Below are 57,671 nucleotides of genomic sequence, written 5' to 3' on the forward strand. Positions count from 1 at the left end.
CGGAGCCAGTGAACTGCTCCTCCTTGTCTTCGCCGAGGCCCAGCGCCAGGGACAGCACCGCGAGGGCAACGACGGCGAGCAGCAGCAGGAGAGTGATCGTCGGATTCCGCTTCATCGGGCCACCGCCTCGGTGCTCGCCTTCTTGGTGAGCAGCACGCCGAGCCGGGTCAGTTCACCCTTGCTCGACTGCACGAGCAGCCGCATCACCAGCACCGTGAGCAGCCCCTCGCTGACCGCGAGCGGGATCTGCGTCACGGCGAAGATGGACCCGAACTTGCCCAGCGCGCCCAGGAATCCACTGCTCGGGTCGGGGAACGCGAGCGCCAGCTGGACGCTGGTGACGCAGTAGGTGGACAGGTCGGCGACGAACGCGCCGAAGAAGACGGCGACCATCAGCGGCACGCCGTACCGCCGGAGCAGCCGGTAGATCCCGTATCCGGCCCAGGGCCCGACGATCGCCATCGAGAACACGTTGGCGCCGAGCGTGGTCAGGCCGCCATGGGCGAGCAGCAGCGCCTGGAAGAGCAGGGTGATGGTGCCCAGCACCGCCATCACCGGCGGCCGGAACAGGATGGCGCCCAGTCCGGTGCCGGTGGGATGGGAGCAACTCCCGGTCACCGACGGCAGTTTGAGGGCCGACAGGACGAACGTGAAGGCTCCGGAGGCGCCGAGGAGCAGGGTGCTCTCCGGGTGTTCCCTGACTTCACGGGTGAGTGACCGGGCTCCGTGGACGACGAACGGCGCCGACGCGACGCCCCAGGCGACCGCGTGCGCCGGAGGAAGAAAACCCTCGGCAATGTGCATGGCTCAGCAGACCCTCTCCAGCACCTCGTGGATGGTTGACGCGCCTTGGCCGGTCTCCTGGCTGACGGGTACCACCGCCCGTGCTCCGCCTTCCCGGGTCCTGGAGGACCCAGTGGCTGCCCGTGAGGGCCGGAGCCGGACTTCCCGATTCACAGTGGCGAGGGCCGCACCGGTATCGCACCGGTTTCCCGTTCACCAAGGCGTGGTGACAGTAGTGCGCGGCGTGGGGTGGTGACAAGCCGTGCACGGGGGCGTGCGGGAGGGTGATCAGCGCTGACGGGCGTCGCTGCCAGGGTCCGGCAGTCCCGGCCCCGCACACCGCACGTCCCCCGCCGGCACCTCCCCGCCCACGAGATACGCCGCCACCGTGTCGTCCACACAGGCATTGCCCCGGCTGGCGAACACGCCGTGCGAGTAGTCGTCGGTGAGCGTGATCAGGCGCGACCCCGGCAGCACCTTGCCCAGCGCGCGGGCCCCCTCGACGGGAGTGACCGGGTCGTGCGCGGAGGCGACCAGCAGGACCGGCGGTGCGTCCGGGCTGCCGAGCGGGGTCCGCCGGGCGGGCCGGTGCTGCCAGTAGGCGCAGGTGGACGCCTCCATGCCGGTCAGGATTGGCTGTGCGTCGATACGACGGGTGCGGCGGATGTCCGCCAGGATGCGGTCCGGCGTGGGCGCGGGCCCGTCGGCGCACTTGACGATGCGGTTGGCCGCCTCGTAGTTGCGGGAGTCGGCGCTGTCGAAGGCCGTACCGGGCCGGAGTCCGTCCGTCGAGCCGTCGTCGAGGTAGGTCCGCAGCCCGTCGGCGAGTGGCGCCCAGCGCTCGGTGCGGCCCAGGGCGCGATAGACGGCACGGTCGAACTCGGCCGCCCCGAAGCCGTCCACCGGCCCGCCGCCAAGACCTCGACGCACCCGCAGATAAGCCCGGCGTACGTCTCCCGCGTCCGCGCCCAGGCCGAAGCGCTCGGCATGGGCGGCGGTCCACTCGAAGAACGTGTCCCGCTGCCGCAGCAGCGCCCGGCTCTGGATGACGTCGAAGTCGTACCAGCCCCAGGGCCCGACCACACTGTCCAGCACCATCCGCCCGACCCGCTGCGGAAACAGCGCCGCGTAGGCCGCGCCGAGATAACTGCCGTACGACACCCCGAGGAAGCCGGTCCTCGGCTCGCCGAGCGCGGCGCGGATCGCGTCCATGTCGTACGCCGTCTGCTCGGTGGACAGATACGGCAGGACACCGCCCGCGCCCTTGGCGCAGTCGTCGGCCATGTCTTGAAGCGAGGCGAGGTAGGCCCGTTCCGCCGTCGGACCCACCGGGACGGGGTCCGTGCCCGGGCTGTCGAACAAGCCGCCCATGTCACCGCAGTCGACCGGTGAGCTGTGGCCGATGCCGCGCGGGTCGAAGCCGATGACGTCGTACGAACGCCGCACGCTCTCGGGGAGTTTGGCGCGCTTGGTCACCGCGTACGGGAGTCCGGAGCCGCCCGGGCCGCCGGGGTTGACCAGCAGGACGCCGCGTCGCTCGGCGGGCGTGCCGGACGCGGGGACCCGGGAGACGGCGATCGTGAGGTGCGGTCCCCGCGGGTGGTGCCGGTCGAGCGGGACGCTGATCCGCCCGCACTCGACGCGGTCGGGGGCGGGCGGCTGCGGGACGGAGTCGGGGCAGTCGCCGAAGCGGACGGCCGGTGCCGGTGGCGCGGCCTCGGCGGGAGCGGCGGTGGGGAGCAGTGCGAGGGCGCACAGTATCGCCGCGGTGCGGGTGGAGACGGGCAACAGGAACCCCAAGGTGATGTTGTTTTCTCAGATGACAATGAAAATGATTATCGATAACGTGGCCGAGTCAAGTCCGGCCGCCCTCCCGTCCGAGGGGGTTCCGGGCTGCCCTGACGTCTGAACCACCTGTGGGAAAAGGGGAGTTGTGGCTCATCTGCTGATGGTCGAGAGCTGGGTCGGTTCCATGAGTCGACTGCTGCCGAGAGCGATCCGGGAGAGCGGGCACGAGTTCACGTTTCTCACCCGTGACCTGCACCACTACCTCCGGTCGGCGCCGGAGGGCACCGCGCATCCGCTGCTCGGCGCCCGCCATGTGATCACCGCCGACACGAACGACATCGACGCCCTGTTGCCCGAGGTCGAGCGGCTGCACGCGGCGCTGGGCTTCGACGGGGTGCTCACGTCCTGCGACTACTACCTGCCGACCGTGGCGCGCGTCGCCGGGCACCTCGGCCTGCCCGGCCCGGGCCCCGAGGCGGTGGAGAACGCCTGCCGCAAGGACGCCACCCGCCGTGTCCTCGCCGACGCGGGCCTGCCGCAGCCGCGCTTCGCCGTCCACGAGGAGTGGGCCGACCTCGCACGGGCCGCCGGGGAGATCGGCTACCCGCTGGTCGTCAAGCCCGTCGACCTGTGCGCGGGCATGTACGTACGGCGGGTCGACGACGAGGCGCAACTCGCCGCAGCGGTACGAGACTTGGGTGACTTCCCGGTCAATGCGCGCGGTCAGCGCCGGGCGCCCGTCGTCCTCCTCGAAGAGCTGCTGGACGGCCCCGAGGTGAGCGTCGAGACCGTCTCCCACGCGGGCGCGGTCCAGGTGGTCGGCGTGACCGACAAGAGCATCGGCGGCGCCCCCGCCTTCATCGAGACCGGCCATATGTTCCCGGCCGCGCTGACGCCCGCCGACACCGAGGCCGCCGAGCACACCGCGCTCGGCGCCCTGAAGGCCCTCGGGCTGACGGACGGCGTGGTCGCCCACACCGAGATCAAGCTGACCTCCGCCGGTCCCCGTGTCGTCGAGGTCAATCCACGGCCCGCCGGAAACCGCATCACCGAACTGGTCCGCCACGTCACCGGCATCGACCTCGCCGCCGCCTTCGTCGAGGTCGCCCTCGGCCGCACCCCCGACCTGCGCCGCACGGACACCGGGCTGCGCAGCGCCGCCATCGGCTTCCTCGTCCCGCACACGGCGGGCACGCTGGAGGCGCTGGACGGACGCGAACTGCACGACGCCACCGGCGTGTTGGAGCTGCAGCTCGCCGAGCCCGGCAAGACCGTGAAGGCAGCCGGCAGCAACAACGAGTACCTCGGACACGTCATGGCCGGCGACGCCGAGGGACCCGGCGCCCGCGACCGAGTCGAGGCGCTGCTGGCCGCGCTGCGGGCGGGGCTGGTGATCCGATGACCACGACGGAGACGGTGACCGCGACGGAGACGGCGACCGGCACCCAGACGACGACCGCCGCCGAGAGCGCGACCGGCACCGAGAGGGCGGCAGCCACCGAGGCGGCGACAACCAGCGAGGTGGTGACCCCCACCGAGACCGTGACGACCACCGAGACGGTCACCACCGCCTTCGACGGCCTCATACGCAGGGTCCGCGCGGGCGATCTGGGCCCGGATCCGGCCACCCTGCGTATCGCGGTCGCCTTCACCACCTGTCAGGCCGTACGGCACGACGGGCGCGGCACCGGCTACCGCAACGAGGTCCTCAGCCTGCGTCTCGCGGAGGCCGTCGGCTCCTGTGCGGTCGAACCCGGCGCGCTGCCCGAGAGCGCGCTCGACGAATGCGTCGGCGCGGACGTGGCGCGGCTGCTGGAGCATCCGTTGCTGCCCGTGCGCGTGGCCGCGCTGGACGCGTATCTGATGCACGTCACCCCGCACGCCCCGGCCACCGGAGCCCGTCCCGTCCCGCTGCCCGCCGGGACCTCGCTGGAGAAATCCCGGGCCCGCGCACTGGCGGTCGTCGAACTGCTCGATCTGCGGCCGGGGGCCACCGTGCTCGTCGTCGGCGTGGTCAACTCCCTGCTGGAGGCGCTGCGTTCGCGTGGACTCGGCTATGTACCCTGCGATCTCAAGGGCGGCGCGACCGAGTGGGGCGAGGAGGTCGTCGGGGACGCGCTTGCCGCGGCCGACCGCTGTGACGCGCTGCTCGTGTCCGGGATGACCCTGGGCAACGGCACCTTCGAACCGCTGCGGCGGCACGCGCTCCAGCGCGGCAAGCAGCTGGTGGTGTTCGCGCAGACCGGCAGCGCCGTGCTGCCCCGCTTCCTCGGGCACGGCGTGAGCGCGGTGTGCGCGGAGCCGTACCCCTTCTTCTGGCTGGACGGCGGCCCCGGAGTGATCCACCGGTACCGCGGGGGTGACCGATGACCGCCACCGCCGTACGGGCCGTCGCCCGACCGGAGTTGCTCGATCTGCTCGGCCGCACCCCGACCGTCCGCATCACCGCCGGCCTGCCAGGACCCCACCCCGGCTTCTGGGCCAAGCTCGAAGGGCTCGCGGCGGGCGGGATGAAGGCGCGGGCGGCCGTGTCGATGCTGTTCGGCGCCCGTGAGCGCGGCGAACTACGGCCCGGCGCACCGGTCGTGGAGTCCACCTCCGGCACGCTCGGTATCGGCCTCGCGTTCGCCGGGCAGGCGCTCGGCCACCCGGTGGTGCTGGTCGGCGACAGCGAACTGGAGCCGTCCATGCGGCAGTTGCTGCGCGCCCACGGCGTCCGGCTGGAGATCGTCGACCGCCCGGCCCCGGTGGGCGGCTGGCAGGCCGCACGCCTCGCCCGGCTGCGCGAACTGCTCGCGATCCTGCCCGACGCCTACTGGCCGGACCAGTACAACAACCCCGACAACACAACCGGCTACGCCACCCTCGCCGCCGAACTCGCCGTCCAGCTGGACCACTTGGACGTCCTGGTGTGCAGCGTCGGCACCGGCGGACACAGCGCGGGCATCATCGGCCCGCTGCGCCGCCACTGGCCCGCCCTGCGCCTCATCGGCGTCGACGCGACCGGCTCCACCATCTTCGGCCAGCCCGCCCGGCCGAGGCTGATGCGCGGCCTGGGCAGCAGCATCCACCCGCGCAACGTCGCCTACGACGCCTTCGACGAGGTCCACTGGATCGGCCCCGCCGAGGCCGTGGACAGCTGCCGCCGGCTCGCCAAGGGCAGCTTCGTCAGCGGCGGCTGGAGCACCGGCGCGGTCGCGCGCGTCGCCGCCTGGGCGGCCCGCGTCCACTCGGGCGCGGTCGTCGCGACCGTCTTCCCCGACGGTCCGCACCGTTACCTCGGAACCGTGTACGACGACGACTTCACCAGCGCTCATGGCATCGACCCGTCCACCGCGGCCACCCGCCCCGTCGAGATCCCGCACCCCCGCGCCGCCGAGGCCACCGGCTGGGCCCGCTGCACCCGTGTGACCGATCCGCTCCACTCCCCGAAAGAAGCCCCGTGAAGGCCACCCTGCGCACCGTACGTCTCGACCTCACCGAGCCGCTGCGCATCTCCCGCTCCACCATGTCCGCCCGCGACGCCGTATGGCTGACGATCGAACACGAGGGCCTGTACGGCCATGGAGAGGCCGTCGCCAGCGTGTACTACGGCCTCGACGCCGACACCCTGGGACGGCACTTCGCGGCCGTCGACCTGAACCGCTTCCCCGACCCCGAGAGCGCGTCGGAGAGCCTGAGGCAGGGGTGGCCCATCCCACCGGCGGTGGCTGCCGCCGTCGAGGCCGCGCTGCTCGACCTGGTCGGCAAGCGCGCGGGGATTCCCGTCCATCGTCTGCTCGGCGCCCCCGCCGCCCCGGTCGCCGCCACCGCCCGCACCATCGGCATCACCTCCCTCGCACAGGCCGCGGCCGAGGCCCGTCGTCTCGCCGCGAGCGGCTTCCAGGTCATCAAGGTCAAGGCGGGCACCCCCGACCCCGAGGACGACGTCGAGCGCGTACGGATCATCCGCGACGCCGCGCCCGCAGCCCGGCTGCTCCTCGATCCGAACGGCGCCTGGAGCGTGCCGCAGGCCCGCGCCCTGCTGCCGCGTTACGCAGACCTCGGCGTCGAAGCGGTCGAACAGCCCCTCGCGCCGGGCGACCCCGAGGCGCTGGGCAAGCTGGCCGAGCGCTCTCCGCTGCCGATCATCGCCGACGAGGACGCCGTAAGCCTCGAAGACGCGCGCCGTCTCGCGGGACGCGTGCACGGCGTCAACGTCAAGCTCGCCAAGTGCGGCGGCGTCCACGCGGCCCTGCGGATCGCGGAGTTGATCGAGGGCAGCGGGACCGAGCTGATGCTCGGCTGCCTCACCGCCAGCAGCCTCGGACTCGCGCCCGCCGTCCACCTCGCCGACCGCGCCCGCTGGGCCGACCTCGACGGACATCTGCTGCTCGCCCATGACCCGTGGACCGGGATCGGTGGCACCGACGGCTTCGTACGCGCCCCCGACCTGCCGGGGCTCGGCGTGGAGGAGGTGGCGGCCCGTGAAGACGTGGCATGAGATACGGCAATTCCCGCTCGCCGTACGCCTGTTGCTGGTGAACCAGCTCGGCGTCAACGCCGGGTTCTATCTGCTGATCCCGTACCTGGCCACCCACCTCACCGAGAACCTCGGCATGTCGGCGGCCGTCGTCGGCATCGTCCTCGGGGTCCGCAACCTCAGCCAGCAGGGCCTGTTCGTCATCGGCGGCTCGGCCTCCGATCGGCTCGGCGCGCGAGGCGTGATCATCGCCGGGTGTGCGCTGCGGACGATCGGGTTCGCGCTGTTCGCGCTCGGCGACGGGCTGCCGGTGCTGCTGGCCGCGTCCGTGCTCAGCGGGCTCGCGGGCGCGCTGTTCAACCCGGCGGTGCGGGCCTATCTTTCGCAGGAGGCGGGGGAGCGCAAGGCGGAGGCGTTCGCGCTCTTCAACGTGTTCGCGACGACCGGTGCGCTGATCGGCCCACTGCTGGGCAGCGCCCTGCTGCTGGTCGACTTCCGTACGTCCGCGCTCACCGCCGCCGGCATCTTCGCCGCCCTCACCGTGGCCCAGGCCCTGGTGCTGCCCGCGCGGGAAGTGGAGCCCAGCAAGGGCGGCGTCCTCGCCGACTGGCGTGAAGTCGTCGGCAACCGGGCCTTCCTGGCCTTCGCGCTCGCCATGGTCGGCATGTTCACCCTGGAGAACCAGCTCTACCTGCTGCTGCCCGAGGGAGCTCGCCAGGCCACCGGCTGGGAGGGCGCGGCAGGCCTCGTCTTCTTCGTCGGAACCGTTGCCAACCTCGCGTTCCAGCTCCGCATCACCCGCTCGCTCAAGTCCCGTGGCAGCAGGCCGCGTTGGATCGCGGCCGGACTCGCACTGATGGGCCTGGCGTTCGTGCCCCCGGCCTTCGCGACGCCGCACACCGGTCTGCTCGCCGCGCTCCCCGTACTCCTCGGCACCCTGCTCCTCTACCTCGGCGTCATGATCGCCTCGCCGTTCGTCATGGAGCTGATCCCCGGCTTCGGCCGCCCCGAGCTGACCGGCACCTACTTCGGGATCTTCTACGTCGTCTCGGGCATCGCGGCCGCCGTCGGCAACACCGTCGTCGGCTGGGCCATGGACACGGGAGACCGGCTTCCGTGGCTGTGCTGCGCCCTCTTCGGGCTGGCCTCCGCGGGCGGGGTCGCCTGGCTGCACCGTCGGGACGCCCTCCCCGTGATCCCGGTACCGGTCGCCGAACGGAGCGCCGTATGACGAGCGGCAACCTCCTCACCGACAACCCCGAGCTGTACGAGGCCCGCTTCCCCGACCCCGACCGGCTCGCCGGACGCTGGGCCGAGGACTGCCTACTGCGGTACGGCGCCGGGCCCCGCGTGCTGGACATGGGCTGCGGGACGGGCCGCGACGCCGGCCATCTCCACCGGGCCGGCCGTACGGTCACGGGCGCCGACCTCTCCGAGGCGATGCTCGCGTACGCCCGCGCCCAGCATCCCGGGCCGGCGTATGTCCGGGCCGATCTGCACGGCTTCGACCTGGGCGCGTTCGACGCGGTCGTCTGCCTGGACAGCGCCCTGCTGTACTGCCACACCAACGACCAGCTAGTCGGCTTCCTCGCCTCCTGCCGCCGCGCCCTGACACCCGGCGGGCTGCTCGTCGCGGAGATGCGCAACGGCGCCTACTTCCTGGGCCGGACCGACCTCCTCGACACACCCAAGGTCAACGCCTTCATCTGGCAGGGCACCGCCTACCGGTCGACGACGACCCTGACGGTCGACCGCACCGCCCAACTCCTGCGCCGTATCCGCGTATGGACCTCCGACGACGGCTCCCCGCCCGTCGAGCAGCGCTCCGCCTGGCGGCTGCTGTTCCCGCTGGAGCTGCGCCACTTCCTGGCCGTCCACGGCTTCGAGGTCCTCGACCTGTACGACGGCCCCGGCCCGCGCACCGAACCGCCTTGGCGCGAGGGCCAGTTGCCCGGATCGGCCACGGACGCCGACCGGCTGCACGTCGTAGCGCGCCTGAACCCGCTCACCCACCACTGAAGGACATCACATGTACGACGAACGCTTTCCCGGTCTGCGCCGCCGCGGCTTCCTCGCCGCCACCGGTGCCGCCTCGCTCGGTGCGCTCGCGCTCACCGGCTGCGGTTCCTCCGACGACAGCTCCGGTACGGGTGCGGGTGACGGCAAGCCGAAGCGGGGCGGGCGGCTGCGGGCCGCGTTCGCGGGCGGTGGCGCCAGCGAGACCCTGGACCCGCACCTGGCCAACCTGTTCGCCGACGTCGCCCGCGCCAAGGCCCTCTTCGACAAGCTCGCCGACTACGGTGCCGATCTGTCGGCGCGGCCCCGGCTCGCCGAGAAGTGGGAGTCCAACAAGGCCCTCGACAAGTGGTATGTCACGTTGCGCAAGGCCACCTTCCACGACGGCAAGCCCGTCACCGCGCAGGACGTCCTCTACAGCTACCGCCGGATCGCCGACCCGAAGCAGGCATTCCGCGCCAAGGCGTCCCTGGAACCCATCGACCTCGACGCCAGCCGCGCCACGAGCGAGACGAGCATCGAGTTCGTGCTGAAGCGGCCGACCGCCGAATTCCCCAACGTCCTGGCCGCGTTCGGCGCGTACATCGTCCCGGACGGTGCGACCGAGTTCGACAAGAAGCCGATCGGCTCCGGCCCTTTCCGCTTCGTGTCGTTCGCGCCCGGACGGTCGGCCGTCTTCCGCCGCTACGACGAGTACTGGGAGGGCGCCCCGCACCTCGACGAGCTCGAATTCGTCGTCGCCAACGAGGAGTCCGCGCGCGTCAACGCGCTCCTCGGCGGCCAGGTCGAGTACGCGCACGAACTCAACCCCACGACCGGCCGCGCGCACGAGGGCAAGGGGCAGATCGAGATCGTGCGGCTGCGCAACAGCGCCATGCAGGGCTTCGCGATGAAGACCGACCGGGCACCCTTCGACGACAAGCGGGTCCGCCAGGCGTTCTTCCTCATCGCCGACCGGCAGGAACTCGTCGACGGCGCCCTGTCCGGCGCGGGCGAGGTCGGCAACGACCTGTTCGGCAAGGGCTACGAGTACTACGCCGACGGCCTCCCGCAGCGCGAGCAGGACCTCGACAAGGCCCGCGCCCTGCTCAAGCAGGCCGGTGCCGAGAAGCTGAAGGTCGGCCTCGACACCTCCGCCGTCGCCGCCGGATTCACCGAGGCCGCCAGCATCTTCCGCGACCAGGCCGCGAAGGCGGGCGTCACCGTCGACGTGAAGATGGGCAGCAAGGACACGTACTGGGCCGACATCCTCGACTCCGGCACCCTGTGCTGCTACCGCTCCGGCGCCATGCCCATCGAGGCCCATATCTCGCAGCGGCTGCTCACCGACTCCAGCACCAATGCCACCAAGTGGCAGCACAAGGACTTCGACGCGCTCTACCAGCAGGCGCAGTCCACGCGGGACAAGACCGAGCGGGCCGCCGTGTACGAGCGCATGCAGCGTCGGCTGTACTCCGAGGGCGGCTTCCTGATCTGGGGCTTCGCCGACTGGATCCTCGGAACCGCCAAGAACGTCAAGGGCGTTGAGACGAACGCCCCCGCCAACTCGCTCGACTGGGCCCGCTTCGACAAGGTCTGGCTGGCGTGACGGGACTGCGCTCCTTCGTCGCCCGGCGGCTGCTGCTCGGCGTTGCGCAGACCATGGCCGTCGTGCTGCTGGTCTTCGCGCTCACCGAGGCGCTGCCGGGCGACGCCGCGGTCGCCCTCGCCGGTGACCAGCCCGACCCGGCCCGGATCGCCGCCATCCGTGAGGCGATGGACCTGGACCGGCCGGCGTACGAGCGGCTGCTCGACTGGGCGTCCGGGCTGCCGCACGGCAACTTCGGGACGTCTCTCACGTCCGGGCGGCCGGTCGGGCAGTACATCTCGGACGGCTTCGGGCCCACCCTGATGCTGGCCGGCCTCACCGTCGCGCTGCTGATTCCGCTCGGCTTCGGGCTCGGCGTGCTGGCCGCCCGGCATGAGGGGCGGCTGATCGACCGGCTGGTCAGCTCGGTGACGCTCGCCGTGTACGCGGTTCCCGAATTCGCCCTCGGCGTCCTCCTGATCACCGTCTTCGCGCTCCAACTGGGCTGGCTGCCCCCGACCGCCGTCGGCTACGGCACCGATCTGCTCGCCCACCCCGCCGCACTGGTCCTGCCTGTCCTGGTCCTGCTGTCCCGGCCGGTGTGCTCCATCGCCCGACTGGTCCGCGCGGGCATGGTCGACGCGCTGGCCTCCCCGTACGCGACCCACGCCCGCCGCTACGGCGTCCCGGGCGCCTGCATCCGCTACACGCACGCCCTGCCCAACGCCCTCGCCCCGGCCGCGCAGCAACTCGCCCGCACCATCGACTGGCTGCTGTGCGGCGTCATCGTCGTGGAGGCCCTCTACGTGATCCCCGGACTCGGCACGGTCCTGCTCAACGCCGTCGCCGAACGCGACGTACCGGTGGTGCAGGGGCTCGCCGTCGTCTTCGGCATCCTGACCGTCGTACTGAATCTGGGCGCGGATCTGGTGGCCCATCGGCTCACACCGCGGGCGGGGGTGGCCGCGTGAAGGCCCGGCGCTACCTCCTCGGCATCGCGGTCTGCGCCGTACCCCTCCTCCTCGCCCTCCTCGGGCCGCTGTTCGCGGGCGAACCGGGCCCGCGCGCCCCGTCGTTCATGCTCGGCGACGGGCACTGGCTCGGCACCGACTTCGTGGGCCGGGACGTCTGGCAGCAGGTGCTGCACGGGGGACGCCCGGTCGTCCTGACCGCGCTCGCCGCCACCGCCCTCGCCTACCTGGTGGCGCTGCCGGTCGGGCTCATCAGCGCGCTCACCCACCGCCGCTGGCTGGAGGAGACGCTGATGCGGCCGCTGGACGTGCTGCTCGCGGTGCCGTCGCTGCTGCTGATCCTGCTGGTGGCGTCGGTGTTCACGCCGGGCGCGGCCGGGCTCGCACTGCTGGTCGCGCTGGTCAACGTGCCCGACGCGGCGCGGATCGTGCGAGCCGCCGCGGCGGAGGCGGCCGCGCGTCCCGCCGTGGAGGCGCTGCGGATGCAGGGCGAGACGTGGTGGCGCACGGCCGTCGGATACGTCGGCCGGTCGATGCTGCGCACCCTCGCCGCCGACGCGGGCATCCGGCTCACCGGCGTGCTGTACCTGGTGGCCACGGCGGCGTTCCTCGGTGTCGGCGTCGCACCGGACGCGGCGGACTGGGCGGTCATGGTCGACCGCAACCGCACCGGACTGTTCGTGCAGCCCTGGGCCGTGGTGGTGCCCGCGTTGCTGATCGTCGCGCTGACGATGGGCAGCAACCTGCTCTTCGACGCGGCGCTGGAGAAGCGAGACCTGCCTCGGAAGAAGCAAGAGAAGGAACGATCGTCTTGAGTGAGAGTGACACTCCCGTCGCCGAGATCCGCGACCTGCGCGTGGAGATCGACGGCAGGGCCATCGTGGACGGCGTGAACCTGCGGGTCCTGCCCGGACGGGTGACGGCTCTGGTCGGCGCCTCCGGAAGCGGCAAGACCACGACGGGGCTAGCGCTGCTCGGGGAGTACCCGCCCGCGGCCCGCGTCACCGGCGACGTACGCGTCTCGGGGAACGTCGGATACGTACCGCAGCACCCCGCCGCCGTCCTCAACCCCGCCCGCCGGGTCTCGGCGCTGCTGACCGACATCGCCCGCACGCAGGTACGCGATCTGCCGCGTGCTCAGCGCAAGAGTGCCGCCCGCGAACGCGTCCTCCGCGCCCTCTCCGACGCCCAACTCCCGGACGCCGAGCCCCTGTTGCGGCGCCATCCGCACCAGCTCTCCGGCGGCCAGCAGCAACGCGTCGTCCTCGCGCAGGCCCTTCTGCTCGGCGCCCGGGTGATCGTCGCGGACGAACCCACCACCGGGCAGGACGCGTTGACCAAGAGCCGGATCGTCGACGAACTGGCGGCGGTCGCGGCACGCGGTATCGCGGTCGTGCTGCTCAGTCACGACCTGGACGTGGTGCGCACGCTCGCCGACGACGTACTGGTCATGAAGGCGGGCCGGGTCGTGGAGTCGGGCCCGGCCGAACGGCTCTGGCTCGCACCCCGGCACGAGTGGACCCGCCAACTCCTCGACGCCCGGCCGCCGATCCCGCAGGAGCAGTCCGCCGAGGACACGACGGAACCCGTCCTCCGCATCCGCGACCTCACCGCCCGCCACGGCAGGAGCGCCGTCCTGCGCACCCCCGGCCTCACCGTCCACCCCGGTGAGTGCCTGGCCGTCGTAGGCCGCTCCGGCAGCGGCAAGACCACCCTCGCCCGCTGCCTGGCCGGCCTCCACCGTGACCACGACGGCGAGATCGACCTCGACGGCACCCGGCTGCCGCGCAGCCTCCGCCACCGCGACCGGGCTCAGCTGAGGGCTGTCCAGTACGTCTTCCAGGACGCACGGGCCGCCTTCGACGAGTTTCGGCCGGTCCTCGACCAGGTCGCCCGGACGGCCGTGCGCCTGCGCGGCATCGATCCGCGCACGGCCGGAGAGGAGGCCCTGACGACACTCACCGGCCTCGGCCTCACCTCCGGCCTGGCCCGGCGCCGCCCGCCGCAGCTGTCCGGCGGCGAGCTCCAGCGCGCGGCCCTGGCCCGGGCACTGCTCGCGCACCCCCGGGTGCTGATCTGCGACGAGATCACCTCGGGCCTGGACACGGTCACCCGGCGCGGCATCCTCGACGTCCTCGAAGGGCTCCTGCGCGACCGCGACGACCTCTCCCTCGTCCTGATCACCCACGACCTGGACACCGCACGCCTGGCCCACCGCATCGCCGTACTCGACGCGGGCGAACTGGTCGAACAGGGCCCGGCCGACCGGATCCTGACGGCGCCGGAGGACCCGTTCACCGTGTCGCTGATGGAGACGACGGCACGGATGGAGTCTCGAACTCCCTTGCTGTGACATCCGACTGATGTCCGATCAGGAGTCAACAAAGTCCGACAGGAATGTTGCTTCTGAGGCGTTCGGAACTTAGTGATATGGACAGGATCCGACGCAAGCACCCAGTAGGTGCAGCGCACTGTCGTTCTGAGGAAGGTCTCGGTCATGCCGCACCCGCACGCGCACCAGCACTCCTCTCCCCCCTCTCCCGCATCTCCCGCCGAACGGCCGGTCATCAGCCGCCGCCGTCTCCTCGAGTCGTCCGCCGCCGTCCTCGGTGCCCTCGCCCTGTCGTCCACGTCGGCCCAGGCGTCAACCCGGCGTGCCGCGCCGGACGCCACTCCCGAGTGGAACGGCAACATCGCTCTCTTCCGGCTCGGCACCGAGCCGCCGCACACCACCCTCATGCCGTACGCGGACGTGAGACAGGCCCTGGCCGCCGACCGCACCCGCTCGCCGTACCGGCAGAGCCTCGACGGCACCTGGAAGTTCGCCTACGCCGACCGCCCCGACGACCGCGACGCCGACTTCTACCGCACCGACGTCGACGACAAGGACTGGGACACCCTGCCCGTCCCGTCGGTCTGGCAGCTGCACGGTTACGACTTCCCGATCTACGTCAACATCACCTACCCCTGGTGGGGGCCCAACGGCCTGGGAGAGGAGCCGCAGCCTCCCGCCGCCCCGACGCGCTACAACCCGGTCGGCCAGTACCGGCGCACCTTCACGGTCCCGAAGGACTGGGCGGGCCGGCGGACCTTCCTGCACTTCGAGGGCGTCAAGTCGGCCCACTACGTGTGGATCAACGGCGAACTGGTCGGCTACCACGAGGACTCCTTCACCCCCGCCGAGTACGACATCACCGACCACCTGAAGCCCGGCACCAACCAGATCGCCGTGGAGGTGTACCGCTACTCCGACGGTGACTGGATGGAGGACCAGGACATGATCCGGCTGAGCGGCATCTTCCGCTCGGTCTACCTGTACTCCACCCCGGCCGTGCACCTGCGCGACTTCAAGCTGGACACCCCGCTGAGCGACGACTACACGGCCGCCGAGCTGTCCGTGACGGCGAGCGTGCGGGCGTACGGCACCGCGGGTGGCGGCCGGTACACCGTCGAGACGCAGCTGTACGACGACCGGGGCCACGCCGTCTGGTCCCGTCCCCTGCAGCAGACCGCCGATGTCGGCGCGGCGGGCGAGGACGCGACCGTACAGGCTCAAAAGGCTGTACCGGCACCGCAGTTGTGGTCGGCGGAGCACCCGAACCTCTACACCGCCGTCCTGCGGCTGCGCGACCCCGCCGGAAAGGTGATTGAAACCCTGTCCCACCGCGTCGGCTTCCGCGAGTTCGCGCTCAAGGACGGGCTGATGCGCATCAACGGCAAGCCCGTCTCCTTGCGCGGCACCAACCGGCACGAGATGCACCCGGCCCGCGGTACCGCGCTCACCCGCGCGGACATGGTGCTGGACATCGAGGTCATCAAGCGGATGAACATGAACACCGTCCGGACCTCGCACTACCCGGACAACCCGATCTGGCTCGAACTCGCCGACGAATACGGCCTGTACATCGTCGACGAGACCAACCTCGAAACCCACGGCATCCGCGACGAATACCCGGGCAACCACGCCGACTGGAGCGAGGCCTGCGTGGCCCGCGCTCAGAACATGGTTCACCGGGACAAGAACCACGCGTCGGTCGTCATCTGGTCGCTCGGCAACGAGGCGGGCGCCGGCAGCACCTTCGTCAACATGCACAACTGGATCCGCTCGTACGACACGACCCGCGTCATCCAGTACGAGGGCGACGACCGCCCGGGCGTCAGCGACATCCGCTCCGAGATGTACGAGAGCCCCGCGCGCGTGGAGGCCCGCGCGAAGGACACCGCCGACACCCGGCCCTACGTCATGATCGAGTACTCGCACGCCATGGGGAACTCGAACGGCAACTTCAAGAAGTACTGGGACATCATCCGCCGCTACGACGTCCTGCAGGGCGGCTGGATCTGGGACTTCATGGACCAGTCCGTGTCCTGGCCCACCCCGACGCGCAAGCTGTTCACCGACTCGGGGCCGAAGAAGCTGAAGGGCGAGATCCTCGCGCCCAGCGGCACCTTCGACCGTGACAAGGGTGTCTATGGCGGAACCGTTTTCGCCCGCGAAGCCTCCCTCGACCTCACCGGCTCGCTCACCCTGGAAGCGTGGATCACCCCGCACGTGACCGGGTACCACCAGCCGATCCTCGCCAAGGGCGACACCCAGTACGCGCTCAAGCAGACCAACAAGAACATCGAGTTCTTCATCCACGGCGGCGGCCAGTGGATCACGGCCAGTTGGCCGGTGCCCGCGGACTGGACCGGCAAGGAGCATCACGTCGTAGGTGTTTTCGACGCCGACGCCGGCACGCTCACCCTCTACGTGGACGGCGTGGTACGGGCCACCCGGACCAGCACGCGCAAGCCCAGCAGCAACACCGCGCCGCTCTCCCTCGCCACCGACGTGGACAACTGGACCCGCGAGTTCAGCGGCACGATCCGCCGCGCCCGCGTCTACGCCCGCGCCCTCACCGCCGCCGAACTCGCCTCCGGCAGCCGTGGACCCGGTGACGAGGGCGTGCGGTTCTGGTTCGACGCGGCTACGGTCGGCTTCGCCGAGAAGCGGTCGCCGGAGAAGACCTTCTTCGCGTACGGCGGTGACTGGGGCGACAACCCCAACGACGGGAACTTCGTCGCGGACGGCATCGTCACCGCCGACCGCGGCCACACCGGCAAGGCCGCCGAGGTGAAGCACACCTACCAGGCGATCAACGTCACAGCGAGCGGCGGCCCGGGAGCGGTGACGCTCATCAACGAGAACCTCTTCACCAACCTCCGTGAATTCGACGGAACTTGGACGCTCATCGGCGACGGCAAGGTCGTCCAGCGGGGGAAGCTGACCCGCGCGCAGCTCGACGTACCGCCGCTGTCCGAGAAGAAGATCACCGTGCCCGTACGGCTGCCGGCGAACCCGGCGCCGGGCGCGGAGTACTTCCTGCAACTGTCCTTCACCACCAAGGAAGCCACGAAGTGGGCGAAGGCCGGCTTCGAGGTGGCCAAGCAGCAACTGCCCCTGGACGCGGGCAGTCCGGCCGTGACGCCGGTGCCGCTGGCGAGCGTGCCCGAGCTGCGTCACCAGGACGGAACCGCTTCCGTAGAGGTGACCGGCAAGGGCTTCTCGGTCACCGTCGACAAGAGCAGCGGCCTCATCACCTCGTACGAGGCCCGGGGCACCCGGCTCATCGGCTCCGGGCCCGTGCCCAACTTCTGGCGGGCGCCGACCGACAACGACAAGGGCAACAGCCAGCACATCCGCAACCAGACCTGGCGGGACACGGGCGCGAACCGCAAGGTCACGGACGTCGGCGTACGTGAACTCCAGGGCAGGGCCGTCGAGATCAAGGTCAGCGGCACCCTGCCGACGTCGGTCGAGTCGACGTACACCACCACCTACACCGTCTTCGGGAACGGCGAGATCAAGGTCGACCACACGCTGCACCCGGGTGCGCCGAGCCTGCCGTACATCCCGGAGGTCGGCACCCTGCTGTTCCTGCCGGGGCGGCTGGACCGCGTGCACTACTACGGGCGCGGTCCCGAGGAGAACCACTGGGACCGCAACAACGGCACCGACGTGGGCCTGTACTCCGGGACCGTCGACGGGCAGTGGACCCCGTACATCCGGCCGCAGGAGAACGGCAACAAGACCGACATCCGCTGGTTCGCGCTGACCGACCGGCGCGGCAACGGGCTCCTCGTCAGCGGCGAACCCCTCCTGGAGGTCAACGCCTCGCACTTCACCCCGGAGGACCTGTCGGTCGGGGCACGCCACGACTACCAGCTCACCCCGCGTGAGGAGGTCGTCCTGCGGGTGAACCACCGGCAGATGGGCGTGGGCGGCGACAACAGCTGGGGCGCGCACACGCACGACGAGTACAAGCTGTTCGCCGACCGGGACTACGCGTACACCTACCGGCTGCGGCCGATCAGCGACGTGGCCGGGGCGACGGCGGCCTCGCGGCGGCCGACGGCGTCCGAGTAGCCGTCGAGCAGCCGTCACAACCGGATACGGGCAGCGACCGGCACATGGTCGCTGCCCGTGTCCGGCAGCGTCCAGATACGGGTGACGGTCGCGTCCCTGGCCAGGATCTGGTCGATCCTGGCCAGCGGGAAGGACGCGGGCCAGCTGAAGGCGAGCCCCCTGCGCGGTGCGCTCACGTGTGCGCGCACCGGGTCCAGTCCGCGGTCGTCGACCGTGCTGTTGAGGTCGCCGAGCAGGATCACGTCCGGCAGTCGCTCCGCATCCAGTGCCCGGCCTAGCAGGGCCGCGCTCTCGTCGCGGAGCGCCGTGTCGAACCCGGCGCCGAGGCGGACGGAGGGGAGGTGCGCGACGTACACCGCTACCTCGCCCGACGGGGTCTCGGCGGTGGCCCGCAGGCCGCGGTTCCAGTCCGTCCCCACGCCGGTCGGCCTGATGTCGACGGCACGGACGTCGGTGAGCGGGTATCGGGACCACAGGCCGACCGTGCCCACGACGGCGTGGTGCGGGTAGTCGAGGGTCGCCGTGAACTCCCTTACATGGGACGGCGTCACCTCTTCGAGCGCGATCAGGTCGGCGTCCGCCCGCAGCAGGGTGCGCGCGGTTCCGGCGGGGTCCGGGTTGACGTCGCTGACGTTGTGCTGCACCGCCGTGAGGTCGTACGCCCCGTCCGACCGGGGGAGCAGCAGCCCGCCGAACAGGGCCAGCCAGGCCGCCAGCGGCGGCAACGCTGCTGCGAGCGCGACAGGTGACCGCCGCAGCAGCGCCACGCCCGCCAGGACCGGAACGGCCAGACCGAGCCAGGGCAGGAAGGTCTCCAGCAGACTGCCCAGCCGGCCGACCCGGTTCGGCACGAGGGCATGAAACATCAGCACACAGGCGACGAGCAGGCTCGCGACCCACGCGGCGCGCGGGCGGAACCAGGTGCTCAGGGCCTGCCTCGTAGGAATCGCAGGACTCTCAGGGCTCATAGGTCTCGTACGACGCGCGGCCCGGCGATCTCAGTTCCCGGGCGGAACCGGTGCCGTGATCCGCCCGGCCCCAGGGCACGCGAGGTCCATGTCGGATTCTCGCCAGCCAGGGGGCGGGCGGTGACCCATGCTGGAGGCATGCAGAACGCGATGCACACCGACTGGGAGCGGTGCGTGCGCGCCGTCCAGTCCAAGGACGCGCGCTTCGACGGCTGGTTCTTCACGGCCGTCCTCACCACCCGTATCTACTGCCGGCCCAGCTGCCCCGTCGTGCCGCCCAAGCCGGAGAACATGACCTTCTACCCCAGCGCTGCCGCCTGCCAGCAGGCCGGCTTCCGGGCCTGCAAGCGCTGCCGCCCCGACACCAGCCCCGGCTCACCGGAGTGGAACCAGCGCGCCGACCTCGTCGCCCGCGCGATGCGGCTGATCGCCGACGGAGTGGTGGACCGCGAGGGCGTCCCCGGCCTCGCCGCGCGCCTCGGCTACAGCACCCGCCAGGTCGAGCGCCAGCTCCTGGCCGAACTGGGCGCGGGCCCGCTCGCGCTGGCCCGCGCCCAACGCGCCCAGACGGCAAGGCTGTTGATCGAGACGACCCCCCTGCCGATGGCGGAGATCGCCTTCGCGGCAGGCTTCTCCTCCATCCGCACCTTCAACGACACCGTGCGCGAGGTCTTCGCCCTCTCCCCGAGCGAGCTGCGCACTCGCGTGCCCCTGTCTCGCGGCGCTCAGGGCACGCCGGGCGTGCTGACCCTCCGGCTCCCCTTCCGCGCTCCCCTCAACCCCGACAACCTCTTCGGCCACCTCGCGGCCACCGCCGTACCCGGGGTGGAGGAGTGGCGGGACGGCGCGTACCGCCGGACGCTCAGACTGCCGTACGGCCATGGAATCGTCTCCCTGACTCCCGAGCCGGACCACATCGCGTGCCGTCTCACCCTCAGCGACCTGCGTGACCTGCCCGTCGCGATCAGCCGGTGCCGCCGCATGCTGGACCTGGACGCGGACCCGGTCGCGGTGGACGAGCAGCTGCGCGCGGACCCGGTCCTGACGCCCCTGGTCGACAAGGCCCCCGGCCGCCGTGTCCCGCGCACGGTGGACGAGGCCGAGTTCGCGATCCGCGCGGTCCTCGGCCAACAGGTCTCCACCGCGGCGGCCCGCACCCACGCGGCCCGCATCGTCACCGCCCACGGCGAGCGGGTGGACGACCCGGAGGGCGGCCTGACTCACCTGTTCCCGTCGCCTCAGGCACTGGCCGCGTTGGACCCGGAGTCGCTGGCGATGCCGCGCACCCGCCGTACGACCTTCACGACGTTGGTCCGCGAACTCGCCGACGGCAAGCTGCGCTTGGGCGTGGACAACGAGTGGACGGAGACCCGTTCCCGCCTGCTGTCCCTGCCGGGCTTCGGCCCCTGGACGGTCGACGTCATCGCCATGCGCGCCCTCGGCGACCCCGACGCGTTCCTCCCCACGGACCTCGGAATCCGCCGCGCGGCCCAGGAGTTGGGCCTGCCTTCCACTCCCGCGGCACTCACGGCGCGGGCGGCGGCATGGGCGCCGTGGCGGGCGTACGCGGTCCAGTACCTGTGGGCGACCGACAGCCACCCGATCAACTTCCTTCCTGTCTAGGGACTTCGCAGTGAAACAGCACACCGTGATCGACAGCCCGTACGGCCCCCTGACCCTCGTCGCCGACGACGGCGTCCTGTGCGGCCTCTACATGACCGACCAGCGCCACCGCCCACCGGAGGAGTCCTTCGGCACACGAGAAGACACCCTGTTCTCCGAGGCAGAGGACCAACTGAAGGCGTATTTCGCGGGCGAGCTGAAGGAGTTCACCCTCGAACTCCGCCTGCACGGCACCGCCTTCCAACGCACCGTCTGGGACCAGCTCCGCAAGATCCCCTACGGCGAGACCCGCTCCTACGGCGACCTCGCCGACGCCCTCGGCAACCCCGGCGCCTCCCGCGCCGTCGGCCTCGCCAACGGCAAGAACCCCATCGGCATCATCGTCCCCTGCCACCGCGTCGTAGGCGCCAATGGCAGCCTCACCGGCTACGGCGGCGGATTGGAACGCAAGCTGCGGCTGCTGGAGTTCGAGGGCGGGGCGGCGCTTTTCTGACCACCGTGTGTAGTGTTCCGTTGCGTGCTGGCTGAACAACGACACCAACTCATCCTGCGGGCACTGAGATCCGGCGGCACCGTCACCGTGACGGATCTTGCCGGTCAGTTGGGAGCCAGTGCCGCGACCGTCCGCCGTGACCTCCTCAAGCTGGAAGAGGACGGGTTGCTCACCCGGGTCCACGGGGGAGCGGTCATTGAAGAGGCTCCCGCACCGTTCGCCGAGGCCGCCGAAGCCAATGTGACCGAGAAGGACGCGATAGCCGCCCACGCGGCCACGCTGATCGAGGACGGCCAGTCGGTCATCCTCGACTCCGGCACAACCGTCCACCGGCTGGCGCGACGCCTGCACGGGCGCCGGATCACCGTGATCACCAACAACCTCGTGGTCTATGAGGAACTCGTCCAGGACGACAGCGTCGAACTGATGCTGCTCGGCGGCATGGTCATACGCGCATCACGCATGACGGACGGCTTCATGGCCGAGGACAACCTCCGCCAGGTGCACGCGGACTGGCTCTTCATGGGCGCTTGTGGCGTCCGCTCCGGCGGTCAGGTCATGGACACCACGGTCGCCGAGGTACCCGCCAGACGCGCCATGATCGCCGCCAGCGACAAGGTGGCGCTCCTCGCGGACAACAGCAAGTTCCCCGGAACCGGCATGGTCAAGATCTGCGGCCCCGAGGACCTGGATGTCGTCGTGACCGATGCGACGTCGGACGGTGCGACTTGCACGGCGCTGGAGGAAGCGGGCGTCAGGGTCGTACAGGTGGATCTCAGCCACGCTCAGAGGTCGTGATCCGTACCCAGCCGGTGCATCAGCGCGGGCAATGCGGTGCCGATGGGCTCGCGGATGACCTCGTCGGCGCGGTGGTCGTAAGGCGTGGATTCCGCGTTGACGATGACCAGCCGTGCGCCGTGATCGGCGGCGACGCCGGCGAGTCCTGCCGCGGGCTGGACCTGGAGGCTGGTGCCGACGGCGATGAAGACCTGGCAGGCCTTGGTGATGGCGAGGGCCTCGCCGAGGACGGCCGGGTCGAGCCGCTCGCCGAACATGACGGTGGCCGACTTGAGGATGCCGCCGCACTCCAGGCACGGCGGGTCCTCTTCGCCGGCCTCGACACGGGCGATCGCGTCCTCCATCGGGCCCCGGGCCTGGCACCCGGTGCACACGAAACTGCGTGCGCTGCCGTGGAGTTCGAGCACCTTGCGGGCGGGCATTCCGGCGAGCTGGTGGAGCCCGTCGACGTTCTGCGTGATGACCCTGACCGGCACTCCGGACTTCTCCAGCTCGGCCACGGCCTGGTGCGCCGCGTTGGGCTCGGCCTTCAGCGTCCGGTTCTTGCGCCGCATCTGCCACGAGCGGCGCCGGATCTCCGGGTCGCCCATGTAGTACTCGTACGTCACGAGCTTCTCGGCCTCCGGATCTCGCCGCCACAACCCGTTGGGGCCGCGATAGTCAGGGATTCCTGAGTCGGTGGAGATACCGGCGCCACTGAGGATGGCGACGAGGGGCTTGGTCATGGCACCGAGAGTAGGACGGGGGAACCGGTGGCGGCGACCGGGTATCTCCGTCAGCTCACGCGGTGGCCGTTCTCCAGTTCCGCCGTGCCCGAGCCGTCCGCCAGGACGTCCAGTGCGGCCAGGACGCGGCGGCCCAGGGCACCCGGCAGGTGGGCGGTGAGTTCCTCGCGGGGCACGAGGCGCCAGGACAGGAGTTCCTCTTCTTGCAGGCGGATGGCCTTGAAGTCGTCCTCACCGAGGACGCCACCGTCGTAGAGGTAGGCCACGAGCGGCGGGCGGGCCGTGCCGTGCACCCAGTCCACCGCGAGCAGGCGGCCGAGTTCGATGTCGAGACCGATCTCCTCGGCGGTCTCGCGGCGCGCGCCCTGCCGTGGCGTCTCCCCGTCGTCGGACTCGATCGTGCCGCCCGGAAGTGCCCAGCCCTCACGGTAGTTCGGCTCGACGAGCAGCACCCGGCCCTCGGCGTCACGGAAGAGAGCGGCGGCCCCGGCGAGGACACGGGGCAGGCCCGCGATGTACGTGGCGAAGTCTGGAGTGGTCACCCAGGAAGGGTAACCAGCTGTCGCAGCCAGGCCCGGACGTGGACGCCGCGCCCTGAACCTCACTCGCCGTCGGCCAACTGCACCGTCCGCTCCGCCAGTTCGCTGATCCGTACCCCGTCGAAGCCGAACACCGCACTGCGGACCGTGTCCTCCAGCGGGTCCTTCCACTGTTCCGGAATCGCGTCCGCACCGGTCAGCACACCGGCCACCGAACCCGCGGTCGCGCCGTTGGAGTCGGTGTCCAGGCCGCCGCGGACGGTGAGGGTGATGGTGCGGGTGAAGTCGCCGTCGCCGTACAGGAGCCCGGCGGTGAGCACGGCGGCGTTCGGGACGGTGTGGATCCAGCCAAGGCCGGCGGTCTCCTCGGACACGGTGGTGAGCGTGTCCTCCCAGGTCATCCGGGTGTCGTGGAGCGAGACGACACGGCGAACGGTGCGGGCCATGCGGCTGCTCGCCGGGATCACCGCCAGCGCCTCGTCCACGGCGTGCCGCACCGTGGGCGCGGTGAACGCCGCCGCGATCAGCGCGGCCGCCCACATCGCGCCGTACACGCCGTTGCCGGTGTGGGACAGCACCGCGTCCCGGCGGGCGAGGGAGGCGGCGCGGCGGGGGACGCCGGGGCAGGTCCAGCCGTAGATGTCGGCGCGGATGAGGGCGCCGATCCACTCCTGGTACGGGTTGTCGACGGTGGCGGTCAGGGGCGGCTTGAGCCCGTTGGCGAGGTTCCGGTACGCCGCCCGCTCGGCCGTGAACGTCTGCAGATACGGCATGCGCAGCAGCCACAGGTCGCCGACCTGCTCGGTGCTGAAGCCGAAGCCGTGGGTCTCCAGGAGGTCGAGGCCGAGGATCGCGTAGTCGACGTCGTCGTCACGGCAGCTGCCGTGGATACGGCCCCGGACGCACTGGCGCCACTCGGGTCGCAGCTCGAAGCCGTCGCTCTCGTCGACCGGCTCGGGCAGATAGTCGGTGAGGGGCAGGGCGGCGGCCTGCCGCAGATATCGGTCGATACGGTCCCGCGTCCACAGGTCGCCCTGCTCGACCGGCTTGCCGAGCATGTTGCCCGCGATCCGGCCCAGCCAGCCCCCGAGGATGCGGTCCGCGAGCTCGTGCTCAGTGCCCACAGGGGTCATAGGACCGGTTTACCCAATTCCGGGCGCGCCCGCTCGGGGTTCCGGGGGCTCGCACAGCGGGTTCCCAGCGGTGTCCCAGGCTCCGGTCGGGGCATGACGGCTGGGGGTTCCTCCGGTTAAGGTCACAGCGGCGCGACTGGCCTTGACATGTGTGAGGCCCGTAGAGCAAGGGGATGCAAAAGTGGCGAACGCTGCAGGCAGGGGGACCCAGAGGGTCCTCATCGCCGCGGACAAGTTCAAGGGGTCACTGACGGCCGTCCAGGTCGCCGAGCGGGTGACGGCCGGGCTGCGCAAGGTCGTGCCGAGCCTCCAGGTCGAGGCGCTGCCGGTCGCCGACGGCGGTGACGGAACAGTTGATGCGGCGGTCGCGGCCGGATTCGAGCGGCGTGAGATACGGGTCGCGGGCCCCCTCGGGAACGAGGTGACGGCCGCGTTCGCGCTGCGCGGTGACACCGCGGTCGTGGAGATGGCGGAGGCCAGCGGGTTGCAGCGGCTGCCCGCCGGAGTCTTCGCGCCGCTCACGGCATCGACGTACGGCTCCGGCGAGCTGTTGCGGGCCGCGCTGGACGCGGGTGCCCGCACGATCGTGTTCGGCGTCGGCGGCAGCGCGACCACGGACGGGGGCGCCGGGATGCTGGCCGCGCTGGGCGCGCGCTTCCTGGAAGCGGACGGGGAGCCGGTGTCTCCGGGCGGCGGCGGACTGTCCGACCTGGTGTCGGCCGACCTGTCCGGCCTGGACCCGCGTCTCGGCGAGGTCGAGCTCGTGCTCGCCAGCGACGTCGACAACCCGCTGACCGGCCCGAAGGGCGCGCCGGCGGTGTACGGCCCGCAGAAGGGCGCGTCCCCGGACGACGTGGAGACGCTGGACGAGGCCCTCGCGCACTACGCCAAGACCCTGGAGTCGGCGATCGGCCCGAAGGCGGCCGAGTACGCCGCGTCGCCCGGCGCGGGCGCGGCCGGCGGCATCGGCTACGGCGCGCTGATCGTCGGCGCGCGCTTCCGCCCCGGCATCGAGGTCATGCTGGACGTCCTCGGTTTCGCACCGGCCCTGGACCGCGCCGATCTGGTGATCACCGGCGAGGGCTCCCTGGACGAGCAGACCCTGCACGGCAAGGCCCCGGCCGGGGTCGCCGCGGCGGCACGCGCGGAGGGCAAGGAGGTCGTCGCGGTGTGCGGCCGTCTCGCGCTTCCGCCGGAGGCGCTCGGGCGGGCCGGGATCCGGCGGGCGTATCCGCTGACGGAGGTCGAGCCGGACGTGGCGAAGTGCATCGCGGATGCGGGGCCCATCCTGGAGCGAGTCGCGGAGAACATCGGCCGGGATTTCCTTAGCTAGGCGGGTCGTCGGTCGGCTGCGGGTCCGTTGTGGCTGGTCGCGCAGTTCCCCGCGCCCCTTCGGGGAGCTCTGCTTACGCCGGTCGGTCTGTAGCCGTCGTGCCCGACAGCCGGTACGCGTCCAGTGCCAGGGTCAGTTCGATCAGGTCGCGGGGGCGGGCCAGTGATCTGGATGTCAGCTGTTCCAGTCGGCGTAGGCGGTTGAAGACCGTGTTGCGGTGGCAGTACAGGCGGCCGGCGGCACGGCCTGCCGAGCCTTCGCAGGCCAGCCACGCGTCCAGTGTCTCCAGCAGGACCGCGCGGTCGGGGGGTTCCAGGCCGATGAGCGCGCCGAAGACGTCCGCGACCAGCCGGCCCGCGAGTTCCGGCTGGCTCACCACGAGGGCGGTGGGCATGCGCTGGTCGAGGCGTACGACCTCGTGGGCGTCTTGCGGACAGGTGCGCAGCGCCAGCTCGGCGAGCCGTCGCGCCCGGCCCAGCTCGGCCAAGCCGGGGACGACGGGACTGATACCGCCGGGCCCCGAGCACCGCCCGCTCAGCAGCCGCGCCACCGCGTCCAGGTCCTGGCCGGGGCCCAGCAGCACCACGCCCACCTCGCGGTCCGCCCGCATTCGCCAGACGAACCGGTACCCGGCGGCGGGCAGCGGCCGGTGGAAGGCCTCCCGCGCGTCCCGGCGCTCGGTCCGCAGCACCACCACGGCGTACGCGCCCCGCTCCGGCAGATCGAGCCCCGCCGCGGCCCTGGCGGCGAGGCCCGGCGTCTCCTGCCCCTCCAGGAGCGCGTCCAGCAGCGCGTGCAGCTGTTCGTCGGTTCGACGGCGCAGTTCCATCTCGGTCGCCCGGTACGCCTCCGACGCCACGGCCGTCTGGGCGTCGATCGCCGCCCACACGAGCGTCGCCGAGCGCATCAGCACCCCGAGCCGCTCGGGCTCCTGACCCCCGGCACCCTCCAGCAGGGCGTCCCAAACGAGATAGCCGGCGCTCCGGTACGCGTGCACCAGCAGCTCCAGCGGCAGCCCCTGCTGGGCGCGCCGCTGCCCCGCCTCCTCCGCGTACTGCAGGTCGCGGCGCGGTGCGTCGCGGGGTGCGGAGATGGTCTCGATGCCGATGCGCATCGCTTCCTCCGCCTCCCGCCACTGCTGGTCGTACGGCAGGACCTGGTCGTAGACGGGGGAGTGCTCCGCCAGCAGCCGCAGGTGCTCGTCGACCAGCTCCGGCAGCCGCTCCAGGAGCGCCGTGCAGGACTCCGCGAGCACTTTCCAGTCATGACCGGTACGCCTTCTGCGCGCTCCCATGGCCGGAGGATGCCACCGGCCGCCCGGCTTGGGCAGGCCCCTGACACGCAGTGTTGTGCGCGTGCACAACGGGCGGCCGTATTCGCTGGTCACCAGCAGCGTTTCGGCCGCGACCCGTGGACGGACACCCCACCCGGTGCTGGGGTGAGCGCCACACAGGGCCGAGGAAGGGGGCGGTGCCATGGGGGGCTCCGATCTGGTCGTGCGGGACCTGTCGGTGGGGTACGGCCCGGTGCGCGCACTGCGCCGGGTGTCGCTGGAGGTGCCCGAGGCGGCCGTGGTGACGGTCCTGGGCGGGAACGGTGCCGGCAAGTCGACGCTGTTGCGGGCGGTCAGCCGCACGCTCTCCTTCCACGGCGGGGCGACGACCGGCGGCACCGTGACGCTCGGCGGACGCCGTATCGACGGGCTCGCCCCCGACCGGGTGGTGGCCGCCGGGGTGTCCCAAGTGCCGGAGGGGCGGCGGGTGTTCGCCCGGATGACCGTCGCGGACAACCTGCGGGCCGGGGCGCTCGGCGCGGCCGGCGGCCGCACGGACCGGGCCGCCGCCCTGCGCCGCGTCCACGAGCTGTTCCCCGTCCTCGCCGAGCGGGCCCAGCAGCGGGCCGGGCTGCTGTCTGGCGGTGAGCAGCAGATGCTCGCCGTCGCCCGCGCCCTGATGGCCGTACCGAAGGTGCTGCTGCTCGACGAGCCGTCGCTTGGCCTGGCTCCGCTGATGGCCGCGCGGATCGCCGACACCGTGCGCGAGATCAACGAACAGGGCACCTCCGTCCTGCTGGTCGAGCAGAACGCGGCGCTCGCCCTGCGGCTCGCCACCCATGCCCACGTCCTGGAGGTCGGCGAAGTCACGCTCTCCGGTCCGAGCGCCGAACTGGCCGCCTCCGACGAGGTGCGGCGCCGCTACCTGGGCGTGGTCGACGAGGACGCGGCCGCCGACGCGGCGGGCGCCACGAGATCCCATCCGGCGCTGCCCAGATGGGAGGCCTGACATGGAAACCCTGCACGTCGACCACCTCACCGTCCGCTTCGCGGGCCTCCTCGCCCTGGACGACGTCACCTTCACCGTGCGCCCCGGCACCGTCCACGCCCTGATCGGACCCAACGGGGCAGGCAAGTCGACCTGCTTCAACGTCCTGTCCGGGGTCTACCGGGCCACCTCGGGCAGCGTCCGCTTCGGCGGCCACGAGCTGACCGGCATGCCCGCGCACCGCATCGCCGCGCTCGGCGTCGCCCGCATCTTCCAGAACCTCGCGCTGCCGCCGCACGCGACCGTCGAGGACAGCCTGCTGCTGGGCCGGCACCGGCTGACCAGGACCGGCTTCGTCGCCGCCGGGCTGCGGCTGCCGTCGGCCGGGCGCGAGGAACGGCGGCACCGCGCACGCGTCCGGGAGATCGCCGCGTTCGTGGGCCTCGAGGACCACCTCGGCCGACCGGCGGGCTCCCTGCCGTACGGGCAGCAGAAGCTCGCCGAGCTGGCCCGCGCGCTGTGCATGGAACCCCGGCTGCTGCTCCTCGACGAACCGGTGGCCGGCATGACGGCCGACGAGCGGCGCCGGGTCGCGGGCGTCATCGCCGGGGTCCGCGACAGCCTCGGTATCTCCATCGTCCTGGTCGAGCACGACATGGGAGTGGTGATGAGGCTCGCGGACACGGTGACCGTGCTCGACTTCGGGCGGCTGATCGCGGACGGCGCACCGGCCGACGTACAGAACGACCCGGCCGTCGTCCGTGCCTACCTCGGCGAGGAGGCCGCGTCGTGAGCACCTTCGCCGAACTCCTGCTCAACGGCGTCTCGTTGGGCTCCGTCTACGCCCTCATCGCCCTCGGGTTCGTGGTGATCTTCCGGGCCACGGAGGTCGTCAACTTCGCGCACGCCTCGCTGCTGCTGGCCGGCGGATACGTCACCGCGATCCTCCACGACGACATCGGGTTCTGGCCCGCGCTGCTGGCCGGCATCGCGGGCGCCGCGCTGGTCGGAGCGGCCGTCGAGTTCCTGGTGATGCGCCGCTACCGGGGCAGCGACCAGAGCGTGCTGGCCATCGTGACCATCGGCGTCGACATCCTGCTCACCACCGAACTCACTCGGCGTATCGGCACGGACGTCCTGACGCTGGGCGACCCCTGGGGCGACGCCGTCCTCACCCTCGGCCCGATCTCCCTCGCCCACACCCGGATCGCCGCCTTCGTCGCCGCCGCCCTGCTCATCACGGCGTTCCTGCTCGCCTTCCGCTACACCACCTGGGGCGTGGCGATGCGCGCGGCGGCCGAGAGCCCGGAGACCGCCGCCCTCATGGGTGTCAGGCTCGGCCGGGTGTCCCTCGGGGCCTGGGCCGTCGCGGGCGGACTCGCCGCCGTGGCCGCCCTCTTCCTCACCGTCTTCCCGACCCCCGGCCTGGAACGGGCCACCTCCCTCGCCGCCCTCAAGGCCTTCCCGGCGGCGATCCTCGGCGGCCTCGACTCGACGACGGGCGCTCTGGTCGGCGGACTGATCATCGGCGTGACCGAATCCCTCGCCACCGGCTACCAGAGCGACCTGACCTTCCTGGGCCGAGGCCTGGGCGACCTGGCGCCCTACCTCGTCATGCTCGCGATCCTGCTCATCCGGCCCGCCGGGCTGTTCGGCACGAAGGAGCTCGCCCGTGTCTGAGGCTCTCGCCGGCAGCACCCGACCGATGTGGTTCACCCGCACCCGTACCTACGTCTGGGGCGGCGGCACCGTCCTGCTGCTCGCCCTGCCCTTCTACCTGGACCGCTTCTGGCTCCAGGCCGGCCTGTTCGCCATGGCCGCCGCGATCGGCGCCATCGGCATCAACCTCCTCACCGGCGCCACCGGCCAGCTCTCCATGGGCCACGCCTTCTTCCTGGCCGTCGGCGCCTACGGCTACTGCGTGTTCGCCGGCGACGGAGGCGACGGCCTGACCGGGCTCGGCCTGCCGACCTGGCTCGCAGCCGTGCTCGCCACCCTGGTCGCCGGAGCCGCCGGAGGCCTCTTCAGCCCCATCGCGGGCCGGCTGCGCGGCGCCTACCTCGGCATCGCGACCCTCGCGCTGATCTTCATCGGCCAGCACGTCCTGTTCAACGCCCGCGACCTCACCGGCGGCTTCAACGGCCGCGACGTACCCGCCCTCAACCTCTTCGGCCTCACCTTCGACGACCGCGAACTCCTCGTCGCCAACGTGCCGTTCGGCTCCGCCGAGAAGCTCTGGTACGCCGGACTCGTCGTCCTGCTCGGCTGCGCGCTGTTCGCCCGGGGAGTGCTGCGCGGCAGGCCGGGCCGGGCCATGAACGCGATCCGCGACCACCGCATCGCGGCCGGGGTGATCGGCGTGCCCGTCGCCCGCTACCGGGCCGCTGTCTTCGTCCTGTCCTCGATGTACGCGGGCCTCGCCGGAGTGCTGCTCGCGCTGGTCTTCCAGCGGACCGTGCCCGACTACTTCGGGATCACGCTCTCGCTGGAGTACCTCGCCATGATCGTCATCGGCGGGCTCGGCTCGGTCCGGGGAGCGGTGCTCGGGGCGGCGTTCGTCTCGCTGCTGCCCCAGCTGCTGACCCGCTACAGCGACACGCTCCCGCTGGTCTCCGACCCGGGCACGGGCGGGATCGCACCGGGAGAGGCGTCCCGGTACCTGTACGGCGCCGCCGTCGTGGCGGTGGTGCTCTTTCTGCCGGGCGGCCTGGTCAGGCTCGCCGCCCGGAATCGCGTCGCACGCAAATCAGGGGAGGAACGATGACCACGACGTATGCGGCCAGGGTCGCCGCGGGCGCGCTCGCCGCGCTGCTCGTGCTGGCCGGCTGCAGCTCCAAGGCCAAGGACGACGGCGACGGCGAGGCCGCCGCGGGCGGTGTGAAGACCGGCGAGGGGATCTCCGGCAAGACGATCACGCTCGGCGTGCTCACGGACATGACCGGCGTCTACGCGACCCTCGGCAAGAGCGTCACCCAGGCGCAGCAGCTGTATGTGAAGCAGCTGAACGCCAAGGGCGGCGTCTGCGGCTACCAGGTGTCCCTCTCCGTCCGCGACCACGGCTACGACCCGCAGAAGGCCGTGTCCGGGTACACGGAGCTGGCGCCGAAGGTGCTGGGCTTCACCCAGTTCATCGGCTCGCCGTTCGTCGCCGCGGTCAAGCAGCGCGTGGACGGCCAGGACAAGGGCCTGGTGCTGCCGCAGGCGTGGGCGCACTCGTTGCTCGGCAGCCCGTACATCCGCGTGATCGGATCGACGTACGACATCGAGACGATCAACGCCGTCGACTTCCTGATGCGGGAGAAGGGGATCAAGAAGGGCGACAAGATCGGGCACGTCTACTTCGAGGGCGACTACGGGGAGAGCGCCCTGGTCGGTTCGAAGCACATGGCGCAGGAATCCGGGCTGACGGTCGTCGAGCAGAAGATCAAACCGACGGACAACGACATGACCGCCCAGGTCGCCGCCCTGAAGAAGGCGGGCGTCAAGGCGGTCGTGATCAGCGCGGGGCCGCGCCAGGCGGCCTCCCTCGTCGGCGTCGCGGCAGCGAGCGGCTTCGCCGTCCCGGTCATCGGCAACAACTCCGCCTTCGCCCCGCAGCTGCTCGCCACCCAGGCGGGCCCCGCCCTGTCGAAGAACTACTGGGTGGCCTCCCCGTCGCTGCCCATCGGCGCCGACACCCCGGAAGCGAAACAGCTCGTGGCGGACTACCGGGCGGCGTATCCGAAGGACGCGCTGGACAACGGCGTGGTGGCCGGCTGGACGGCGGTCTCCGTCTTCGGCGAGGCCCTGAAGAAGGCCTGCGCGAGCAAGGACCTCACGCGCGCGGGCGTCGACAAGGCGCTGCTGACGATCGACGCGTTCGACGTCGGCTTCGGCATCCCGCAGGACTTCACCGACCCGAAGTCCCCGTCGTCCCGGCAGAGCGTGATCCTGCAGCCGGACAAGGGCGTGACGGGCGGGATGAAGGTCGTACGGGAGGCGGAGGCGTCGTCGGTCGCGGAGGCTTACACGCCGGGTGCCTGAACGAGCGCAACGCTGAGGGCCCGAACCTTGCGGTTCGGGCCCTCTGTGCTGTCAGGTGTTACGGCAGCTGTGCCGCCCGTGCCTCACGCCGGTTGTCGCGGAAGTTGTTCACCCGGCGGGCCGTGGCGAACAGCGGGATCACCGCGCCCATGACGAGCTGCAGGGCGCAGCCGGTCTGCAGGAGCAGCTGGCCGCCGGGGGCGTCGAAGGCCCAGGCGGTCAGGAGGCCCATGGAGACGACGATCCAGGACAGCATCGCCACAGCGAGACGGCCTCGCGGCTTGGGGTACTCGACCCGGCTGACCATCAGCCACGCGGTGCCGAGGATCGCCAGGAGCGTCGCCACGAAGGGCAGCTCCAGGAGCACGATCGAGACCACCGTCAGTGCCCCGAAGGGGCTCGGCATGCCCTGGAACATGCCGTTCGTCGGTGTCACGCACGAGAAGCGGGCAAGCCGCAGCACCACCGCCAGAAGCACCACGACCGCTCCGACCGCGGCCACCTTCTGGTACGCGTCGTCCGCGACCATGCCGTAGACCAGGACGAAGTACGCCGGGGCCAGACCGAAGCTGATCAGGTCCGAGAGGTTGTCCAGCTCGGCGCCCATGGGGGAGGAGCGCAGCTTGCGCGCCACCAGGCCGTCGAACAGGTCGAAGACCGCCGCGCACAGCATCAGGATGACCGCCGTGGCCGCGCTGTTGCGGGCCATGCCGGTTTCCTGGCTGTCGGTGAGGTGCGGGATCAGGATGCCGGTGGTGGTGAAGTACACCGCCATGAAGCCGCACGTGGCGTTGCCGAGGGTGAGGGTGTCCGCTATCGAGAGGCGGAGAGAAAGAGGCATCTCCTCCTCTTCGTCCACCACCTCGTCGGCCTCCGGCACCCAGCCCGCCTGTGTCTCAGGATCAATCACGGTCAATGCGAGTCACCCCAGCCACGGTCTTCTGCCCGACCTCGACCGCGACCTCCACGCCCTCGGGCAGGTAGATGTCGACACGCGAGCCGAAGCGGATCAGACCGATCCGGTCACCCTGCTCGACCTTCGTGCCCTGGGGCACGTACGGCACGATGCGACGGGCGACCGCGCCGGCGATCTGGATCATTTCGATGTCGCCGAGTTCGGTGTCGAAATGCCAGACTACGCGCTCGTTGTTCTCGCTCTCCTTGTTGAACGCCGGAACGAACCCGCCGGGGATGTGCTCGACCGACGTCACGGTACCGGCGAGCGGAGCACGGTTGACGTGGACGTTGAGCGGGCTCATGAAGATCGCGACGCGGGTACGCCCGTCCTTCCACGGCATGATGCTCTGCACCACACCGTCGGCCGGCGAGATGATCAGGCCCTGGGAGATCTCGCGCTCGGGGTCGCGGAAGAACCACAGCATGCCCGCCGCGAGCGCGGTGGCGGGTACGGCCACGGCCCTGGCGGCGCCGGAGCGGCGCGCGCGGGCCAGGCTGAGGGCTGCGGTGGCGACGGTCGGGAGAAGCCACGGCGATGCTCCGCGCGCGAGGCGTACGCCTGCCAGGCTGTCGCGTGGTGCAGAGGTTTGGCTGTGGGGCATGGATGACCTTCGTAGCGGATGATGCCGCGCTGCGTGAGGGGGACGGCGGCTTTCACGCGATCGTACCGGTCGCGGGCTACAACTGGGCAAGCCAGGAAGCCGAGTCGGCGGCCGAAGAGTGTTGACGGGGTGTGATCTTCTTCGCGAAGAAAACACCCCTTACCCGGACATCTAGCCCTGGAGTCGATACTCTTCGAGCAGCCTGCGACCGATGATCATTTTCTGGATCTCGGCGGTACCTTCACCGATCAGCAGCATCGGAGCCTCTCGGTAGAGGCGCTCGATCTCGTACTCCTTGGAGAAGCCGTAGCCGCCGTGGATCCGGAAGGCGTCTTCCACGACCTCCTTGCAGTACTCGGAGGCGAGGTACTTCGCCATCCCAGCCTCAAGGTCGTTTCGTTCTCCGGAGTCCTTTTTGCGTGCCGCGTTCACCATCATCGCATGCGCGGCCTCGACCTTGGTAGCCATCTCGGCCAGCTTGAACTGGATCGCCTGGTGCTGGGCGATCGGTTTGCCGAAAGTGTGACGCTGCTGGGCGTACTGGACGCCGAGCTCGAAAGCACGCTGGGCGACACCGCAACCACGCGCCGCCACGTTGACGCGGCCGACTTCCACGCCGTCCATCATTTGGTAAAAACCCCGGCCGGTCTCGCCGCCGAGCACGCGGTTGGCCGGAACCCGCAGGCCATCCATGATCAGCTCGGTGGTGTCGACGCCCTTGTACCCCATCTTGTCGATCTTCCCGGGGATGGTGAGGCCGGGGCGGACCTCTCCGAAGCCGGGCTCCTTCTCGACGAGGAAGGTCGTCATCGACTTGTGCGGGGCGGTGCCCTCGGGGTGTCCTTCGTCACTCTTCACGAGGACGGCGACCAGCGTCGACGTTCCACCGTTCGTCAGCCACATCTTCTGGCCGTTCAGGACGTACTCGTCGCCGTCCTTGACCGCCTTCGACGTGATGGCCGACACATCGGAACCCAGCGCCGGCTCCGACATCGAGAAGGCGCCCCGGATGTCACCGGCCGCCATCCTCGGCAGGAAGTAGTCCCTCTGCTCCTCGGTGCCGTGCTGCTTGAGCATGTACGCCACGATGAAGTGCGTGTTGATGATGCCGGACACCGACATCCAGCCGCGTGCGATCTCCTCGACACACAGGGCGTACGTCAGAAGGGACTCGCCCAGGCCGCCGTACTCCTCCGGGATCATCAGGCCGAACAGGCCCAACTCCTTGAGGCCGTCGACGATCTGCTGCGGGTACTCGTCGCGGTGTTCCAGCTCGGTCGCGACCGGGATGATCTCCTTGTCCACGAAGTCGCGGACGGTGGACAGGATCTCCTGCTGGATGTCCGTCAGACCGGCGGTCTGGGCGAGTCGCGCCATGGCTACTTCTCCTGCTCCTTGAGCTCGGGGCGGCCGGGCTGCTCGCCGCCGCGCTCCTTGATGTACGTCTCGGTCGGCACCATGACCTTGCGGCGGAACACGCAGACCAGCGTGCCGTCCTGCTTGTAGCCCTTGGTCTCGACGTGGACGATGCCGCGGTCGTTCTTCGACTTGGACGGCCACTTGTCGAGCACCGTCGTCTGGCCGTAGATCGTGTCGCCGTGGAAGGTCGGCGCCACGTGCTTGAGCGACTCGATCTCCAGGTTGGCGATCGCCTTGCCGGAGATGTCCGGCACGGACATGCCGAGCAGGAGGGAGTAGATGTAGTTCCCGACCACCACGTTCTTGCCGAAGTCCGTTGTGTTCTCGGCGTAGTTGGCGTCCATGTGGAGCGGGTGGTGGTTCATGGTGAGGAGACAGAAGAGGTGGTCGTCGTACTCGGTGACCGTCTTGCCCGGCCAGTGCTTGTACGTCGCGCCGACCTCGAACTCCTCATACGTGCGTCCGAACTGCATCGCGCTCAGGCCTCCGGGATCTCGAACTTGCTGGTGCGCTGCATGCCGGCCGCGCGGCCCTTGCCGGAGATGACCAGCGCCATCTTGCGGCTGGCCTCGTCGATCATCTCGTCGCCGAGCATCGCGGAGCCCTTCTTGCCGCCCGCCTCGGACGTGTAGTAGTCGTACGCGTCCAGGATCAGCTCGGCGTGGTCGTAGTCCTCCTGCGAGGGCGAGAAGATCTCGTTGGACGCCTCGACCTGGCCCGGGTGCAGCACCCACTTGCCGTCGAAGCCGAGGGCGGCGGCGCGCTGGGCGACCTCGCGGTAGCCGTCGATGTTGCGGATCTGGAGGTAGGGACCGTCGATCGCCTGGAGGTTGTTGGCGCGGGCGGCCATCAGGATCTTCATCAGGATGTAGTGGTAGGCGTCCGCCGGGTAGCCGGGCGGCTGCTCGCCCACGACCAGCGACTTCATGTTGATCGACGCCATGAAGTCGGCCGGGCCGAAGATGATCGTCTCGACGCGCGGGGAGGCCTGCGCGATCTCGTTGACGTTGTTCAGGCCCTGCGCGTTCTCGATCTGCGCCTCGATGCCGATCTTGCCGACCTCGAACCCCATCGTCTTCTCGATCTGCGTCAGCAGCAGGTCCAGGGCGACGATCTGCTGGGCGTCCTGGACCTTGGGCAGCATGATGCAGTCCAGATTCGGGCCCGCGCCCTCGACCACCGTCACGACATCGCGGTACGTCCACTCGGTCGTCCAGTCGTTGACGCGCACGACCCTCGTCTTGCCCGTCCAGTCGCCCTCGTTGAGGAACTTGACGATGGTGTGCCGCGCCTCGGGCTTGGCCAGCGGCGCGCACGCGTCCTCGAGGTCGAGGAAGACCTGGTCGGCCGGGAGGCCCTGCGCCTTCTCCAGGAAGCGCGGGTTCGAGCCCGGTACGGCCAGGCAGGAGCGCCGCGGACGAAGACGGTTGACGGTCATGCGGGGACCTCCAGGGGGTCGAGCTTGTTCGCTTTCCGGATCTCGTCGACGATGCGGCCGATGATTCCGGTGATGTCGAAGTCCTTCGGGGTGAAGACGGCGGCCACACCCGCGGCCTTCAGCTGCTCGGCGTCGCCATTGGGGATGATCCCACCGGCGATGACAGGTATCTCTGTGGCACCGGCCACATGGAGGCGTTCCAGCACGTCCGGCACCAGCTGGGCGTGCGAGCCGGAGAGGATCGAGAGGCCGACCGCGTGCACGTCTTCGGCGATGGCCGCGTCCACGATCTGCTCCGGGGTGAGCCGGATGCCCTGGTAGACCACCTCGAAGCCGGCGTCACGCGCGCGTACGGCGATCTGCTCGGCCCCGTTGGAGTGCCCGTCCAGGCCCGGCTTGCCGACCAGGAAGCGGAGCTTGCCGACGCCGAGGTCACGGGCGGTCTCGTCCACCCGGCGGCGGACGAGCGCCATCGCGGTGCCCTCCTCGGCGGCGACGGCGACCGGCGCGGAGGACACGCCCGTCGGGGCCCGGAACTCGCCGAACACCTCGCGCAGGGCCCCGGCCCACTCGCCGGTCGTGACCCCGGCGCGGGCGCACTCCAGGGTGGCCTCCATGAGGTTGGCGGTGCCCTTCGCGGCCTCCTTCAGCTTCTCCAGCGCCTTGCAGGGGCGCGGGTGGTTGAAGGGCGGCTGGTAGCGGGTGTCACGCCAGTGCGTCAGGGCGTTCACGACGCGCGCCTCGACAGCGGGGTCGACCGTGTGGATCGCGGCGTCCAGGTCGGCCGTGAGCGGGTTCGGCTCGGTCGACTCGTAGATGTTGACGCCGACGATCTTCTCCCGGCCGGACTCGATACGAGCACGGCGCTCGGCGTGGGACGCCACGAGCTGGGACTTGAGGTAGCCCGACTCGACGGCGGCCATCGCGCCGCCCATCTCCTGGATCCGGTCGATCTCCGCGAGGGACTCCTCGACGAGCTTCGCGACCTTCGCCTCGATGACGTGCGAGCCCTCGAAGATGTCCTCGTACTCCAGCAGGTCGCTCTCATGGGCGAGTACCTGCTGGATGCGCAGCGACCACTGCTGGTCCCAGGGGCGGGGCAGACCCAACGCCTCGTTCCAGGCGGGGAGTTGGACGGCACGCGCGCGTGCGTCCTTGGAGAGGGTGACGGCCAGCATCTCCAGCACGATCCGCTGGACGTTGTTCTCCGGCTGCGCCTCGGTCAGTCCGAGGGAGTTGACCTGGACGCCGTACCGGAAACGTCGCTGCTTGGGGTTCTCGATGCCGTACCGCTCGCGCGTGATCTCGTCCCAGATCCGGCCGAACGCCCGCATCTTGCACATCTCCTCGATGAAGCGGACGCCCGCGTTCACAAAGAAGGAGATACGGGCGACGACATCGCCCATGCGTTCCTGCGGCACCTGGCCGCTGTCGCGCACGGCGTCGAGCACGGCGATGGCGGTGGACATCGCGTACGCGATCTCCTGCACCGGCGTGGCGCCCGCCTCCTGCAGGTGGTAGCTGCAGATGTTGATCGGGTTCCACTTGGGGATGTGGGAGACCGTGTACGCGATCATGTCCGTCGTCAGGCGGAGCGACGGCCCCGGCGGGAACACATGCGTCCCCCGCGACAGGTACTCCTTGACGATGTCGTTCTGGGTCGTCCCCTGGAGCTGGGTGATGTCGGCACCCTGCTCCTCCGCGACGACCTGATAGAGCGCCAGCAGCCACATGGCGGTGGCGTTGATCGTCATCGAGGTGTTCATCTGCTCCAGGGGGATGTCCTGGAACAGCCGGCGCATGTCACCGACGTGCGACACCGGGACCCCGACCCGGCCGACCTCGCCGCGGGCGAGGATGTGGTCCGGGTCGTAGCCCGTCTGCGTCGGCAGGTCGAACGCCACCGACAGACCCGTCTGGCCCTTGTCGAGGTTGCGCCGGTACAACTCGTTGGACGCCTCGGCGGTGGAGTGACCGGCATAGGTCCGCATCAACCACGGCCGGTCCTTCTGACGCTCAGTCATGTGCCAACCTCAGATGTTGCGGAAGCGGTTGATGGCGTCGACGTGCTGGGCGCGCTTCTCGTGGTCCCGCACGCCCAGGCCCTCCTCGGGCGCCAGGCACAGCACGCCGACCTTGCCCTGGTGGAGGTTGCGGTGCACGTCGTAGGCGGCCTGCCCGGTCTCCTCCAGGGAGTAGACCCTCGACAGCGTCGGGTGGATCTTGCCCTTCGCGATCAGCCGGTTGGCCTCCCAGGCCTCGCGGTAGTTGGCGAAGTGCGAGCCGATGATCCGCTTCAGCGACATCCACAGGTAGCGGTTGTCGTACTCGTGGTTGTAGCCCGACGTCGAGGCGCAGGTGACGATCGTGCCGCCCTTGCGCGTGACGTAGACGGAGGCGCCGAAGGTCTCGCGGCCCGGGTGCTCGAAGACGATGTCGACGTCCTCGCCGCCGGTGAGTTCACGGATGCGCTTGCCGAAGCGCTTCCACTCGCGCGGGTCCTGGTGGTGCTCGTCCTTCCAGAACTTGTAGTCCTCGGCGGTGCGGTCGATGATCGCCTCGGCGCCCATGGCCCGGCAGATGTCGGCCTTCTGCTCGCTGGAGACGACACAGATCGGGTTGGCGCCGCCCGCGAGCGCGAACTGCGTGGCGTACGAGCCGAGTCCGCCGCTCGCGCCCCAGATCAGGACGTTGTCGCCCTGCTTCATCCCGGCGCCGTTGCGGGAGACGAGCTGCCGGTAGGCGGTGGAGTTGACCAGGCCCGGAGCGGCGGCCTCCTCCCAGCTGAGGTGGTCCGGTTTGGGCATGAGCTGGTTGGACTTCACCAGCGCGATCTCGGCGAGGCCGCCGAAGTTGGTCTCGAAGCCCCAGATGCGCTGCTCGGGGTCGAGCATCGTGTCGTTGTGGCCGTCGGAGGACTCCAGCTCGACCGACAGGCAGTGCGCGACGACCTCGTCACCGGGCTGCCAGGCGTTGACGCCCGGGCCGGTGCGCAGGACGACGCCCGCGAGGTCGGAGCCGATGATGTGGTACGGCAGGTCGTGGCGCTTGGTGAGCTCGCTGAGCCGGCCGTAGCGCTCCAGGAACCCGAAGGTCGACAGCGGCTCGAAGATCGAGGTCCACACCGAGTTGTAGTTGACCGAGGAGGCCATCACGGCCACCAGGGCCTCGCCCGGGCCGAGTTCCGGCACCGGGACGTCGTCCAGGTGGATCGACTTGCGGGGGTCCTTGTCGCGGGTGGTGAGCCCGGCGAACATCTCCGTCTCGTCCTTGTGCACGGTGATCGCGCGGTACGACTCGGGGAGCGGCAGAGCGGCGAAGTCGGCCGGAGTCGAGTCCGGCGACTGGATCGCTTCCAGGATGTCCTTCACGGTCACGGTTTGCCTCCGGCGATACGCGTCCTGAGGGAGGGACGCTGAGGTTTACGTCGGTGCTGCTGAGGGTTTTGTTGGTTGCCGTCGGTTCGGCGGTGGTGCTTCGGCAGCGCTTTGTGGCGCGGGAGGTTGCCTGTGACGCAGGCGTCCGGGCGCGCAGGCCGGAGGGGCTTGCGGGGACAGCCGACGTACGAATGGTCTCTGCACGCCGGCCGCCCGGACAACTTCAACGTATGACACCGCGTGTCACCTCGCAAGGCACTGAGTGCCAGAAGTTGCTCTCAGGTGAAATCTTTACGTAACAAATGAGCGATGATCGATCGAATGGGGCATGAAATCTGCTCGAAAAGGGGCTCTGACATGCCAAAACGGCCACCCCGTGGGGTGGCCGTCGTCACGGTGGAGAAGGGGCTCAGCGCTCCTTGAGTGCCTGCTCGATGGTGCGCATGACTTCGTCCAGCGGCGCGTCCGTGCGGGCGACCGTCACCAGTACCTCGCCCTGTGTGGACACCGTCGCGGCGGCCGGCTTCGGGGTCGTGGTGCGCCCGGCCCCGATGCCCGTGCCGAACGTCCTCCGTACGATCGCGAAGGCGTGGTCCAGCTGTGCCTCGACGTCGCCCTGGCCCCCGGCCCGCAGCCAGCGCCGCAGCACATGGTTGTGGGCGGTGACGACGGCGGACGCTGCGACCTCCGCGAGGAGTGGATCGTCGTTGGCGTCGTCGTCGTGCGCGTGCTCGTCGAAGTGGCCCAGGAGATAGCGGGTGAACAGGCGCTCATAACGGGCCACCGACGCGATCTCCGCCTCACGCAGGGTGGGCACCTCGCGCGTGAGCTTGTAACGGGCGACCGAGATCTCCGGCCGGGCCGCGTACATCCGCATGACTTCCTTGATGCCGCGGCACACCGTGTCGAGCGGGTGCTCGTGCGCCGGCGCGGCATTGAGGACCGCCTCGGCACGGATCAACGTGTCGTCGTGGTCCGGGAAGATCGCCTCTTCCTTGGAGCGGAAGTGCCGGAAGAACGTACGGCGGGCGACCCCGGCCCGGGCCGCGATCTCGTCGACGGTGGTCGCCTCGTACCCCTTGGTCGCGAACAGCTCCATCGCGGCAGCCGCCAGTTCCCGGCGCATCTTGAGCCGCTGGGCCGCGGCTCGGCTGCCCGCGGCACTCTCCGGCGCGTCGGGCGGCGTGGCTGGTGTACGTGAGGACTTGGCGGGCTGGGGCATGACCCGAACGTACTGCATGTGCGCAGCTTGATGCGCATGTCCCTGGCTTCTCCCGCCCGCCCCGGCTCCTTTTCTCCCGCCAGCCCGGCCCTCGGTTCCCCCGCCCTGGACGGGCGGGGGAACCGCAGCCGGATCGAGCAGGCCGCCCCAGTCCTCGGCGTCCGTGAACCAGTCGCCGGGACGATCAACGCCGGGCATATTCGCGGAAGCCGCGGCCCGTCTTGCGGCCGAGGCAGCCCGCGGCCACCAGGTGTTCCAGGAGCGGCGCCGGGGCAAGGCCCGGGTCGCGGAACTCGCGGTGCAGGACCTTCTCGATGGCCAGCGAGACATCAAGGCCGACGACGTCCAGCAGCTCGAAGGGGCCCATCGGGTAGCCGCCGCCCAGCTTCATCGCCGCGTCGATGTCGTCAAGAGACGCATAGTGTTCCTGCACCATCTTGATCGCGTTGTTGAGGTACGGGAAAAGCAACGCGTTGACGATGAAGCCGGCTCGGTCGCCGCAGTCCACCGCATGCTTCTTGATCTTGACGCAGACCTCGTGAACCGTTGAGTGGACGTCCTCGGCCGTGAGCACCGTACGCACCACCTCGACCAGCTTCATCGCCGGTGCCGGGTTGAAGAAGTGCATGCCGATCACGTCCTGCGGGCGCGAGGTCGCGCGGGCGCAGGCGACGACGGGCAGCGAGGAGGTCGTCGTCGCGAGGACCGCGCCCGGCTTGCAGACCTTGTCCAGCGTCGCGAACAGCTGCTGCTTGATCTCCAGGTCCTCGGCGACCGCCTCCACGGCCAGGTCGACCTCGGCGAAGGAGTCGTACGAGCCCGCCGGGGCGATCCGGTCCAGGGTCTGTGCGGCGGCCTCCGCGGTCATCCGGCCCTTGTCGACAGAGCGCGAAAGCGACTTGCCGATACGGGCCTTGGCGGCCTGCGCCTTCTCCTCGCTGCGGGCGGCGAGGACGACCTCGTACCCGGCCTTGGCGAAGACCTCGGCGATCCCGGACGCCATGGTGCCGGAGCCCGCGACACCGACGGAGCGGACCGGTCGGCCGGGGGTGTCCAGGCCGCTGGTCAGCGGGGTGAGCGCGTCCCGCACGACGACCGCGCTGCCCGGAGCCTCGTAGGTGTAGAAGCCGCGGCCCGACTTGCGGCCGGTCAGGCCCGCCTCGCTGAGCTGCTTGAGGATCGGGGCGGGGGCGTGCAGCCGGTCGTGGGAGGCGGCGTACATGGCCTCCAGGACCGTGCGGGCCGTGTCGATGCCGATCAGGTCCAGCAGTGCGAGCGGGCCCATCGGCAGTCCGCAGCCGAGCTTCATCGCGGCGTCGATGTCCTCGCGGGAGGCGTACTTGGCCTCGTACATCGCGGCGGCCTGGTTGAGGTAGCCGAACAGCAGCCCGTCCGCGACGAATCCGGGACGGTCGCCGACCGCGACGGGCTCCTTGCCGAGGTCCAGCGCGAGGTTGGTGACCGCGTCGACGGCGGTGGGCGCGGTCAGCACGGACGAGACGACCTCGACCAGGCGCATGGCCGGGGCCGGGTTGAAGAAGTGCAGGCCGAGCACGCGCTCCGGGTGGGCCGAGTCGGCGGCCAGCCGGGTGACGGAGAGGGCGTTGGTGCCGGTCGCCAGGATCGTCTCGGGCCGGACGATCCCGTCGAGCTCACGGAAGATCTGCTGCTTGATCTCGTACGACTCCGGAGCCACCTCGATGACCAGTTCCGCGTCGGCCGCGGACCGCAGGTCGGTGGAGGTGCGGATGCGGGCGAGGATGTGCGCGCGCTCCTGCTCGGTCAGCCGGCCGCGCTCCACCGCGCGGGCGGTCGAGGACTCCAGGGCGGCGACGGACCGGGCGGCCGCGGCCTCGCTGATGTCGATGCCGACGACCTCGCGGCCGGCCTTGGCGAGGACCTCGGCGATACCGGTGCCCATCGTGCCGAGGCCGACGACGGCAATGGTCTTGAGCGGGGACAGAGGGGTGTCGGACAGGGGAGTGGCCATCGCGGGACTCCTGGTGAGGGTGACGACTGGGAGCGCGACCGGGTGCGCCAAGAGGCGCACGCCGGTTGCCGGTTGAGGAGTGCGGGTGTTGCCGGGCTGCGAGCGCACACGCCCGGTGCCGTCACCGCGGGCGTGCACACGCCCGGGGAGCGGCGGATCGACCGGCCCTGTCCCGGAGCCGGGTCCTACTGAGGTACGCGATGTACCGAACCGACCAGCACTCACGACGGCTGCGTCACCAGGCCGTCATAAGCAAGTCCGCGAGTGGGTAACTCGCTCGTCTGAGCTTAACCCGCGGGTAACGAGCGCGCCAGCCCCCGAGTTTGTGATGTAGGTCCCGGCGCGACGGCGGCGCGTCTACGCTCGCCCTCATGGACGAAGAGTTGCGATCAGTCACGGAGCGCTTACGGCAGGAGTCGGCGGCATCGGCGGCGTACGAGCACCTCGTCGCCACCGGCGACCACGACGAACTGGCCGGTGTGCTCACCGCGCCCGGACAGCCGCTGTGGGCCAGGGAGTTGGCCGCCTTCCGGCTGGGGCTGGCCGGTGACCGCCGCGCCTTCGAGGCTCTCGTCCTCCTCCTCAACCACCGCGACCCTCAGCGCTGCGCCTCCGCCGCCCACGCCCTGGCCCGCCTCGGTGACCCCCGCACCGCCCGGGCGGCAGCCGCCCTCGCCACCAACGAACTCCGCGTCGCCTACGCCCTCCACCCGGTACGCCTCCTCACCGACCTGGGCGCCCCCGAATCCGTACCCGCCCTCATCACCACCCTGGAACGACGCCTCCGCCCCCACGACCCCTACCGCAAGGTCGCCCTCGCCTGCGTAGACGGCCTAGGCGCCCTCGGCGACTCCCGCGCGCGACCCGTCCTTAAGGAGGCCCTCGCACATCCCGCCCTCGCGGAGGCAGCGGTACGGGCGCTGGCACGGATTCCGGAGGAGGGGTGAGCAGTCGGCCCGCAAGCTCCTTCACCTACCCGCCCGCTCGTAGAAGCGCCGGGCACGGGCGTTGCCCTTGTGTCCATGGTGGACCGTGGGTCTGACAACGCCCGCCCCCGACGGTGCGCTCAGCCGCGGAAGCCGAGCATGCCGTGCAGTGTCGCGCCGCGTGATGGGGTCGACGCCGAGCTCAGCGGCTTCGGATCGGGCAGCGCGGCGCACACCGCGTCGACCTCACCGCCGCTGCGCGGCACCGTGCCGTCGGTCAGATACGCCGCCAGGTGCTTGTCCAGACAGGCGTTGCCGCTCAGCGAGATGCCGTGGTTGCCGCCGCCCTGCTCGACCACCAGGCTGGAGCCGCGCAGCAACCGGTGGACCGTCACGCCGCCTTCGTACGGAGTGGCCGCGTCGTCGGTCGCCTGGAACAGCAGCGCCGGCGGCAGCTTGCCGTTGGTGACGTCCACGGGGTCCAGCGAGTCCGTCGGCCAGAACGCGCACGGCGCGTTGTACCAGGCGTTGTTCCAGGTCATGAACGGTGCCTTCGCGTACACCGCCCAGTTGTCCTTGCGCCACTGGCTCCAGTCGCGCGGCCAGTCCGCGTCACGGCACTGGACCGACGCGTAGATGCTGTAGCCGTTGTGCCCCGCGGGGTCGATGGCCGCGAAGTTCTCGTACGACTCGACCAGCGGGTCGGCGTTCTTGTCGTTCACATAGGCCGCGAACGCCTCTGCCAGATAGGGCCAGTAGCCGTTGAAGTAGCCGCCCGGAAGGAAGGTGTCCTCCAACTCGGAAGCGCCCACCTTCCCGCCGGCCGGCTTCTTCGCCAGCGCCGCCCGCATCGCGTACCACTTGGCCTCGATCCTGGCCGGGTCGGTGCCGAGCTTGTACGTGGAGTCGTACTTGGCGACCCACGCCATGAAGGCGCGGTGACGGTCGTTGAAGGCGTAGTCCTGGTCGAGGTTGTCCTCGTACCAGACGCCCGTGGGGTCGACGATCGAGTCCAGGACCAGGCGCCGTACGCGCTCCGGGTAGAGCTTGCCGTAGACCGCGCCCAGATAGGTGCCGTACGAGTAGCCGAAGTAGTTGATCTGCTTGGCGCCCAGGGCCCGCCGGATCGCGTCCATGTCCTGCACGGCGCTGACCGTGTTGATGTACGGCAGCACATCCGCGTACTTCTGGCCGCAGGCCTTGGCGAAGGACTTGGCGCGGACGAGGTTGGCCTTCTCGATCGCGGGTGAGCTGGGCACGGAGTTGGGTCGCACCGGGTTGAAGTAGCCGGGCGAGCAGTCGAGGGCGGGCTTGCTCTCGCCCACGCCGCGCGGGTCGAAGCCTATGACGTCGTACTGGGCCGCGACCGCCTTGGGCAGCGTGGAGGCGACGAATCCGGCGAGCGTCAGACCGCTGCCGCCGGGGCCGCCGGGGTTGACCAGCAGCGGGCCCTGGTACTTCTTCGCGGTGTGCGGGACGCGGGACAGGGCAAGGGTGATCTGCCGCCCGTGCGGGTTCGCATGGTCGAGCGGCACCTTGAGGGACGCGCACTGGAGCGTCGGATAGTCGGTGGTGCCGCACTTCTTCCAGGTGAGTTTCGTGGCGAGTGCGGTGTCCGCGGTCCGCGGGGCGCTCGCGTCGGCGGGGACGGCCGTGATGGTCCCGGCCACCACGACTGCGGCGCCGCACAGCACGGCTGCGCGTTTTCTCATGGAGTCCTCCCAGGACGGAGGGGTTTCGGACCGCGAAGGTCACGGTCCACGCCGCATCGTCCCGGAAAGCGCCCCCGGAAGAACGCGTTCTGGCAAGACTTGACCCAATCGGGTCGCGAGATGCGCCAGAACGCTCCTAAATCAGCGAAAGTTGGGTCGGTTCGGACAGATCCGGTCCTACGGGCTCGGGTTCCCGGATCCGTCGCGGCATGCCCCCGTCCGCGGGGCCGATGCCGTACTCCTGGGCCAGTTCATGGACCTGACGGGTGATCCGGCGCTGGTACCACTTCGGCGCGTACGCACCGGCCGCGTACAGCCGCTCGTAACGACGCACCAGATACGGGTGGTGCTGTCCCAGCCAGGCCATGAACCACTCGCGTGCGCCGGGGCGCAGATGCAGCACCAGCGGCGTGACCGAGGTGGCCCCGGCGGCCGCGATCGCTCGTACCGTCGCCCGGAGCCGGTCCGGATGGTCGCTCAGGAACGGAAGCACCGGCGCCATCAGGACCCCGCACCCGATGCCGTGCTCGCCCAGGGTCCGTACGACGTCCAGCCGGCGCTCCGGCGCGGGCGTGCCCGGCTCGACGGTGCGCCACAGCTCGGGGTCGGTGAAGCCGACGGAGACCGAGATGCCGACGTCCGTCACCCGGGACGCCTGCTTGAGCAGTTCGAGGTCGCGCAGGATCAGCGTGCCCTTGGTCAGGATCGAGAAGGGGTTCGCGTGGTCGCGCAGGGCGGTGAGGATGCCCGGCATGAGGCCGTACCGTCCCTCCGCCCGCTGGTAGCAGTCGACGTTCGTGCCCATCGCGATGTGCTCGCCCTGCCAGCGCCGTGAGCCGAGCTGACGGCGCAGCAGCTCCGGGGCGTTCACCTTGACCACGATCTGGGAGTCGAAGTCGATCCCGGTGTCGAGGTCGAGATAGGTGTGTGTCTTGCGGGCGAAGCAGTACACGCACGCGTGCGTGCACCCCCGATAGGGGTTGACCGTCCAGTCGAAGGACATGCGGGAGACCCCCGGCACCCGGTTGATGATCGAACGGGCCCGCACCTCGTGGAAGGTGATCCCGCGGAACTCGGGCGTGTCGAAGGTGCGGGTGACCACAGAGTCCGCGCCGAACAGCGCGGCGTCTGTCTGGCTGCCGCCGGACTTCACTGTGAGGTTCTCCCAGCGCATGACGCCTCCTCGGTAGCACTGCCTCCCGATTGAAACACGTGTTCGAATTATCGGGCAAGGGCAGTTTCTGATCGCTTCGGACGCCCGGGAGCACCCCGATTTGGGCCGCCGGGGAGCGGGGTGGTTGGCTTGCCCCCGCCCCCGAAAAACCAGGTCCTGGAGGAAGTCAATGGCGCAGGTCGAGGCCACTACGGAGCGGGTCGTCGCGGCGGACGCGGAGAAGGTGTTCGACGCCCTCGCCGACTACAGCGGCACCCGCGCGAAGCTGCTGCCCGAGCACTTCAGCGAGTACGAGGTGCGCGAGGGCGGCGACGGCGAGGGCACCCTCGTGCACTGGAAGCTCCAGGCCACCAGCAAGCGGGTGCGCGACTGCCTCCTGGAGGTCAGCGAGCCCACCGACGGTGAACTCGTCGAGAAGGACCGCAACTCCACGATGGTCACCACCTGGCGGGTCACCCCGGCCGGCGAGGGCAACTCCCGGGTCGTCGTGCACACCACCTGGAAGGGTGCCGGCGGTATCGGCGGCTTCTTCGAGAAGACCTTCGCGCCCAAGGGTCTCGGCCGGATCTACGACGCCGTGCTCGCCAAGCTCGCCACCGAGGTCGAGAAGTAACTCCGGGTCGAGAAGTAGCTCAAGACGCAGGCCTGTAAAGGCCGTTGGCGTCTCACCGGTTCGAGTGGAACTCCTGACCGACCGGCATGATGCCGTAACTCGTCGCGCTTGCTCGTAGTTGTCGCTTTTACGCGGGAATTGTGCGGCAGCGCGACGAGGGGAGCGGTACGTGGGCGGGACGACTCTGGTGCAGGACGAACCGGCCCTGGCACCCCCGCAAACCCCCGCACCGCCACCGCCCCAGGCGGTCGAACTCAGCCCCCGCCGTGTGCGGTTGGTCTTCCTCGGGCTGATGCTGGCCCTGCTGCTGGCAGCCCTGGAGCAGATGATCGTCGCCACCGCGCTCCCGAAGATCGTCGGTGAGCTGCACGGCCTGGACAAGATGTCCTGGGCGATCACCGCCTATCTGCTCACCTCCACCGTCGGACTGCCGATCTACGGCAAGCTCGGCGACCTCCTCGGCCGCAAGAGTGTCTTCCAGTTCGCGATCGTCGTCTTCGTCGTCGGCTCCGCGCTCGCGGGCCGGGCCGGGACCATGGACCAGCTGATCGCCTACCGGGCCGTCCAGGGCGTCGGTGCGGGCGGGCTCATGATCGGCGTCCAAGCGATCATCGCCGACATCGTGCCGCCCCGGCAGCGCGGCCGCTTCATGGGCCTGATCGGCGCCGCGTTCGGCCTCGCCTCCGTCGCCGGGCCGCTGCTGGGCGGCTACTTCACCGACCATCACTCCTGGCGCTGGTGCTTCTACATCAACGTGCCCTTCGGACTGGTCACGCTGGCCGTCGTCACGGTCGTACTGAAACTGCCGAAGCCCCAAGTCAAGCCCCGGCTCGACATCCTCGGCTCGCTGCTGCTCGCCGCCGCCTCCACCTGCCTTGTGCTGCTGACCAGTTGGGGCGGCACCGAGTACGCCTGGGACTCCCGGGTCATCCTCGGCCTGGGCGCGGGCGCCGCGGTCGCCTCCCTGTTCTTCCTGGTCGCCGAGCACTTCGCGCCCGAACCCCTCATCCCGCTGCGGCTGTTCAAGGACTCCGTCTTCAACATCACCGGCCTGGTGGGGCTCGTGGTCGGAGTCGCGCTGTTCGGCGCCGCCAGCTATCTGCCGACGTTCCTGCAGATGGTCGACGGGGCGAGCGCCACCGAGTCCGGGCTGCTGATGCTGCCCATGATGGGCGGCATCGTCATCGCCTCGATCGTCTCCGGACAACTCATCAGCCACACCGGCCGCTACAAGATCCACCCGATCCTCGGCGGCGCCCTCTCCGTCATCGGCATGTGGCTGCTGTCCCGGCTCGACATCGACACACCCCGACTGCACTACAGCATCTGGATGGCCGTCCTCGGCGCCGGTATCGGCATGGTGATGCCCGTGCTGATCCTCGCCGTGCAGAACTCCGTGCGCCCGGCCGACCTCGGCACCGCCACCAGCGCCAACAACTACTTCCGGCAGATCGGCGGCAGCGTCGGCGCCGCCGTCTTCGGCACGCTCTTCGCGGACCGGCTCACCGACGCCCTCGCCGACCGCCTCCCCGCACACGCGGGTGCCGGACTGCCCGACCCCGAGTCGATCACCCCGCAGCTCGTCCACGCGCTGCCACCGGAGCTGCGCGACGCGTACATCCGGGCCTACGCCGACGCCATGCCGCGGATCTTCCTCTATCTGGTGCCGGTGCTCGTCCTCGGCCTCCTGATCGCCTTCTTCCTCAAGGAGACCCCCCTGTTGAACACCGCAGAGTCCCACAACACCCCCGAGACGGAAGCCCCGTACGTGCACGCCCCCATCCCGCAGGCCCGATCCCCGTACGCCGCCGGAATCCCCGTCTGCGGCACGGTGCAGCACCCCGACGGAACCGTCGTCCCGCGCGCGGCGCTCACGCTCATCGATGTCGGCGGACAGCAGATCGGGCGGGGCGCGAGCGGTGAGGACGGGCGGTACGCGCTGTCCACGCCCGGGTCGGGGTCGTACGTCCTGATCGCGGCGGCGGGCGGGCATCAGCCGCAGGCCGTCTCCGTGACCGTCGGTGAACGCCCCGTCGACCTGGACGTCGTCCTCGGCGGCGCCGGACGGCTCGCCGGGAGCGTGCTCACCGCCGACGGCACGCCGGTGCGGGAGGCCACCGTCACGCTGACCAACGTGCACGGCGAGGTGGTCGCCAGCACCCGCAGCGGACGCGAGGGCGGATACGTCATCGGCGAACTGGTCGCCGGGGAGTACACCCTTGCCGCCAGCGCGCCCGCCTTCCGGCCCACCGCGCTGCCCGTCACCGTCCAGGCCGCCCGCGAGACCCGCCAGGACATCGAACTCGCCGGCGGTGCCGTGCTGCGCGGCACCGTGCGCGCGAGCGGCGGGCGGCCCGTCGACGACGCGCGCGTGACGCTGCTCGACGCGGCGGGCAACGTCGTGGACACGCTGACGACCGGAACGGACGGAACGTTCCGGTTCGTGGACCTGTCGAGCGGCGAGTACACCGTCATCGCCGCCGGGTATCCGCCCGTGGCCACCGTGCTCCAAGTGGCGGGCGGGGGGCGGACGGAGCGGGACCTCCAGCTGGGTCACGAGGACTGAAACGTCCCACGGGCGCGGGCCCGTGCGCCGGGGCGCTCCGGTTCCGCCAATTCCCGTATTGCCGCACATCGTGAGCGGTCACCGCCGTACCGTGGTGGCGGCGGCACAGATCTTGCGGAGCCGTGGGGAGAGAGGGCCGGGGACATGGACCGTGGCACCGAGAGGGACGTACCTCCCAGCCGCGGAGCTGGGGACGGCGCGGCGGAGCCCGCCGCTGCCGGACGTATCCCGCTGGCCGTGGTCGTCGTGGACCGCGACGGTCTGGTGTCGCACTGGAGCACGGGCGCGCGGCGGCTGTTCGGCGCCGCCAAGGAGGACGCGATCGGCCGTCCCGCACTCGACCTGCTCCCCGTCTCCGGCGCCCTCCCCGAGGAGGACGACGTCACCCTGTACGGGGCCGATGCGGCGGCGTACGACGGACTCGGACCCGATCTCGAATCCTCCCTCGACGGGCGGCTGTCCTACCCGGCCGCGGGGCGCGCCCGCCTCGCGGTGGCCACGGACGAGCGGGCGGACGTCCTGTGGTGGGCGTACCCCCTGGTGGGCCCGGGACGGGAGAAGCTGCTGGTACTGGCGGCCGACGCGGCCGGTCTGCGCTACGACGACGAGGACGCGGTCTTCGAGCGGATCGCCCCCGGCTTCGCCCTGCACACCGACTTCCCCGGCGCCGAGGAACTCGCCCGCCGGCTCCCCGAGATCCTGCCCAGCATGAGCGTCGGCGAGGGCGCCCGGATCGTCGCGCAGATCCTCGAACTGGGCTATCCCGTCCTGGAGTTCAGCCAGAACGACCGGGTGCCCGTCACCCCCGACTGGGGTGTGCCCCGGCGGGCCGAACGCAAGGCACGCCGCGAGCGGGCGGCACAGGCGCGGGCCGAAGGTCTGCCGGTGCCGCAGGAGTTCGCCGACGAGGGCGAGGACCTCGAGTACACCGCCGTACGCGAGCGCCTGGAGTTCCTCAACGAGGTCAGCGGCCGCATCGGCACCTCGCTCGACCTGGCGAAGACCATCGTCGAGGTCAGCCGGGCCGTCGTCCCCCGCTTCACCGACGTCGCCGGCACCTATCTGCGGGAACAGGTCGTCGCAGGCGAGGGGTTCCCGGACGGCGTGCCGGACACGACCACCATGTGGCACCGGGTCGCCCTGGAGCACACCGACGAACCGGGCCGCTGGGACGACGTGGTACCCGTCGGCGAGGCCATGCCCTTTCCGGCGCACACGCCGTTCTTCCAGTGCATGACCAGCGGTGAGCCCGTCCTCGTGCCGCGCATCAGCGAGCAGATGGGGCACGCCATCGCCTCGCAGTTCGAGAAGCGCGACATCAGGCCGCTGATCACCGGCCGCTCCATGCTGGTCGTACCGCTGAAGGCCCGCAATGTGGTCCTAGGCTTCATGATCCTGCTGCGCCACCCCGAGCGCGTCGAGTTCAACGACATGGACCGGGTCACCGGCGCCGAACTCGCCGCCCGCGCGGGCCTCGTGCTCGACAACGCGCGCATGTACACCTACCAGGAGAGCGTCGCCGAGACCCTCCAGGACAGCATGCTGCCGCACATCCCGCCGCGCATGGCGGGCTGCGACATCGCCACCCGGTATCTGCCCGGCACGCTCCTCGGGCGCGTCGGCGGTGACTGGTTCGACTCCGTGAAGCTGCCCGGCGCCCGCACCGCCCTGGTCGTCGGCGACGTCATGGGGCACGGCCTCAACTCGGCCGCGATGATGGGCCAGTTGCGTACGGCCGTGCAGACCATGGCCGCCCTCGACCTGCCGCCCGCCCAGCTGCTGCGCAACCTCGACGACCTCGCCCAGCGCCTCGGCGACACCTACCTCGCGACCTGTCTGTACGCCGTCTACGACCCGATCGCGAGCGAACTGCACATCGCCAACGCGGGCCACATCCCGCCGGTGCTGGTCCGCGCCGAGGACGGGCACAGCGAACTGCTCGACCTGCCGACCGGTGCGCCGATCGGCGTCGGCGGGGTGCCCTTCGAGGCGGTACGTGTGCGCGTGGAGCCCGGCGACCGGCTGGTGATGTGCACCGACGGCCTGGTCGAGGTGCGCGGCGAGGACATCGGCGTCGGACTTGCGACGCTGTGCGAGTCGGCCGCCCACCCGGCCGCGTCCATGGACGACGCCTGCGACACCATCATCCGGGCCCTCAACACCCGCGGTGGCCGCAAGGACGACGTGGCCCTGCTGATGGCCCGCCTGAACGGCATCGAGCCCGACGACGTGGCCGAATGGCGGCTCTCCCTGGACCCGTTGGAGGTCGGCCGGGCGCGTGCCGTGGTCCGCGAACAGCTCCACGACTGGGGGCTCGCCAAGCTCGCCGACGGTACGGCGCTGATGGTCAGTGAGCTGGTCACCAATGCCGTACGGCACTCCCACAGCCGCCCGATCGAGCTGCGCCTCGTGCGTGGGGACACCCTGCTGTGCGAGGTGGACGACGACGACCACGAGCTGCCGACCCTGTTGAACACGGGCCCCGGCGACGAGTTCGGGCGCGGTCTGCGGGTGGTCAGCACGCTCGCCCGGGAGTGGGGCACCAGCCGGACCAAGGCCGGCAAGACCGTCTGGTTCGAACTGAGCTTGCCACGGCGCTCCGCTGGCAGTGCTGTGAGGTGAGTGCCGCGCTGTGTCGTGGGGCGTCTGCGGCTCCGTCGTGGCTGGTCGCGCAGTTCCCCGCGCCCCTTTAGGGCGTGCGCGAGCGCACGCCCATCGAACGGGCCGTGAAGGTACGCGCCACGCGCTTGTCGTCATGACCGGGGCGCGATACACCGTACTGGCCGGTCAACTGCGGCGGGCAGCCGCGTCGCACCCTGGGGAGTTGGGCATGAGCGTGACGAGTCGGTACCGGGAGGCCTGGGAGGGCTTCTGGCGCGAAGCTCCTGAGGAGCAGGGCGCCGTTTTCTGGGACGCGGAGCCCACGCTGACGGTGGGTGTCCATCTGGCGATCTTCGAGCCGCAGCTGCCCGACCCCAACCTGCCGATGGTGGACCTCGGCTGCGGCAACGGCAGCCAGACCCGCTTCCTCGCCGACCGCTTCCCGCACGTCATCGGTGCCGACCTGTCCGAGGCGGCGCTCGACCACGCCCGGCGCGCCGACCCCGCCGGGCAGGCGACCTACCGGCTGCTGGACGCCTGCGAGAAGACCGAGGCGGAGGCGCTGCACGCGGAACTCGGCGACACCAATGTCTATCTGCGAGGCGTGCTCCACCAGGCCGAACCCGAGGACCGGCAGACCCTCGTCGACGGCATCGCCGCGCTCGTCGGGGAACGCGGCCGGGCCTTCCTCGTCGAACTCTCCGAGGCCGCCCGGCCCGTCCTGATGGGCCTCGCCCAGAGCCCCGCGGGCCCGCCGCCCAAGCTGGCCCCGGTCTTCCGGCACGGCATCGCACCCGGCGAGGTCGCCGACGACGCGGTGCCGGTGTATCTGCACGCGGCCGGGCTCACGGTCCTGGCCAGTGGTGAACTTCCGCTGATCACCACGGAGTTCGCCTCCGACGGCACCCGGATCGAACTGCCGTCGAGGTGGCTGTTGGCGGGGCGTACGGCCTGACGGGCGGTCAGCCGTCCTGCCCGGAACCGGGACTGATCAGTCCTGTCTCATAAGCGGCGATCACCGCCTGGGCGCGGTCGCGGAGCCGGAGTTTGGAGAGGATGCGGGCCACGTGTGTCTTCACCGTGGCCTCGCTCAGCTGGAAGCGTCCGGCGAGTTCCGCGTTGCTGTGTCCGCGGGCCAGCGCTTCGAGCACCTGGAGTTCGCGCGGGGTGAGCGCGGACAGATCGCGGTGCAGGGACGCCGTACGGGTGTCGGCGGTCGCGAAGCGCTCCACCAGGCGGCGGGTGATGGCGGGGGCCAGCAGGGCGTCGCCGGAGCGGACCAGGCGTACGGCGGCGGCGAGATGCTCTGGGGTGACGTCCTTGAGCAGGAAACCGCTGGCGCCCGCGGTCAGTGCGGCGTAGACGTACTGGTCGAGGTCGTAGGTGGTCAGGATGATGACGCGGGGCGGTGGGCTCTGGGCGCCGTCGAGGATCCGGCGCGTCGCCTCCAGCCCGTCGGTGCCCGGCATCCGGACGTCCATGAGGACGACGTCCGGGAGGGTGCGCCGTACCGCCGCGACCGCCTCGTCACCGTCGGCGGCCTCCGCGACCACCTCGATGCCGTCGGCGGCGAGGATCATCCGGAAGCCGGTGCGGACCAGGGCCTGGTCGTCGACGATCACCACCCGGGGTGCGTCGGTCACATCGCCTCCACCGGGATCACGGCCCGGACCCGGTAGCCACCGCGCGGACGCCTGCCGTTGTGGAGGGTACCGCCGTACACCGCGAGCCGCTCCCGCAGCCCGATGAGGCCGCGGCCGTTGCCCTCGGCGGGCGTCGGCACACCGCCGGAGTCCTGGACGTCCACCCGGAGTTCGCCGGGCGCGTACTCGACGGCGACGGTCACGCTCGCCCCCGAGGCGTGCTTCACGGCGTTCGTCAGTCCTTCCTGTACGACACGGTAGGCGGCCAGGTCCACCCCGGCGGGCAGCTCGCACGGGGTGCCCGTGACGGTCAGCTCCACCGGAACTCCCGTGCCGCGGACCCGGTCCACCAATTCGGGCAGCCGGCCGAGGCCGGGCTGGGGTGCCAGGTCCACGTTCTCCGGTGAGCCGTCCGCGGCCATCGTGAGCAGGCCCATCACCTGACGCAGCTCCGACATCGCGGTGCGCCCGGCCGCCTCCACCGCCAGCATCGCCTCGCGGGCCTGGTCCGTGGAGACGTCCAGCACCTTGCGGGCCGCGCCGGCCTGGATCGTCATCATGCTCACGTTGTGGGTGACCACGTCGTGCAGTTCGCGGGCGATGCGCCGGCGCTCCTCGTCCACCGCGCGGCGGGTCGCCGCATCCTGCTCGGCCCGCAGGGTCCGGACCCGGTGTCGCCAGGCGTGCAGGCCGTTGGCGGCCAGCGCGACCGGCGCCAGTACCAGCAGCGGGATCAGCGTGCGGTCGACGTCCGGGACCAGCTTGCCGACCGCGAGCAGCACCGCGCCCGCCGCCAGGCTCGCCCCGGCCGCCTTGCGGTGCGGGCTGTACATGGCCGCGCTGTACGCCGCGATCAGCACTGACGCGAACGCGACCACCGTGGCGTCCCGGTTGACCTCGCTCACATGGAACAGCGCCGTGGCCACGAGCACCGCCCAGAACGCGGCCAGCGGACGGCGCCTGCGCCAGGCCAGCGGGACGGCGGTGAGGACCGCCAGCACCACCGCCCACCAGGGGAGGGGACCCAGGGTGTGCTCGACGGCCGGGACGATCATGTTCGGTGGGGCGGGCGGCTCGGGCACCAGCCCCCGGTCCGGCAGGCGCCCGTCGTGGTGGACCATCTCCCGGGGCGCGTCCTCCACATAGGACCGGTCCAGATCGGCGCTGACGGTCCCCACCGCCAGCACCAGGGCGAGCACCGCGTCCGCCGCCCACGCCCAACGGGACAGGCGCGGGGGCACACCGGCGACACCCCGGGCCGCCGTACGCAGCCACGAGGCCGGATTCCTCAGCGGGATCGCCGCGGCACCGTCCACCGGGCAAGTGTGTCAAGCCCGCCGGGTCAGCGGATCCGTCGTACGGCGCAGGTGCGTGCGCCTTCGGTGTACATCGTGGGGATGACACGGCGCCGGCTCAGCCGAGCACGGTACGGGCCTTCCCCATCGCGGCCGACGTGCCCGCCCGGCGCCCGAGCCTAGCTTCGGGCCGGACCGACGCCGAGTCACGAAAAAGGGGCGAGCCATGACCGATCCGCTGATCGACCTGCGTGAGGTGCGCAAGGTGTACGACGAGGGCCCACCCGCGCTGGCCGGGCTGACGCTTCAGGTGCGGGCCGGCGAGGCGCTCGCGGTGCTGGGACCGTCCGGCAGCGGCAAGTCGACGCTCCTCAATCTGATCGCCGGGCTCGACCGGCCGAGCGCGGGCAGTGTCACCGTCGACGGGCTCAGGATCGACGAGTTGAGCGAGAGCGCCTCGGCCCGCTACCGGCGCTCACGCATCGGCATGGTGTTCCAGTTCTTCAATCTCCTCGACGATCTGACGGTCGCCGACAACGTGCTGCTTCCGGCCCAGCTCTCCGGCGTGCCCCGCGTGAAGGCCGCCGCCCGGGCCGCCGAGCTCCTCACCTACCTCGGTATCGACCGGCACGCCCGCGCCTACCCCGGGCGGCTCTCCGGCGGCGAACGGCAACGGGTCGCCGTGGCCCGGGCGTTGATGAACCGCCCACCGCTGCTGCTCGCCGACGAGCCGACGGGCGCGCTGGACACCGCCTCGGGCGCCGAGGTGCGGGAGCTGCTGCGTGAACTCAACAGTGACGGGCAGACGATCGTCCTCGTCACCCACGACCTGGCGCTGGCCGAGTCGTGCGCGACGCGGACGATCGAGCTGGTCGACGGCAGGATCGCGAGCGATGTGCCGGCGGTGGCGTCATGAGCGGGGCGATGGGGAGGGTCGTGCGTGCCGGTGTAGGCAGGCGCCGTGTGCAGACCGCGGTGATCGTGCTGACGACGCTGCTGTCGGTGGCCGCGTCCGTGCTGGCGCTGGGGCTGCTGGTGGCGTCGCAGGCACCGTTCGACCGGGCCTTCGCACGGCAGCACGGGGCGCACCTGACGGCGGAGTTCGCCGGGGTGGCGCCGGGGAGACTCGCACAGACCGCCTCCGTCGACGGCGTCGAGGCCGCCGCGGGCCCGTTCGCTGTGACGTCCGTCCGTCTCCGCCCGGCCGACGAGCGCATGCCCGGCTTCACCCCGCCCCCGCTGACGGTCGCCGGGCGGGCGTCCGCCGACGCCTCCGTGGACGACCTCGGCCTCGTCGAGGGCCGATGGGCGAAAGAGCCCGGCGAGATCGTGCTGGAGGCGGGATCCGGCAACCCCGGCATGCGGCCCGGCAGCACCGTCTACGCCGGGGACGTGGAGCTGACCGTGGTCGGCATCGCCGAGTCCGTGGGCGAGAGCGCCGACGCGTGGGTCGTACCGACGCAGTTGACGGCGCTGGACGCGCAGCCGTCGTACCAGATGCTCTACCGCTTCACCGACGCGGACAGCCGCGCCGATATCGCCGCCGGACGTGACGCGATCGCCGCCGCCGTTCCGGCCCGCACGCTCACCGGCACGCAGTCCTATCTGGACGTCAAGCAGGCCGCCGAGGCGAACACGACCGCGTACATCCCCTTCGTGACCGCCTTCGCCCTGCTGGGCCTGGCCATGTCGGTGCTGGTGATCGGCATCGTGGTGAGCGGTGCGGTGAGTGCCGCGACCCGGCGCATCGGCATCCTGAAGTCCCTCGGTCTCACCCCGCTCCAGGTGGGGCGGGCCTATGTGGCGCAGGCGTTGATCCCGGCGGCGGTGGGCGCTGCGCTGGGTGTGGCACTGGGCGATCTGCTCGCCGTGCCGCTGATGGCGGAGGTGGCGGCGGCCTACGGGACGGGCACGCTGCTGATCCCGCTGTGGGTGAACTTGGTGGTGCCGGCCGGCGTCCTCGCGGTGGTCGCCCTCACCGCGTTCGCCCCGGCGCTGCGGGCGGCGCGGCTGCGCACCGCCTCGGTGCTCGGGGTCGGTCGCGCGGCAACCGCCGCCCGCGGACGCGGAGTTCGGCAGTTGTTGGGCCGGCTGCCGCTGCCGCGCCCGGTGACCCTCGGCCTGGCGGGCCCGTTCGCCCGGCCCGCCCGTTCCGGCACGATGGCCGCGGCGGTGGCGTTCGGGGCGCTGGCGGTGACCTTCGCGGTCGGGCTGGGCAGCACGCTCTTCGCGATACAGCGGGAC

Annotated in this window: 48 protein-coding genes and 1 riboswitch (1 of these 49 running past the window's edge); of the genes, 28 read left to right on the forward strand and 20 right to left on the reverse strand. The window is 70.9% G+C overall.

The window, feature by feature from the left end:
- Window positions 1-111 precede the first annotated feature (111 nt).
- A complete protein-coding gene (locus ACTWQO_RS35845) occupies window positions 112-804 on the reverse strand; it encodes an energy-coupling factor ABC transporter permease (protein WP_443241556.1) in 693 nt (230 codons plus the stop codon).
- A 30-nt stretch (window positions 805-834) separates the two neighbouring features.
- A riboswitch (cobalamin riboswitch) is annotated at window positions 835-1,019 on the reverse strand.
- Between the two features lie 52 nt (window positions 1,020-1,071).
- Window positions 1,072-2,583 carry an alpha/beta hydrolase gene (locus tag ACTWQO_RS35850; protein WP_443241557.1) on the reverse strand — a complete coding sequence of 504 codons (1,512 nt, stop codon included), beginning with the start codon at window positions 2,581-2,583 and terminating at the stop codon, window positions 1,072-1,074.
- Window positions 2,584-2,716: 133 nt separating this feature from the next.
- On the opposite strand from ACTWQO_RS35850, the gene ACTWQO_RS35855 reads away from it, so the two are divergent.
- The 11 genes from ACTWQO_RS35855 to ACTWQO_RS35905 all read left to right on the forward strand — a co-directional run bounded on the left by ACTWQO_RS35855 (window position 2,717) and on the right by ACTWQO_RS35905 (window position 17,996).
- Window positions 2,717-3,973, forward strand: coding sequence for an ATP-grasp domain-containing protein (locus tag ACTWQO_RS35855; RefSeq protein WP_443241558.1), 1,257 nt, complete (start codon window positions 2,717-2,719; stop codon window positions 3,971-3,973).
- Window positions 3,970-4,941 carry a Rossmann-like domain-containing protein gene (locus ACTWQO_RS35860; RefSeq protein WP_443241559.1) on the forward strand — a complete coding sequence of 324 codons (972 nt, stop codon included), beginning with the start codon at window positions 3,970-3,972 and terminating at the stop codon, window positions 4,939-4,941. The genes ACTWQO_RS35855 and ACTWQO_RS35860 overlap by 4 nt, the downstream gene beginning before the upstream one ends.
- Window positions 4,938-6,017 (forward strand): PLP-dependent cysteine synthase family protein, encoded by a 1,080-nt coding sequence (locus ACTWQO_RS35865; RefSeq protein ID WP_443241560.1) that lies wholly within the window; start codon window positions 4,938-4,940, stop codon window positions 6,015-6,017. The genes ACTWQO_RS35860 and ACTWQO_RS35865 overlap by 4 nt, the downstream gene beginning before the upstream one ends.
- Window positions 6,014-7,054 carry a mandelate racemase/muconate lactonizing enzyme family protein gene (locus tag ACTWQO_RS35870; RefSeq protein WP_443241561.1) on the forward strand — a complete coding sequence of 347 codons (1,041 nt, stop codon included), beginning with the start codon at window positions 6,014-6,016 and terminating at the stop codon, window positions 7,052-7,054. Before ACTWQO_RS35865 ends, ACTWQO_RS35870 begins: the two co-directional genes overlap by 4 nt.
- Window positions 7,038-8,264, forward strand: a complete 1,227-nt coding sequence (locus tag ACTWQO_RS35875) for an MFS transporter (protein WP_443241562.1) — start codon at window positions 7,038-7,040, stop codon at window positions 8,262-8,264. Before ACTWQO_RS35870 ends, ACTWQO_RS35875 begins: the two co-directional genes overlap by 17 nt.
- Complete coding sequence (locus ACTWQO_RS35880; RefSeq protein ID WP_443241563.1) at window positions 8,261-9,052, forward strand: class I SAM-dependent methyltransferase; 792 nt, start codon at window positions 8,261-8,263, stop codon at window positions 9,050-9,052. Before ACTWQO_RS35875 ends, ACTWQO_RS35880 begins: the two co-directional genes overlap by 4 nt.
- A gap of 10 nt (window positions 9,053-9,062) precedes the next feature.
- Window positions 9,063-10,637, forward strand: coding sequence for an ABC transporter substrate-binding protein (locus ACTWQO_RS35885; protein WP_443241564.1), 1,575 nt, complete (start codon window positions 9,063-9,065; stop codon window positions 10,635-10,637).
- Window positions 10,634-11,587: an ABC transporter permease gene (locus ACTWQO_RS35890; protein ID WP_443241565.1), complete on the forward strand. Its 954-nt coding sequence runs from the start codon at window positions 10,634-10,636 to the stop codon at window positions 11,585-11,587. The genes ACTWQO_RS35885 and ACTWQO_RS35890 overlap by 4 nt, the downstream gene beginning before the upstream one ends.
- A complete protein-coding gene (locus ACTWQO_RS35895) occupies window positions 11,584-12,402 on the forward strand; it encodes an ABC transporter permease subunit (protein WP_443241566.1) in 819 nt (272 codons plus the stop codon). The genes ACTWQO_RS35890 and ACTWQO_RS35895 overlap by 4 nt, the downstream gene beginning before the upstream one ends.
- A complete protein-coding gene (locus tag ACTWQO_RS35900) occupies window positions 12,399-13,940 on the forward strand; it encodes an ABC transporter ATP-binding protein (protein WP_443241567.1) in 1,542 nt (513 codons plus the stop codon). Before ACTWQO_RS35895 ends, ACTWQO_RS35900 begins: the two co-directional genes overlap by 4 nt.
- A gap of 144 nt (window positions 13,941-14,084) precedes the next feature.
- The gene (locus ACTWQO_RS35905; protein ID WP_443241568.1) at window positions 14,085-17,996 is read left to right on the forward strand and encodes a glycoside hydrolase family 2 TIM barrel-domain containing protein; all 3,912 of its coding nucleotides are present in this window, start codon (window positions 14,085-14,087) and stop codon (window positions 17,994-17,996) included.
- 14 nt (window positions 17,997-18,010) lie between these two features.
- Here the strand turns inward: ACTWQO_RS35905 and ACTWQO_RS35910 are convergent, their stop codons facing one another.
- On the reverse strand, window positions 18,011-18,964 hold the full coding sequence (locus ACTWQO_RS35910) for an endonuclease/exonuclease/phosphatase family protein (protein ID WP_443241569.1): 954 nt from the start codon (window positions 18,962-18,964) through the stop codon (window positions 18,011-18,013).
- Between the two features lie 150 nt (window positions 18,965-19,114).
- On the opposite strand from ACTWQO_RS35910, the gene ACTWQO_RS35915 reads away from it, so the two are divergent.
- Genes ACTWQO_RS35915 through ACTWQO_RS35925 form a run of 3 tightly spaced genes read left to right on the forward strand, consistent with a single transcriptional unit; the run spans window position 19,115 to window position 21,878 of the window.
- Complete coding sequence (locus tag ACTWQO_RS35915) at window positions 19,115-20,587, forward strand: AlkA N-terminal domain-containing protein (RefSeq protein ID WP_443241616.1); 1,473 nt, start codon at window positions 19,115-19,117, stop codon at window positions 20,585-20,587.
- A 10-nt stretch (window positions 20,588-20,597) separates the two neighbouring features.
- Window positions 20,598-21,080 (forward strand): methylated-DNA--[protein]-cysteine S-methyltransferase, encoded by a 483-nt coding sequence (locus tag ACTWQO_RS35920; RefSeq protein ID WP_443241570.1) that lies wholly within the window; start codon window positions 20,598-20,600, stop codon window positions 21,078-21,080.
- Between the two features lie 24 nt (window positions 21,081-21,104).
- Window positions 21,105-21,878 carry a DeoR/GlpR family DNA-binding transcription regulator gene (locus ACTWQO_RS35925; protein ID WP_443241571.1) on the forward strand — a complete coding sequence of 258 codons (774 nt, stop codon included), beginning with the start codon at window positions 21,105-21,107 and terminating at the stop codon, window positions 21,876-21,878.
- Here the strand turns inward: ACTWQO_RS35925 and ACTWQO_RS35930 are convergent.
- Genes ACTWQO_RS35930 through ACTWQO_RS35940 form a run of 3 tightly spaced genes read right to left on the reverse strand, consistent with a single transcriptional unit; the run spans window position 21,866 to window position 24,275 of the window.
- Window positions 21,866-22,603: an SIR2 family NAD-dependent protein deacylase gene (locus tag ACTWQO_RS35930; RefSeq protein WP_443241572.1), complete on the reverse strand. Its 738-nt coding sequence runs from the start codon at window positions 22,601-22,603 to the stop codon at window positions 21,866-21,868. The two genes, ACTWQO_RS35925 and ACTWQO_RS35930, sit on opposite strands and share 13 nt — an antisense overlap.
- A 50-nt stretch (window positions 22,604-22,653) precedes the next feature.
- Window positions 22,654-23,145 (reverse strand): NUDIX domain-containing protein, encoded by a 492-nt coding sequence (locus ACTWQO_RS35935; RefSeq protein WP_443241573.1) that lies wholly within the window; start codon window positions 23,143-23,145, stop codon window positions 22,654-22,656.
- A 59-nt stretch (window positions 23,146-23,204) separates the two neighbouring features.
- The gene (locus ACTWQO_RS35940) at window positions 23,205-24,275 is read right to left on the reverse strand and encodes an ADP-ribosylglycohydrolase family protein (RefSeq protein WP_443241574.1); all 1,071 of its coding nucleotides are present in this window, start codon (window positions 24,273-24,275) and stop codon (window positions 23,205-23,207) included.
- A gap of 181 nt (window positions 24,276-24,456) precedes the next feature.
- Here ACTWQO_RS35940 and ACTWQO_RS35945 point away from each other — a divergent pair, with 181 nt between their 5' ends.
- The gene (locus tag ACTWQO_RS35945) at window positions 24,457-25,608 is read left to right on the forward strand and encodes a glycerate kinase (RefSeq protein ID WP_443241575.1); all 1,152 of its coding nucleotides are present in this window, start codon (window positions 24,457-24,459) and stop codon (window positions 25,606-25,608) included.
- A gap of 73 nt (window positions 25,609-25,681) precedes the next feature.
- Here ACTWQO_RS35945 and ACTWQO_RS35950 read toward each other — a convergent pair whose 3' ends face one another.
- Window positions 25,682-26,902: a PucR family transcriptional regulator gene (locus ACTWQO_RS35950; protein WP_443241576.1), complete on the reverse strand. Its 1,221-nt coding sequence runs from the start codon at window positions 26,900-26,902 to the stop codon at window positions 25,682-25,684.
- Window positions 26,903-27,083: 181 nt separating this feature from the next.
- On the opposite strand from ACTWQO_RS35950, the gene ACTWQO_RS35955 reads away from it, so the two are divergent.
- Genes ACTWQO_RS35955 through ACTWQO_RS35975 form a run of 5 tightly spaced genes read left to right on the forward strand, consistent with a single transcriptional unit; the run spans window position 27,084 to window position 31,892 of the window.
- Window positions 27,084-27,890, forward strand: coding sequence for an ABC transporter ATP-binding protein (locus ACTWQO_RS35955; protein ID WP_443241577.1), 807 nt, complete (start codon window positions 27,084-27,086; stop codon window positions 27,888-27,890).
- A 1-nt stretch (window position 27,891) separates the two neighbouring features.
- A complete protein-coding gene (locus ACTWQO_RS35960; RefSeq protein ID WP_443241578.1) occupies window positions 27,892-28,662 on the forward strand; it encodes an ABC transporter ATP-binding protein in 771 nt (256 codons plus the stop codon).
- Entirely contained in the window at window positions 28,659-29,549 is an 891-nt protein-coding gene (locus ACTWQO_RS35965; RefSeq protein WP_443241579.1) for a branched-chain amino acid ABC transporter permease, read from the forward strand. Before ACTWQO_RS35960 ends, ACTWQO_RS35965 begins: the two co-directional genes overlap by 4 nt.
- Window positions 29,550-29,574: 25 nt before the next feature.
- A complete protein-coding gene (locus tag ACTWQO_RS35970) occupies window positions 29,575-30,633 on the forward strand; it encodes a branched-chain amino acid ABC transporter permease (protein WP_443241617.1) in 1,059 nt (352 codons plus the stop codon).
- Window positions 30,630-31,892 (forward strand): ABC transporter substrate-binding protein, encoded by a 1,263-nt coding sequence (locus ACTWQO_RS35975; RefSeq protein WP_443241580.1) that lies wholly within the window; start codon window positions 30,630-30,632, stop codon window positions 31,890-31,892. The genes ACTWQO_RS35970 and ACTWQO_RS35975 overlap by 4 nt, the downstream gene beginning before the upstream one ends.
- Before the next feature lie 58 nt (window positions 31,893-31,950).
- On the opposite strand, the gene pssA is transcribed toward ACTWQO_RS35975, so the two are convergent.
- Together pssA and ACTWQO_RS35985 are read right to left on the reverse strand one after the other, a co-directional pair.
- Window positions 31,951-32,808, reverse strand: a complete 858-nt coding sequence (pssA, locus tag ACTWQO_RS35980) for a CDP-diacylglycerol--serine O-phosphatidyltransferase (RefSeq protein WP_443241581.1) — start codon at window positions 32,806-32,808, stop codon at window positions 31,951-31,953.
- Window positions 32,795-33,451, reverse strand: coding sequence for a phosphatidylserine decarboxylase (locus ACTWQO_RS35985; RefSeq protein ID WP_443241582.1), 657 nt, complete (start codon window positions 33,449-33,451; stop codon window positions 32,795-32,797). Before ACTWQO_RS35985 ends, pssA begins: the two co-directional genes overlap by 14 nt.
- 2 nt (window positions 33,452-33,453) lie before the next feature.
- Between ACTWQO_RS35985 and ACTWQO_RS35990 the strand changes: the two genes are divergently transcribed.
- Entirely contained in the window at window positions 33,454-33,576 is a 123-nt protein-coding gene (locus tag ACTWQO_RS35990) for a hypothetical protein (RefSeq protein WP_301985536.1), read from the forward strand.
- 46 nt (window positions 33,577-33,622) lie between these two features.
- On the opposite strand, the gene ACTWQO_RS35995 is transcribed toward ACTWQO_RS35990, so the two are convergent.
- From ACTWQO_RS35995 to ACTWQO_RS36025, 7 genes are all read right to left on the reverse strand, one after another.
- Complete coding sequence (locus tag ACTWQO_RS35995; protein WP_443241583.1) at window positions 33,623-34,828, reverse strand: acyl-CoA dehydrogenase family protein; 1,206 nt, start codon at window positions 34,826-34,828, stop codon at window positions 33,623-33,625.
- Window positions 34,829-34,830: 2 nt separating this feature from the next.
- On the reverse strand, window positions 34,831-35,343 hold the full coding sequence (locus ACTWQO_RS36000) for a MaoC family dehydratase (protein ID WP_443241584.1): 513 nt from the start codon (window positions 35,341-35,343) through the stop codon (window positions 34,831-34,833).
- Between the two features lie 5 nt (window positions 35,344-35,348).
- Window positions 35,349-36,308 (reverse strand): HpcH/HpaI aldolase/citrate lyase family protein, encoded by a 960-nt coding sequence (locus ACTWQO_RS36005; RefSeq protein ID WP_443241585.1) that lies wholly within the window; start codon window positions 36,306-36,308, stop codon window positions 35,349-35,351.
- On the reverse strand, window positions 36,305-38,332 hold the full coding sequence (locus ACTWQO_RS36010) for a protein meaA (RefSeq protein ID WP_443241586.1): 2,028 nt from the start codon (window positions 38,330-38,332) through the stop codon (window positions 36,305-36,307). Before ACTWQO_RS36010 ends, ACTWQO_RS36005 begins: the two co-directional genes overlap by 4 nt.
- 9 nt (window positions 38,333-38,341) lie before the next feature.
- Window positions 38,342-39,679, reverse strand: a complete 1,338-nt coding sequence (gene ccrA / locus ACTWQO_RS36015) for a crotonyl-CoA carboxylase/reductase (protein WP_443241618.1) — start codon at window positions 39,677-39,679, stop codon at window positions 38,342-38,344.
- Between the two features lie 415 nt (window positions 39,680-40,094).
- A complete protein-coding gene (locus tag ACTWQO_RS36020; RefSeq protein ID WP_443241587.1) occupies window positions 40,095-40,907 on the reverse strand; it encodes a TetR family transcriptional regulator in 813 nt (270 codons plus the stop codon).
- Between the two features lie 184 nt (window positions 40,908-41,091).
- Window positions 41,092-42,897 carry a 3-hydroxyacyl-CoA dehydrogenase family protein gene (locus ACTWQO_RS36025; RefSeq protein ID WP_443241588.1) on the reverse strand — a complete coding sequence of 602 codons (1,806 nt, stop codon included), beginning with the start codon at window positions 42,895-42,897 and terminating at the stop codon, window positions 41,092-41,094.
- A 371-nt stretch (window positions 42,898-43,268) separates the two neighbouring features.
- Here ACTWQO_RS36025 and ACTWQO_RS36030 point away from each other — a divergent pair, with 371 nt between their 5' ends.
- A complete protein-coding gene (locus ACTWQO_RS36030) occupies window positions 43,269-43,844 on the forward strand; it encodes an adenylosuccinate lyase (RefSeq protein WP_443241589.1) in 576 nt (191 codons plus the stop codon).
- Between the two features lie 119 nt (window positions 43,845-43,963).
- On the opposite strand, the gene ACTWQO_RS36035 is transcribed toward ACTWQO_RS36030, so the two are convergent.
- Window positions 43,964-45,535, reverse strand: coding sequence for an alpha/beta hydrolase (locus ACTWQO_RS36035; RefSeq protein ID WP_443241590.1), 1,572 nt, complete (start codon window positions 45,533-45,535; stop codon window positions 43,964-43,966).
- Between the two features lie 136 nt (window positions 45,536-45,671).
- Window positions 45,672-46,709: an Rv2578c family radical SAM protein gene (locus ACTWQO_RS36040; RefSeq protein WP_443241591.1), complete on the reverse strand. Its 1,038-nt coding sequence runs from the start codon at window positions 46,707-46,709 to the stop codon at window positions 45,672-45,674.
- A gap of 169 nt (window positions 46,710-46,878) precedes the next feature.
- Here ACTWQO_RS36040 and ACTWQO_RS36045 point away from each other — a divergent pair, with 169 nt between their 5' ends.
- From ACTWQO_RS36045 to ACTWQO_RS36060, 4 genes are all read left to right on the forward strand, one after another.
- The gene (locus ACTWQO_RS36045) at window positions 46,879-47,322 is read left to right on the forward strand and encodes an SRPBCC family protein (RefSeq protein ID WP_443241592.1); all 444 of its coding nucleotides are present in this window, start codon (window positions 46,879-46,881) and stop codon (window positions 47,320-47,322) included.
- Window positions 47,323-47,491: 169 nt separating this feature from the next.
- Window positions 47,492-49,888 (forward strand): MFS transporter, encoded by a 2,397-nt coding sequence (locus ACTWQO_RS36050; RefSeq protein WP_443241593.1) that lies wholly within the window; start codon window positions 47,492-47,494, stop codon window positions 49,886-49,888.
- Between the two features lie 144 nt (window positions 49,889-50,032).
- A complete protein-coding gene (locus ACTWQO_RS36055) occupies window positions 50,033-52,510 on the forward strand; it encodes a SpoIIE family protein phosphatase (RefSeq protein WP_443241594.1) in 2,478 nt (825 codons plus the stop codon).
- A 208-nt stretch (window positions 52,511-52,718) separates the two neighbouring features.
- Complete coding sequence (locus ACTWQO_RS36060) at window positions 52,719-53,444, forward strand: class I SAM-dependent methyltransferase (RefSeq protein WP_443241595.1); 726 nt, start codon at window positions 52,719-52,721, stop codon at window positions 53,442-53,444.
- A gap of 7 nt (window positions 53,445-53,451) precedes the next feature.
- On the opposite strand, the gene ACTWQO_RS36065 is transcribed toward ACTWQO_RS36060, so the two are convergent.
- Both ACTWQO_RS36065 and ACTWQO_RS36070 read right to left on the reverse strand, forming a co-directional pair.
- Window positions 53,452-54,132: a response regulator gene (locus tag ACTWQO_RS36065; protein WP_443241596.1), complete on the reverse strand. Its 681-nt coding sequence runs from the start codon at window positions 54,130-54,132 to the stop codon at window positions 53,452-53,454.
- A complete protein-coding gene (locus tag ACTWQO_RS36070; protein WP_443241597.1) occupies window positions 54,129-55,448 on the reverse strand; it encodes a sensor histidine kinase in 1,320 nt (439 codons plus the stop codon). Before ACTWQO_RS36070 ends, ACTWQO_RS36065 begins: the two co-directional genes overlap by 4 nt.
- Before the next feature lie 205 nt (window positions 55,449-55,653).
- Here ACTWQO_RS36070 and ACTWQO_RS36075 point away from each other — a divergent pair, with 205 nt between their 5' ends.
- The gene (locus ACTWQO_RS36075; RefSeq protein ID WP_443241598.1) at window positions 55,654-56,343 is read left to right on the forward strand and encodes an ABC transporter ATP-binding protein; all 690 of its coding nucleotides are present in this window, start codon (window positions 55,654-55,656) and stop codon (window positions 56,341-56,343) included.
- On the forward strand, window positions 56,340-57,671 hold the 5' portion of the coding sequence (locus tag ACTWQO_RS36080; protein WP_443241599.1) for an ABC transporter permease. The gene runs 1,002 nt beyond the window's last position; 1,332 of the gene's 2,334 nt are visible here — the first part of the coding sequence; it begins with the start codon at window positions 56,340-56,342; its stop codon lies off the right edge, out of view. The genes ACTWQO_RS36075 and ACTWQO_RS36080 overlap by 4 nt, the downstream gene beginning before the upstream one ends.

This window comes from Streptomyces sp. 4N124 (genome assembly GCF_052245395.1).
In the GTDB taxonomy this organism is placed as follows: domain Bacteria; phylum Actinomycetota; class Actinomycetes; order Streptomycetales; family Streptomycetaceae; genus Streptomyces.

Coding starts and splice junctions, on each gene's coding strand:
- ACTWQO_RS35930 (WP_443241572.1), bottom strand. CDS start 22,603: ATGACCAAGCCCCTCGTCGCCATCCTCAGTGGCGCCGGTATCTCCACC.
- ACTWQO_RS36045 (WP_443241592.1), top strand. CDS start 46,879: ATGGCGCAGGTCGAGGCCACTACGGAGCGGGTCGTCGCGGCGGACGCG.
- ACTWQO_RS36005 (WP_443241585.1), bottom strand. CDS start 36,308: ATGACCGTCAACCGTCTTCGTCCGCGGCGCTCCTGCCTGGCCGTACCG.
- ACTWQO_RS35960 (WP_443241578.1), top strand. CDS start 27,892: ATGGAAACCCTGCACGTCGACCACCTCACCGTCCGCTTCGCGGGCCTC.
- ACTWQO_RS36060 (WP_443241595.1), top strand. CDS start 52,719: ATGAGCGTGACGAGTCGGTACCGGGAGGCCTGGGAGGGCTTCTGGCGC.
- ACTWQO_RS35950 (WP_443241576.1), bottom strand. CDS start 26,902: ATGGGAGCGCGCAGAAGGCGTACCGGTCATGACTGGAAAGTGCTCGCG.
- ACTWQO_RS36020 (WP_443241587.1), bottom strand. CDS start 40,907: ATGCCCCAGCCCGCCAAGTCCTCACGTACACCAGCCACGCCGCCCGAC.
- ACTWQO_RS35970 (WP_443241617.1), top strand. CDS start 29,575: ATGTGGTTCACCCGCACCCGTACCTACGTCTGGGGCGGCGGCACCGTC.
- ACTWQO_RS35910 (WP_443241569.1), bottom strand. CDS start 18,964: ATGAGCCCTGAGAGTCCTGCGATTCCTACGAGGCAGGCCCTGAGCACC.
- ACTWQO_RS35915 (WP_443241616.1), top strand. CDS start 19,115: ATGCACACCGACTGGGAGCGGTGCGTGCGCGCCGTCCAGTCCAAGGAC.
- ACTWQO_RS36000 (WP_443241584.1), bottom strand. CDS start 35,343: ATGCAGTTCGGACGCACGTATGAGGAGTTCGAGGTCGGCGCGACGTAC.
- ACTWQO_RS36055 (WP_443241594.1), top strand. CDS start 50,033: ATGGACCGTGGCACCGAGAGGGACGTACCTCCCAGCCGCGGAGCTGGG.
- ACTWQO_RS35845 (WP_443241556.1), bottom strand. CDS start 804: ATGCACATTGCCGAGGGTTTTCTTCCTCCGGCGCACGCGGTCGCCTGG.
- ACTWQO_RS35940 (WP_443241574.1), bottom strand. CDS start 24,275: ATGACCCCTGTGGGCACTGAGCACGAGCTCGCGGACCGCATCCTCGGG.
- ACTWQO_RS35975 (WP_443241580.1), top strand. CDS start 30,630: ATGACCACGACGTATGCGGCCAGGGTCGCCGCGGGCGCGCTCGCCGCG.
- ACTWQO_RS36025 (WP_443241588.1), bottom strand. CDS start 42,897: ATGGCCACTCCCCTGTCCGACACCCCTCTGTCCCCGCTCAAGACCATT.
- ACTWQO_RS35885 (WP_443241564.1), top strand. CDS start 9,063: ATGTACGACGAACGCTTTCCCGGTCTGCGCCGCCGCGGCTTCCTCGCC.
- ACTWQO_RS36010 (WP_443241586.1), bottom strand. CDS start 38,332: ATGACTGAGCGTCAGAAGGACCGGCCGTGGTTGATGCGGACCTATGCC.
- ACTWQO_RS35880 (WP_443241563.1), top strand. CDS start 8,261: ATGACGAGCGGCAACCTCCTCACCGACAACCCCGAGCTGTACGAGGCC.
- ACTWQO_RS35865 (WP_443241560.1), top strand. CDS start 4,938: ATGACCGCCACCGCCGTACGGGCCGTCGCCCGACCGGAGTTGCTCGAT.
- ACTWQO_RS36075 (WP_443241598.1), top strand. CDS start 55,654: ATGACCGATCCGCTGATCGACCTGCGTGAGGTGCGCAAGGTGTACGAC.
- ACTWQO_RS36040 (WP_443241591.1), bottom strand. CDS start 46,709: ATGCGCTGGGAGAACCTCACAGTGAAGTCCGGCGGCAGCCAGACAGAC.
- ACTWQO_RS36030 (WP_443241589.1), top strand. CDS start 43,269: ATGGACGAAGAGTTGCGATCAGTCACGGAGCGCTTACGGCAGGAGTCG.
- ACTWQO_RS36035 (WP_443241590.1), bottom strand. CDS start 45,535: ATGAGAAAACGCGCAGCCGTGCTGTGCGGCGCCGCAGTCGTGGTGGCC.
- ACTWQO_RS35905 (WP_443241568.1), top strand. CDS start 14,085: ATGCCGCACCCGCACGCGCACCAGCACTCCTCTCCCCCCTCTCCCGCA.
- ACTWQO_RS35955 (WP_443241577.1), top strand. CDS start 27,084: ATGGGGGGCTCCGATCTGGTCGTGCGGGACCTGTCGGTGGGGTACGGC.
- ACTWQO_RS35860 (WP_443241559.1), top strand. CDS start 3,970: ATGACCACGACGGAGACGGTGACCGCGACGGAGACGGCGACCGGCACC.
- ACTWQO_RS35985 (WP_443241582.1), bottom strand. CDS start 33,451: ATGCCCCACAGCCAAACCTCTGCACCACGCGACAGCCTGGCAGGCGTA.
- ACTWQO_RS35990 (WP_301985536.1), top strand. CDS start 33,454: ATGACCTTCGTAGCGGATGATGCCGCGCTGCGTGAGGGGGACGGCGGC.
- ACTWQO_RS35995 (WP_443241583.1), bottom strand. CDS start 34,828: ATGGCGCGACTCGCCCAGACCGCCGGTCTGACGGACATCCAGCAGGAG.